This is a genomic window from Enterobacter sp. BNK-34 (assembly GCF_048684445.1).
Lineage (GTDB): Bacteria > Pseudomonadota > Gammaproteobacteria > Enterobacterales > Enterobacteriaceae > Enterobacter > Enterobacter pseudoroggenkampii.
The window spans coordinates 1,593,281-1,650,951 of record NZ_JBLQUA010000001.1; the positions used below are offsets into that span (position 1 = coordinate 1,593,281).

The following is a 57,671-nucleotide window of genomic DNA, read 5'->3' on the forward strand; positions in this document are numbered from 1 at the left end:
CCCTCACCGGGCTCATCCTGATGATATTTACCTCAGTCTTTGGCTTTGCCAACAGCCCGTCGGCGTTCTATCTGATGGGCTACAGCGCGACGCCGTTTTATATCGTTTCTGCTCTGTTCTTCTTTATCCCGTTTGCGCTGATGATGGCGGAGATGGGCTCGGCTTACCGGAAAGAAGAGGGCGGGATCTACTCATGGATGAATAACAGCGTCGGGCCGCGCTATGCGTTTATCGGCACGTTTATGTGGTTTTCATCCTACGTCGTCTGGATGGTGAGTACGGCGGCCAAAGTCTGGGTGCCGTTCTCGACGTTTCTTTTCGGTGCCGATAAAACGCAGGTCTGGTCTTTGGCCGGGCTGAGCTCCACGCAGGTCGTCGGGATTCTGGCGGTATGCTGGATGGTTGTCGTGACGCTGGTGGCGTCTAAAGGTATCAATAAAATTGCCCGGATTACCGCCGTGGGCGGGATCTCGGTGATGGGATTGAACCTGGTGCTACTGCTGGCGAGCATCGCTATCCTGTGCCTGAACGGTGGTCATTTTGCACAGGATGTTAACTTTGCCTCCTCGCCGAATCCGGGCTACCAGTCCGGGCTCGCGATGCTCTCCTTCGTGGTGTTTGCCATCTTCGCTTACGGCGGTATTGAAGCCGTAGGCGGCCTGGTCGATAAGACGGAAAACCCGGAAAAGAACTTTGCGAAAGGCATTATTTTTGCCGCCATCGTGATTTCCATCGGCTATTCGCTGGCGATTTTTCTCTGGGGCGTCAGCACCAACTGGCAGCAGGTGCTGAGCAACAACACCACTAACCTTGGCAACATCACCTATGTGCTGATGAAAAGCCTGGGGATGACGCTGGGGCAGGCGATGAACCTGAGTCCCGAGGCGGCATCGGTAATGGGGGTCTGGTTCGCGCGTATTACCGGCCTGTCGATGTTCCTGGCCTATACCGGCGCATTCTTCACGCTGATCTATTCGCCGCTGAAAGCGATTATTCAGGGTACGCCAAAAGCGCTGTGGCCTGCGAGTATGACCCAGCTGAACACCGCAGGCATGCCTGCCAACGCCATGTGGATGCAGTGTCTGCTGGTGTGCGTGTTCATTCTGCTGGTGTCATTTGGCGGCGATACGGCGTCTGCGTTTTACAACAAGCTGACCCTGATGGCGAACGTGTCGATGACGCTGCCGTACCTGTTCCTGACCCTGGCGTTCCCGTTCTTTAAGGCGAAGCAGGATCTTGAACGTCCGTTTGTGATTTTTAAAAGCCGCGCGGCAACGCTGGTGGCCACCACGGTGGTAGTGCTAGTGGTGGCGTTTGCCAACATCTTCACCATTATCCAGCCGGTAATTGAGGCGAACGACTGGAACAGCGCGCTGTGGATGGTGGGCGGCCCAATCTTCTTCTCGCTGCTGGCGATGGGGATTTATGAGAATTACCGTCGACGCGCGATGGTGTACGTCGCAGAAGTGGCGTAGCGGGAATAGTCCCCTCCCGAAAGGGAGGGGAGATGCGTTATAAACTGCCCGCCGGGCGCGTACGCGCCGCTGACGTCAGCGTTCTTCCTGTTTTACGCCCGTCCAGGCTTTCCAGACGCATCTGGAACGGTGGGAACGGCATATCAATACCGTGCTCGCGGAAGCCCGCCAGAATCAGCTGGTGGATCTCATGGCGCAGCGGCATACGGTGTCCCATTTCGGCGGCGTAGATACGCAGCTCGAAAATCTGGATCCCCTGCTGTAAATCCACAAGGAAGACTTCCGGCGCCGGGTTGTCGATCACCAGTGAGCAGCGCTCAGCGGCGGTGTAGAGGATCTGGGTGACCTCTTCGCTGTTAGCGTCCGACGGTGCCGGTACCGTCAGCACCACACGGGTAACGGAGTCTGACAGCGACCAGTTGATGAACTGCTCGGTGATAAACGCCTTGTTTGGCACGATGATCTCTTTCCGATCCCAGTCGCTGATCGTCGTTGCACGGGTGTTGATCTTCGTGATGCTGCCGGTCAGATCGCGGATCGTGACGGTATCGCCAATACGGATCGGTTTTTCGAACAGAATGATCAGACCGGAGATGAAGTTGGCGAAGATCTCCTGTAAACCAAAACCTAACCCGACGCCTAGCGCTGCCACCAGCCACTGGAGCTTCGACCACTCAATACCGATCATCGAGAAGCCAACCAGCCCGCCAAACAGCATGATCAGATATTTGGTAATGGTCGTGATCGCATAGCCCGTACCCGGCGTTAAATCCAGATGCTGTAGCAGCGCCAGCTCCAGCAGCGCCGGGAAATTGCGCACCAACTGCGTGGTGATGATCAGCACCAGAATGGCAATCAGCACCGCCCCCAGGGTAATCGGCTCCAGGCTTTCAACACCCTGCACCGTGGACGTCACGTCCCAGAGAGAGATGTTCTCCAGGAAGCCAAACGCGGAGTGGATCTCTGACCACAGGAAGATGACCGAGAGGAGGGCAATCAGCATCAGGATGGAGCGAACCAGGCGCAGGGACTGGGTACTGATGGCATCCAGATCCAGCTCGACCTCGTCCGCTTCCGTTGTGCCTTCCGTACTGTTGACGTGGTTTGGTTCTTCCTCACCTCGCGCGCGCTGGGCGAGGATCTCCGCCCGGCGGTGCTTGGCACGGTCAAACGCCAGACGGCGGCGCTGGATCAGCATCCAGCGGCGGATCACGTGGTACACCACCAGAAGCAGGAACCAGATGGCCACCGAGGTTTCCAGCCTCGCCAGCAGCGCCTGCGCGGTTGCCAGATAGCCCACCGCGGCTGCCAGCATTGCAAACAGCGGCGCGCTAAGCAGCAGGTTCCAGAGCAGCCGGTTGAACATGTTGTCGCCGCTGCCGGATTTATCCAGATAGAGCGGAATACCCGCGCGTTTCAGGCTGAGCGTGACGATGGCCAGCGCCCCGCATATCAGCATAAAGCAGAGGCGGCCCAGCGAGCCTGAGAATTCCCGGTCGTTGAGATTATCGAACATGATCAGAGCCATAATCAGCGGCACAATCAGCCCGATGCTCATCAGGTAGTAACGCATGGCGCGCGCTACGCGATTACGCGGCCAGCCAAAGTGGGTGATGAACAGGCCATTGGGGCGCGCGAAGGTGGCGCATATCATCACCACCCACAGCAGCGGCACCGTGGCGGTGACGCCATCACCAATCGCTACCGCGAGCGGATAGGGCCAGGCTTCCCGCAGGCCATACCCCAGCGTCATCCACAACACCGGCAGCGGAGAGGCGACAAGAATCGACCAGAATACGGTGCGCAACGTCAGCCAGAAGTGATCCTGGGTGACTTTCCCGACCCTGGAGCTGGAACGCTCGAGGAAACGGGTGAAATGTCTGCGCGAGTAAATGCTGAAGCCCACCAGAATCAACGCCCCCAGCAGCGGGAAAATGGTCTCTTTGCTGGTGAACATCATCACGCTGGCCTGTCCCAGCTGGCTGAAGGTGTCCAGCGAAATCAGGCGGCGCAGGTCCTGGACAATCTCAATCGGCCACGAGAAGGTCATCGGACGCACGTCGGACGTCCAGAAGAGATAACGGTGCGTCGCCTCGTTCACCTCTTTCAGCGCATCTTCCAGCTGGCTGTTAGAAACCTTCAGCTTGGTCAGCTCCAGAATCAGCGTATCCCCGCCCTGCAGCAGAGAGTTCAGCAGTTCACGCTGGGTACGCAACTGGGCTTCCAGAATACGGTTTTGCTCGCTGGTCAGCGGCTGTCCATCAGCCTGACGGATCTGGCGGATTTGCGGCTGTTTATTGAGAAGATCTTCAAAGTGCAGGCGCTGAACGCGCAGCTGGGCCATCTCGGTATCCAGCTGCTGCGGCTTTGGCATTTCCGGCAGGCGCGCGACCTGGGCGCGCAGCGCTTCGCCCAGCAGGTTTGATGACCCGAGCCACTGGGACTGCTCGCGCAGGGTGTTTAACGCCTGACGAACCTGCAAGGTTTGATTGGTCGCCTGACGCTGCTGCGAGGCAACCAGATCCATACGCTGCGCCTGCTGATTCAGCGCGGCAGAAAGCTCACGGTTGACCTTAAACTGCTGGACGATGCCGGCAGGCAGGTTATCGCTGTTTTCTGCCAGCAGTTCGGTACTTTCCAGCGCGCGCTCCGCTTCACGCTGGCGCTGACTATTGAGCTGATTGCGCAGGGCCTGAAGGTAAGCATCCAGCTGCTCGCTCTGCTTCTGAGCGAGTTCAGAGCGCATTCGCGACAGCTCCTGGCGGTTATTGGCGGAAAGCTGCGCCAGCTCCAGCTCATCGACAAGGGCCTTCAGGCGAGCCGATTCTGCCTGCAGGCCCAGATTTTGGGCCTGCGCCTGTGGCGTGTTGCCGTTTTGCGTACCCACGCGGCGCTCAACTTCATTAAGCTGGCGACGGGCGTCGGTTTGCTGCTGCGGAAGCTGGCTGAGGGAGTCGGCAATTTCACGTGCTCGCTCCTGCTCCTGCTGAGCAAGGCGGCTCTTTTCCAGAAGCTGGCTGCTGACTTGCAGGATCTCCTGGTTCAGCGCGTCGGAGGTCATGCCTGCCGGCACATCGCGCGGTTCGTCACGCAGATTATTGAGCTGCGCGCGCAGCGTCTGGGAGAGTTTGGGGAAGTTGTCGATAACCTGCTGATACTGCTGAGCGCGCTCAAGCGAGCCTTTCCGCTCCTCAAGCGCGTTCAGGGCAGCCTGGAGCGACTCGACGGTCTCTGGCTGAGCGGGTTTGGCCGCTTTTGCCTGCTCCAGTTCCTGGGTTATCTGTTTGGCGTCGGGGGCTGTCGCTGCGTACGCCCCCATGCTTAGGCACCAGGCCATCAGTAGAACGATAATCGGGCGCACGTCAGCGATCCTTCTGTTGTTAGCCTTCGTCTTTTTTGTCGTCAACCAGCGGGCTGGCGTCGTGCTCGGCCTGGATCTCTTCCTGTGACAGCGGAGCAGGTTCTGCCTCTGGCGTCACGAAGGTTTCTGTCGAGACCGCCAGCGGCTGGCCCAGTTTGGTGACCGACAGGCTTTCGAGTTGTTCAGCCAGCTTCACTTTGCCTGGCGCAAACAGGTTGATCACGGTGGAGCCCAGCTTGAAGCGCCCCATCTCCTGACCTTTCAGCAGTGCCACAGAGCCTTCCGCTTCACCGGCAGGCCAGGTCCAGCGTTTGATCACGCCTTCACGCGGTGGAGTGATGGTGCCGGCCCAGACAGTTTCAATGCTGCCTACGATGGTTGCACCCACCAGAATCTGTGCCATAGGGCCAAATTCAGTATCAAACAGACAGATGACGCGCTCGTTACGGGCAAACAGGTTCGGCACGTTCTGCGCGGTCAGGTGGTTCACGGAGAACAGATCGCCCGGGACGTAAATCATCTCGCGCAGGATGCCGTTACACGGCATGTGCACGCGGTGGTAGTCGCGCGGTGACAGATAGGTGGTGGCAAAGGTACCGTTGCGGAACAGATCCGCCATCAGGTAGTTACCCGCCAGCAGCGCTTCCAGGCTGTAATTATGGCCCTTCGCCTGCAGAATTTTGTCGTCTTCGATGTTACCCAACTGGCTAATGACGCCGTCTGCCGGCATCACCAGGACGTTAGGGTCGGTGTTCAGCGGGCGCACGTCGTCACGCAGCGGGCGCACGAAGAATTCGTTGAAGGTGCGGTAGCTGGCGGTGTCCGGCTTCTGCGCCTCTTTCATATCGACCTTGTAATATTTTACGAAAAGGTCGATGACCAGTTTGGTCAGCCAGCCCGCGCGTTTGCTTGCGCCCCAGCCCGCCAGGCGAGTGAGCCACAGTTTTGGCAGAATGTATTGAAGCGAAAGTTTAAATGCGTTTAACAAGGTAGCCTCCAGGCCATTGTTTTGTCGTTCCTGATCCGGCGTTATGCCGCCGGAACCTGAAAAAAGGGGACGATTTTAGCGATGCTTAGCTTAGTTGTCAGTTATCAGAATCAGAAAAGTTTTTACGCGTTTTTACCTGATCCATGCTCTCAAGAATACGGTGGTAATTCTCGAAGCGGGTCTCCGCGATCTCGCCTTTCTCAACCGCTTCACGGATAGCGCAGCCTGGGTCGTTATCGTGTTTACAGTCGCGGTACTTGCAAGCGCCTAAATAATCATGGAATTCGACAAATCCGTTAAAGATTTGTTCCGGCTCAAGGTGCCATAAACCGAACTCTCGCACGCCTGGGGAGTCGATGACATCGCCCCCGTGCGGGAAGTGATACAAGCGTGACGCGGTGGTGGTGTGCTGGCCCAGGCCCGAGACATCAGACACGTCGTTGGTGAGGATCTCCTGCTGGAGGCCAAGCAGGTTGTTCAGCAGGCTCGATTTGCCCACGCCGGACTGACCCGCAAAGATGCTGATGCGATCGGTAAGCGCCTCTTCCAGCGGTTTCAGGCCATCTTTGGTGTAGCTGGAGACCATCAGGACGCGGTAGCCAATTTTGCGATAGATATCCATCTGCTCATTGACGAAGGCCATGCCGTCGTCGTCCAGCAGATCGATTTTGTTCAGCACGATAATCGGTTCAACCTGCAGCGTTTCGCAGGCGACGAGATATCGGTCGATAATATTGAGCGACAGTTCTGGCAAAATCGCCGATACGATAACAATCTGGTTAATGTTGGCGGCAATCGGTTTGACCCCGTCGTAGAAATCGGGACGGGTTAACACGGACGTGCGCTCATGGACCGCTTCAACGATGCCTTTTACCGTCACGCCTTCCGCCGCCTCTTTACCCGACCGCCAGACGACGCGGTCGCCGGTCACCAGAGAACGAATGGTCCGGCGGATGTTGCAGCGGTGAATCGCACCATCGGCGGATTCCACGTCAGCGTGCATACCGAAACGGCTGATGACTACGCCTTCCGTTGGATCGCCAAACAGGTTGTCGTCGTAATCGACCTTCTCCGCAGTGGTTTTAAGACGGCGCTGGTGATTGGCATTCACGCGGCGCTGCTGCCCTTTGGAGAGTTTATTTTTACTCAATCGCACTGGCTCCTGGTCGCCCGTAGGGGGCAAAACCTCTATGATACACTCTAATTAATACTAGTTAACCTGCTACTGCCGGTTATGCGAGAAGGGTGGAAAATAACATGAGCGCGGATGAAAACAACCTGATTTGGATCGATCTCGAAATGACCGGGCTGGATCCCGAGCGCGATCGCATCATTGAAATTGCAACCCTGGTGACGGACGCCAACCTGAATATCCTGGCGGAAGGGCCAACGATAGCGGTGCATCAGTCCGATGACCAGCTGGCGTTGATGGATGAGTGGAACGTGCGTACCCACACCGGCAGTGGTCTGGTGGAGCGCGTGAAGGCGAGCACCATGGGTGACCGAGAGGCGGAGCTGGCGACGCTTGAGTTCCTGAAACAGTGGGTTCCGGCAGGCAAATCGCCAATCTGTGGGAATAGCATCGGCCAGGATCGTCGTTTCCTGTTTAAGTACATGCCGGAGCTGGAGTCTTACTTCCACTACCGCTATCTGGACGTCAGCACGTTGAAAGAGCTGGCGCGTCGCTGGAAGCCTGAAATCCTCGACGGCTTTAAAAAACAGGGCACGCATCAGGCGATGGATGATATCCGAGAGTCTGTGGCGGAGCTTTCCTACTACCGCGAAAACTTTATTAAGCTGTGATTTTTCGATCCGGCGCCTTGCGTGGCCGGGTTTTTGTCGTTAAATTGTTCAGCTTGCCGATTAAATAAGCATTTGAACTTAATTTCGAAAAAATCGCTTTAAGGGGGGTTGCAGCTAAAAGGATTTCTCGTATAATGCGCCTCCCGTAACGACAGAGAATTACACGTTACGACAGCAACAAAAGCAGTGCAGATTTGCGGGAATAGCTCAGTTGGTAGAGCACGACCTTGCCAAGGTCGGGGTCGCGAGTTCGAGTCTCGTTTCCCGCTCCAAAATTTGAAAGTGCTTCCACAGCACAGACTGCCCAAGCGGGAATAGCTCAGTTGGTAGAGCACGACCTTGCCAAGGTCGGGGTCGCGAGTTCGAGTCTCGTTTCCCGCTCCAAAATTTGAAAGTGCTTCCACAGCACGGACCACCCAAGCGGGAATAGCTCAGTTGGTAGAGCACGACCTTGCCAAGGTCGGGGTCGCGAGTTCGAGTCTCGTTTCCCGCTCCAAATTCTTCTTCATCTCTAAAATATCCACAGCGAAAAGCATCGCTGGGGACGTTTTCTGTTGTCTCTGAAATACTCTTGTGAACAGAGTTATCCACAGAAACTGCGCTTAACCGAAACAGGGTTAAAACTTAGCATGGTGAATAATATCTTCGTAACGCACTGTATTTACAGTATAAAATTTGATTTCAAAATGTTATTGAGATCACTTGATCTCTTCTCCAGCCCAGATGGCGCTTGAGTTTGTAATTTTATTCACAGGCTGTGAATAGTTCAGGCATCCCGCGGAAGCCCTTTTTCAATCACCCTCACCAGACGCTGTTTCTTCGGTAGCTGCACCTCGACCACGCAGGCATTACGTTTCTCAATTTGCTGCGCAATCGCCCATTCTATGTGCTCATCAAGAAGTGGGTGCTCACCTCTACGGCTTTCAAGCGCCCGCACGTTCGCTTCATCCCACGGGGCATTACCCAGCGCGACGGCCACATTTCGCAGCCAGCGCAGATGCCCGATACGGCGAATGGCCGAACCTTCCGTCACCTTCAGGAACCAGGCCTCGGTCCAGGCGAACAGCTCGATGAGCGGCGGCGCATGGAGCGCCTTACGCGGGCTGAAATCTTCTTCGTCCGTAAGCTGCGAATAGCGGTTCCACGGGCAGATGAGCTGGCAATCGTCGCAGCCGTAGATGCGGTTGCCGATAAGCGGTCGGAACTCCTCTGGAATGGCCCCTTCCAGTTCGATAGTGAGGTAGGAGATACAGCGACGGGCATCAACGGTGTAAGGCTCAACGATGGCGCCGGTGGGGCAGATGGTCATACAGGCCACGCAGCGGCCACAGTCTTCCTCTACCGGGCCGTCTACCGGCAGCGGTAAATCAATCAGCAGTTCACCCAGAAAGAAGAACGATCCGGCGTCGCGGCTGAGGATTAGTGAGTGCTTACCTGTCCAGCCAAGCCCGGCTTTTTCGGCAATCGGGCGCTCAAGAATAGGCGCAGAATCGACAAAGGGTCTAAAATTCAGCGAAACACAGTGCTGCTGAATAGTTTCCCCGAGTTTTTTTAAACGGTTACGCAAAAGCTTATGGTAATCACGTCCCAGGGCGTACCGGCTGACGTAACCCAAAGAGGGATTTTTTAGCGTGCGCGCAAAGGCCGCGTTGGCGGGCAGATAGTTCATGCGCACGCTGATGACGCGTAATGTCCCCGGCAAAAGCTCGTGTGGACGGGCGCGCATCATGCCATGGCGCGCCATCCACTCCATTTCGCCGTGGTATTGTTTGTCCAGCCAGGCCTGCAGTTTCGGCTCGCTGGCGGAAAGGTCGGTATCGGTAATGCCCACCTTCTGGAAGCCAAGCTCAGCACCCCACTGTTTTATTTTTTGCGCTAATTCATTGAGATCGAGGGGCTGTGACATGACGGACCATACGGTGAAGAAAAACCCCGCAAGTATACCACATTCCATCTGGCATGCGGATGACCTCCGGCGCGCCGAAAAAGAGGCCGCAGACAGCCTCGGGATTACCCTGTATGAACTGATGCTGCGCGCGGGTGAGGCGGCGTTTGACGTTGCCCGCAGCGCGTACCCGCAGACCGCCCACTGGCTGATTCTGTGCGGTCACGGCAAGAACGGCGGCGATGGCTACGTCGTCGCCCGTTTGGCGGTTGCGGCAGGTATCCGCGTGACCTTGCTGGCTCTCGAAAGTGATAAACCGCTGCCGGAAGAGGCCGGCGCGGCCCGGGAGGCGTGGCTTAACGCAGGCGGTGTGATCCATGCGCCTGATATCGTCTGGCCGGAAGAGGTGGATCTGATTGTTGACGGGCTGCTGGGCACCGGGCTACGCAGCGCGCCTCGTGAGAACATTGCCGCACTCATTGAACACACTAACAGACATTCCGCGCCGATAGTCGCCCTGGATATTCCCTCTGGCCTGATTGCACAAACCGGCGCGACGCCGGGGGCGGTGATTCAGGCTGCACATACGGTGACCTTCATCGCCCTCAAGCCGGGGTTACTGACCGGCAAAGCGCGGGATGTCGTCGGCGTGCTGCACCACAGTGCGCTGGGGCTGGAGAGCTGGCTCGACGGGCAGGAAATGCGCATCGCGCGTTTTGATGCATCGCAGCTTGCAGCGTGGCTCCCGCCGCGCCGGCCGACCTCCCATAAGGGCGATCACGGCAGGCTGGTGATTATTGGCGGCGACCATGGTACGGCAGGTGCGATTCGCATGACCGGCGAAGCGGCTCTGCGCAGCGGTGCCGGATTAGTGCGAGTACTCACTCGCATCGAGAATATTGCGCCGATCGTTACAGCCCGACCGGAGCTGATGGTGCACGAGCTTACGCCCCAGTCGCTTGAAGAGAGCCTTGAATGGGCGGATGTGGTGGTGATTGGCCCTGGGCTTGGGCAGCAGGCATGGGGTAAACAGGCCCTGCAAAAGGTCGAGAATTTTCGTAAACCGATGCTGTGGGATGCCGACGCGCTTAACCTTCTGGCAATAAACCCGGATAAGCGTCACAATCGCATTCTGACGCCACACCCCGGCGAAGCCGCGCGCCTGCTTAACTGCAGCGTGGCAGAAATTGAAAGCGATCGCTTACTTTCTGCTCAGCGTCTGGTAAAACGTTACGGAGGTGTTGCTGTTTTGAAAGGGGCAGGAACCGTTGTCGCCAGTGAGGAGACGCAGGGCATTATTGATGCCGGAAATGCGGGCATGGCGAGCGGCGGCATGGGCGATGTGCTTTCCGGCATCATCGGCGCATTGCTTGGACAGAAACTTCCCCTTTATGATGCAGCCTGCGCGGGCTGCGTGGCTCACGGCGTTGCGGCGGATAAACTGGCTGCGCGTTACGGTACACGCGGTATGCTGGCCACCGATCTTTTTTGCACGCTGCGGCGTGTTGTTAACCCGGATGTGATTGACGTAGAAAATGACTAATCGAGCGATTCCTTTACCTGATGAACAAGCCACTTTAGAACTCGGCAAGCGCGTGGCGCAGGCCTGTCAGGGGGCAACCGTCATTTATCTGTATGGTGATTTAGGTGCGGGTAAAACCACCTTTAGCCGGGGTTTTTTGCAGGCGTTAGGGCATAACGGGAATGTCAAAAGCCCAACCTACACGCTGGTCGAACCGTACACCCTTGAAAATCTCATGGTGTACCACTTCGATTTATACCGCCTTGCGGATCCTGAGGAGCTGGAATTTATGGGGATCCGTGATTATTTTGCCAACGACGCCATTTGCCTGGTGGAGTGGCCGCAACAAGGTGCGGGTGTGCTGCCTGACCCGGATGTCGAAATTCACTTAGATTACCAGGCACAAGGGCGTGAGGCACGCATCAGTGCTGTTTCCTCATCAGGCAGTTCCTTACTGGCGCGACTGGCCGGTTAAGCGTAGGGATGACGGGATGATAAATCGCGTTAAAGGTTGGTTGTTGGCTGCCACCGTGCTGCTGTGCGCGCAGGCCGGGGCGGCAAACCTCTCAGATATTCAGGTCTCGAACGGCGAAAGCCAGGCCCGGATCACGTTCAGCTTTATGGGCGATCCTGAATATGCGTTTTCACAGCCAGACAGCCACAGCGTGGCGCTGGATATCAAACAGACAGGCGTTATCCAGGGACTCCCGCTGCAGTTCAGCGGCAACAACCTGGTGAAAAGTATCCGTTCGGGTACGCCGCAGGATAGCCAGTCGTTACGCCTGGTGGTCGATCTGACCGAAAAGGGCAAGACGAAGGCGGTGAAGCAGCAAAACGGCGCGAACTATACGGTGGTCTTTACCATCAATGCTGATGTCCCGCCACCGCCTCCACCGCCGCCGGTCGTTGCGAAACGCGTCGAAGAACCGGTGTATACGCCGCGTCCTGCTGAACCTGCGCGTAATCCGTTTAAATCGCAGAACGATCGCATCACTGCGGCAACCAGCAGCAATACGGTGACGCGTCCGGCTGCCAGCGCGCGACGCGCGACGGCCAGCGGTGACAAAGTGATTATCGCCATTGATGCGGGTCACGGCGGGGAAGATCCGGGGGCGATTGGCCCTGGCGGTACGCGAGAGAAAAACGTGACGATCGCTATCGCGCGTAAACTGCGTTCGCTACTCAATGACGACCCTATGTTTAAAGGCGTGTTGACCCGCGATGGGGATTACTTTATCTCCGTCATGGGACGCTCGGATGTGGCGCGTAAGCAAAACGCGAATTTCCTGGTCTCCATTCATGCGGATGCCGCACCGAATCGTAGCGCGACCGGCGCCTCGGTTTGGGTGCTGTCGAACCGTCGCGCCAACAGCGAAATGGCCAACTGGCTGGAAGAGCATGAGAAGCAGTCTGAACTGTTAGGCGGCGCGGGCGACGTGCTGGCGAACAGCCAGTCCGATCCGTACCTCAGCCAGGCGGTGCTGGATTTACAGTTCGGTCATTCTCAGCGCGTCGGGTATGATGTCGCCACTAACGTATTGAACCAGCTGCAAAGCGTTGGCGTGCTGCATAAGCGTCGTCCGGAACATGCCAGCCTCGGCGTTCTGCGCTCGCCGGATATCCCGTCCATCCTCGTAGAGACGGGCTTTATCAGTAACAACGGTGAAGAGCGTCTGCTGGGAAGCGACAGCTACCAGCAGCAAATTGCCGAAGCGATTTATAACGGTCTGCGTAAATACTTTGATGCCCATCCGCTGCAGTCTGCGCCACAGAGTGGTGCTGGCCAGACGGCCAGCGCAGCGCTGCCGGGTGAGATGACCGCGACCAACTAAGGAGAATTCATGCCGATTCAGGTTCTACCGCCGCAGCTCGCGAACCAAATCGCCGCCGGTGAGGTGGTGGAACGCCCTGCGTCGGTGGTGAAGGAGCTGGTGGAAAACAGCCTCGATGCGGGCGCAACCCGCATCGATATTGATATCGAACGCGGTGGCGCGAAGCTTATTCGCATTCGCGACAACGGCTGTGGCATTAAAAAAGACGAGCTCGCGCTGGCCCTGGCCCGTCACGCCACCAGTAAAATTGCCTCTCTGGATGACCTGGAGGCGATTATTAGCCTCGGTTTTCGCGGTGAAGCGCTGGCCAGTATCAGCTCGGTTTCGCGCTTAACGCTGACCTCCCGTACCGCTGAACAGCAGGAAGCCTGGCAGGCTTACGCCGAAGGGCGCGATATGGATGTCACGGTTAAACCCGCAGCACACCCTGTCGGCACGACGCTTGAAGTATTAGATCTCTTCTACAACACCCCCGCCCGACGCAAGTTTATGCGTACTGAGAAGACCGAGTTCGGCCATATCGACGAGATCATCCGGCGTATCGCACTGGCGCGATTCGATGTCACCATCAACCTCAGCCACAACGGCAAGGTGATGCGCCAGTATCGCGCGGTGGCAGAAGGTGGACAGAAAGAGCGTCGTTTGGGGGCGATCTGCGGTACGCCGTTCCTGGAACAGGCTCTGGCCATTGAGTGGCAGCACGGCGATCTGGCTTTACGAGGCTGGGTTGCCGATCCAAACGCGAGCAGTGCTGCGTTTGCGGAGATCCAGTATTGCTACGTCAACGGCCGCATGATGCGCGACCGTCTCATCAATCACGCGATTCGCCAGGCCTGCGAAGACAAACTGGGTGCCGATCAGCAGCCTGCTTTCGTCCTTTATCTGGACATCGACCCCCATCAGGTGGATGTGAACGTCCATCCCGCCAAGCATGAGGTGCGGTTCCACCAGTCACGTCTGGTTCACGACTTCATTTATCAGGGCGTGGCCACCGTGTTGCAGCAGCAGGCAGAGCCAACGCTGCCGCTGGAGAACGACGCTCCTGCACCGCGTCCGCTGCCCGAAAACCGTGTGGCGGCAGGGCGCAACCATTTTGCGGAGCCTGTCGTCGCGCGTGAACCGGAAGCCCCGCGTTACTCCCCGGCTGGTAGCGCGCCGCGTCCAACGGGCGCGAACTATCCGAATGCCCAGCCTGGCTATCAGAAGCAGCAGGGCGCGTTGTACCGCAAGCTGCTGGAAACGCCAGCCGTGGAGCGTAAAGAGCACATTCCGGCCGCTCAGCCTTCTCTGGACGGCCATAGCCAGAGTTTTGGCCGGGTGTTGACGATTATCGCGCCGGATATGGCACTGCTTGAACGTGATGGCAAATTGATGCTTCTGGCACTGCCGGTCGCCGAACGCTGGCTTAAGCAGGTGCAGCTCACGCCTGGCGAAAATGCCGCCTGCGCGCAGCCGTTGTTAATTCCGGTTCGCCTGAAAATATCCCCTGACGAAACAAGGGTATTGCAGCGCGCCGAGTCGCAGCTGGCGCAGATGGGTATTGAAACTGTGCTTGAACCACAACATGTGACAATTCGTGCAGTGCCTTTACCCTTACGCCAACAAAATTTACAAAACTTGATTCCTGAACTGATAGGCTACCTGGCGCAGCAAACAGCGTTTGATGCCGCCAACACCGCGCAGTGGATCGCCCGCCATCTGGCAAGCGAACACACGCCGTGGAGTATGGCGCAGGCCATTAGCGTGCTGGCGGAGGTGGAACGCCTCTGTCCGCATCTGGTGAAAACGCCGCCGGGTGGGTTATTACAACCTGTTGATTTACAAACGGCGATGAACGCCCTGAAACATGATTGACGCAAGTAAGGCGAGCCTGCCTAAGGCAATTTTTTTAATGGGCCCAACGGCCTCCGGCAAAACGGCGCTCGCCATTGAGTTGCGTAAAGTTTTGCCTGTAGAGTTGATTAGCGTCGACTCCGCCCTCATCTACCGGGGGATGGACATCGGCACGGCGAAGCCTGACGCAGAAGAGCTGCGTGCGGCACCGCACCGTTTGCTGGATATTCTCGACCCGGCTCAGGCGTACTCCGCAGCGGATTTCCGCCGGGATGCCTTAGCCGAGATGGCCGAGATAACGGCGGCGGGACGTATACCGCTGTTGGTTGGCGGAACCATGCTCTATTTCAAGGCGTTGCTGGAGGGGTTGTCACCCCTGCCATCCGCGGACCCGGAAATAAGAGCGAAAATTGAGCAGCAGGCGGCAGAGCAGGGTTGGGACGTTTTGCATCAGCAACTGGCGGAAATTGACCCGGTTGCCGCAGCACGGATCCATCCAAATGATCCGCAAAGGCTTTCCCGGGCACTGGAAGTTTTTTTCATTTCGGGTAAAACTTTAACGGAACTGACGCAAACGTCAGGAGACGCTCTGCCGTATCAGGTGCATCAGTTCGCCATCGCCCCGGCGAGCCGTGAACTGCTCCATCAGCGAATTGAGCAGCGTTTTCATCAGATGTTAGCTTCAGATTTTGAAGCAGAAGTGCGGGCGCTATTTGCCCGTGGAGATTTGCATACGGACATGCCTTCCATTCGTTGTGTGGGATACCGCCAGATGTGGTCGTATCTTGAAGGTGAGATTTCATACGATGAAATGGTTTATAGAGGTGTTTGCGCCACGAGACAGTTAGCGAAGCGCCAGATCACCTGGTTGCGCGGTTGGGACGGCGTTCACTGGTTAGACAGTGAAAAACCGCAACAGGCGTTAAACGAAGTGATTGAGGTTGTTGGTGATATCGCTCACTGAATGTGTACAATTGAGACGTATCGTGCGCAATTTTTCAGAATCGCAAGGTTCTAAGTACAAAACAAGCATATAAGGAAAAGATAGAATGGCTAAGGGGCAATCTTTACAAGATCCGTTCCTGAACGCATTGCGTCGGGAACGTGTTCCAGTTTCTATTTATTTGGTGAATGGTATTAAGCTGCAAGGTCAGATTGAGTCTTTCGATCAGTTTGTGATTCTGTTGAAAAACACGGTCAGTCAGATGGTCTACAAGCACGCTATTTCTACTGTTGTTCCGTCCCGTCCGGTATCTCATCACAGCAATAACGCTGGCGGCGGCACTGGTAGTAACTACCATCATGGCAGCAGCGCGCAGGGCTCTTCAACGCCGGCGCAGGACAGCGACGAAACCGAATAAGGTTTCGCACTGTTATCCACACGGGGAGCCAGGGATCCTGCGTTCCCCGCTGATCTTTTTAGAGAGGTTTACGCTTGTTTGACCGTTATGATGCCGGTGAGCAGGCGGTGCTGGTACACATCTATTTTTCGCAAGACAAAGATATGGAAGACCTCCTGGAGTTTGAATCTCTGGTCTCTTCCGCCGGTGTCGAAGCAATGCAGGTGATTACCGGTAGCCGTAAAGCGCCGCACCCAAAGTATTTTGTTGGTGAAGGTAAAGCAGTCGAAATTGCGGATGCCGTAAAAGCAACCGGCGCGTCAGTCGTGTTGTTTGATCATGCGCTGTCTCCAGCCCAGGAGCGCAACCTGGAAGCCCTTTGCGAATGCCGTGTTATCGATCGCACGGGTTTGATTTTAGATATTTTTGCTCAGCGTGCACGTACCCACGAAGGGAAACTGCAGGTTGAGCTGGCGCAGCTGCGCCATCTGGCAACGCGTCTGGTGCGTGGCTGGACACACCTTGAAAGACAAAAAGGCGGGATTGGTTTGCGCGGCCCGGGTGAAACCCAGCTCGAAACCGACCGTCGTTTGCTGCGTGGCCGAATTACCCAGATCCTCTCACGTCTGGAACGTGTAGAGAAACAGCGTGAACAGGGACGTCGGGCGCGAACGAAAGCCGACATCCCGACGGTGTCGCTGGTGGGCTATACCAACGCCGGTAAATCCACTCTGTTTAACCAGATAACCGAGGCCCAGGTGTATGCCGCAGACCAGCTGTTTGCGACCCTGGACCCTACGCTGCGCCGTATTGACGTTGCAGACGTTGGTGAAACGGTGCTGGCGGATACCGTAGGGTTTATCCGCCACCTGCCGCATGACCTGGTGGCGGCGTTTAAAGCCACCCTGCAGGAGACGCGACAGGCGACTCTGCTGCTGCACGTGATTGATGCGGCAGACGTGCGCGTGCAGGAGAACATCGACGCGGTAAACGTGGTGCTCGAAGAGATCGACGCCCATGAGATCCCAACGCTGTTGGTCATGAATAAGATCGATATGCTGGACGATTTCGAACCGCGTATCGACAGAGATGAAGAGAACAAACCGATTCGGGTCTGGCTTTCTGCCCAGACCGGTATTGGTGTGCCACTGCTTTTCCAGGCTTTGACAGAACGTCTTTCCGGTGAGGTAGCTCAGCACACGCTGCGACTGCCGCCACAGGAAGGCAGGCTGCGCAGCCGGTTTTATCAGCTTCAGGCGATAGAAAAAGAGTGGATGGAGGATGACGGCAGCGTGGGGATGCAGGTGCGTATGCCGATCGTTGACTGGCGTCGCCTCTGTAAACAAGAACCTGCGCTGGTCGACTATATCGTCTGATCAGAAAGGGGATGCCTGAATAATTCGCCCTTGCATAACAAATATGGAGCATATACATGGCGTGGAATCAGCCCGGTAATAACGGACAAGACCGCGACCCGTGGGGAAGCAGCAAACCTGGCGGCAACTCTGAGGGAAATGGCAACAAAGGTGGTCGCGAGCAGGGGCCGCCGGATCTGGATGATATCTTCCGCAAGCTGAGCAAGAAGCTTGGTGGCCTTGGCGGAGGAAAAGGTTCTGGCTCGGGTGGCAATTCCACTCAGAGTTCGCGCCCGCCAATGGGTGGCCGCGTAGTGGGCATCGTGGCCGCTGCGGTGGTCATCATCTGGGCAGCCAGCGGATTCTACACCATTAAAGAAGCAGAGCGCGGCGTGGTCACCCGTTTCGGCAAGTTCAGCCATCTGGTTGAGCCGGGCCTGAACTGGAAACCGACCTTCATTGACGATGTGACTGCGGTCAACGTGGAATCCGTCCGTGAACTGGCCGCCTCTGGCGTGATGCTGACCTCTGACGAAAACGTGGTGCGCGTTGAGATGAACGTGCAGTACCGCGTGACCGATCCTGAGCGTTATCTGTTTAGCGTGACCAGCGCCGATGACAGCCTGCGTCAGGCGACCGACAGCGCCCTGCGCGGTGTGATCGGTAAATACACCATGGACCGTATCCTGACCGAAGGTCGTACCGTTATTCGTAGCGATACCCAGCGCGAGCTGGAAGAGACCATTCGTCCGTACAACATGGGTATCACCCTGCTGGACGTCAACTTCCAGGCTGCGCGTCCGCCGGAAGAGGTGAAAGCCGCATTTGACGATGCGATTGCTGCCCGTGAAAACGAACAGCAGTACATCCGTGAAGCAGAAGCGTACACCAACGAAGTTCAGCCACGCGCTAACGGTCAGGCGCAGCGTATTCTGGAAGAAGCGCGCGCGTATAAGACCCAGACCATCCTGGAAGCTCAGGGTGAAGTGGCTCGCTTTGCGAAGATCCTGCCGGAATATAAAGCGGCACCGGAAATTACCCGTGAGCGTCTCTATATCGAGACCATGGAAAAAGTGCTGAGCCACACCCGCAAAGTGTTGGTTAACGACAATAAAGGCGGAAACCTGATGGTTCTGCCGCTGGATCAGATGCTGAAAGGCAGTTCTGCGCCAGCAGCGAAAGGCGACACCAGCGGCGCGAACAACCTGCTGCGTCTGCCGCCAGCCTCAACAGGCAGCGCCAGCACGAACACAACGCCTTCTTCGAACGATGGTGACATTATGGACCAACGCCGTGCTAACGCGCAGCGTAACGACTACCAGCGTCAGGGGGAATAAGGATGCGTAAGTCAGTTATTGCGATCATCGTCATCGTACTGGTCGTGCTTTATACCTCGATCTTTGTGGTGAAAGAAGGCGAACGTGGGATCAAGTTCCAGTTCAGCAGCGTCGTGCGTGATGGCGACAAACGCCCGGTAATTTACGAGCCGGGCCTGCACTTCAAGGTGCCGTTCATCCAGTCAGTGAAAACGCTTGATGCGCGTATCCAGACCATGGATAACCAGGCTGACCGTTTCGTGACCAAAGAGAAGAAAGACCTGATCGTTGATTCCTATATCAAATGGCGTATCAGCGATTTCAGCCGTTACTTCCTGGCAACGGGCGGTGGTGACGTTTCTCAGGCAGAAGTGCTGCTGAAGCGTAAGTTCTCTGACCGTCTGCGTTCCGAGATTGGTCGTCTGGATGTGAAAGACATCGTGACCGACTCCCGTGGTCGTCTGACCCTGGAAGTTCGCGATGCCCTGAACTCCGGTACCGCGGGCACGGAAGACGAAGTTTCAACCCCGGCAGCAGATGATGCGATTGCCAAAGCGGCTGAACGCGTTCAGGCGGAGACCAACGGTAAAGTGCCGGTGATCAACCCGAACAGTATGGCTGCGCTGGGTATCGAAGTGGTTGACGTGCGTATCAAGCAGATCAACTTGCCAGCAGAAGTGTCTGAGGCGATTTACAACCGTATGCGCGCCGAGCGTGAAGCGGTAGCCCGTCGTCACCGTTCACAGGGCCAGGAAGAGGCTGAGAAGCTGCGTGCAGCAGCGGATTACGAAGTCACCAAGACGCTGGCGGAATCTGAGCGCCAGGGCCGTATCCTGCGCGGTGAAGGTGATGCCGAAGCGGCGAAGCTGTTCGCTGATGCCTTCAGCCAGGATCCTGACTTCTACGCCTTTATCCGTAGCCTGCGTGCTTACGAGAATAGCTTCCAGAGCAACCAGGATGTGATGGTGCTCAGCCCGGACAGCGATTTCTTCCGTTATATGAAGACGCCGACTAACGCAACGCGATAAACTCAGGCTCGTTTGAGTATTCAAACCACCGCTCTTAACGGAGCGGTGGTTTTCTTTTATAAGGAATAAAAATGAATTCAACGATCTGGCTCGCACTGGCTTTGGTCCTGGTGCTGGAAGGCCTTGGACCGATGCTCTATCCACGCGCCTGGCGTCGAATGATCGCCACGATGAGCCAACTGCCGGATAATATTTTGCGTCGTTTTGGCGGTGGTCTTGTGGTTGCGGGCATCGTGATCTACTACATGTTGAGGAAAACGATTGGCTGATCAAAAAGTAGGCGCAATCGGCGTATTTTGAGGTCAAAAAGTGCTGTATATCTGAAAAAGCGATGGTAGAATCCATTTTTAAGCAAACGGTGATTTTGAAAAAAATGGGTAACAACGTCGTCGTACTGGGCACCCAATGGGGTGACGAAGGTAAAGGGAAGATTGTTGATCTTCTGACTGAACGGGCTAAATATGTTGTACGCTACCAGGGCGGTCACAACGCAGGCCATACTCTCGTAATCAACGGTGAAAAAACCGTCCTCCATCTTATTCCATCAGGCATTCTTCGCGAAAACGTCACCAGCATCATCGGTAACGGCGTTGTGCTGTCTCCTGCTGCGCTGATGAAAGAGATGAAAGGTCTGGAAGACCGTGGTATCCCTGTTCGTGAGCGTCTGCTGCTCTCCGAAGCCTGCCCGCTGATCCTGGATTATCACGTGGCGCTGGACGTCGCGCGTGAGAAAGCGCGCGGTGCGAAAGCGATCGGTACCACCGGTCGTGGCATCGGCCCGGCTTACGAAGATAAAGTTGCACGCCGCGGTCTGCGCGTAGGTGACCTCTTCGACAAAGCAACCTTCGCTGAAAAACTGAAAGAAGTGATGGAATATCACAACTTCCAGCTGGTGAACTTCTACAAAGCTGACGCTGTTGACTACCAGAAAGTGCTGGATGACGTCATGGCGATTGCTGACATTCTGACCGGTATGGTTGTTGATGTGTCCGATCTGCTGGACCAGGCGCGCAAGCGTGGCGATTTCGTCATGTTCGAAGGCGCGCAGGGTACGCTGCTGGACATCGACCACGGTACCTATCCGTACGTTACCTCCTCTAACACCACTGCAGGTGGCGTGGCGACCGGCTCTGGCCTGGGTCCACGTTATGTGGATTACGTTCTGGGCATCATCAAAGCGTACTCCACTCGCGTGGGTGCGGGTCCATTCCCGACCGAGCTGTTTGATGAAACCGGCGAGTTCCTGTGCAAGCAGGGTAACGAGTTTGGCGCGACCACCGGTCGTCGTCGTCGTACCGGCTGGCTGGATGCGGTTGCAGTGCGTCGTGCTGTGCAGATCAACTCCCTCTCTGGCTTCTGCCTGACCAAGCTGGACGTACTGGACGGCCTGAAAGAAGTGAAAATCTGCGTAGGCTACCGTATGCCAGACGGCCGCGAAGTGACCACCACTCCGCTGGCAGCTGACGACTGGGAAGGCATTGAGCCAATCTACGAAACCATGCCGGGCTGGTCTGAGACCACTTTCGGTGTGAAAGAGCGTAGCGGCCTGCCGCAGGCGGCGCTGGATTACATCAAGCGTATTGAAGAACTGACCGAAGTGCCGATCGATATTATTTCTACCGGCCCGGATCGTACTGAAACGATGATCCTGCGCGACCCGTTCGACGCATAATCTTCGTGAATGCTGGCCTGCGGGGTGACCCGTAGGCCGGATAAGCGTAGCGCCATCCGGCGAACGCTCCTGGATCTCCGCTTTTTCGCCCCGTCTGTCAAATAAATTAGCCGCTAACTATCTGGCTGGTTTATCATCATTAATGAATATCTCTGCGGTTTGACCGCGTTTTCCCTTTTTTCCTGAGGTTGATGTGCAGTTAACAAGTTTCACCGATTACGGCTTACGTGCGCTGATTTACATGGCGTCGTTACCCGAGGGGAAGATGACCAGTATCTCTGAAGTTACAGAGGTCTACGGCGTATCCCGTAATCATATGGTCAAAATAATCAATCAACTTAGTCGTGCCGGATACGTTGCTGCCGTCCGCGGGAAGAATGGTGGGATCCGTCTCGGTAAACCGGCACAGAGTATTCGTGTGGGCGACGTGGTACGTGAACTGGAGCCGCTGTCTCTGGTGAACTGCAGCAGCGAGTTCTGCCACATCACGCCCGCTTGCCGCCTGAAAAAGGCGCTTTCAAAGGCCGTGCAAAGTTTTCTCATGGAACTGGATAACTACACGCTGGCCGATTTGGTTGAAGAGAATCAACCGCTTTATAAATTATTGCTGGTGGAATGAAGAAAATTTCCACCGGAGCTGACAACGGAGGAACCGACATGTCACATGATCCTTTCCAGGAACGCGAAGCCGAAAAATACGCGAATCCTATTCCCAGCCGCGAGTTCATCATTGAACACTTAACAAAACGCGAAAAACCCGCCAATCGTGAAGAACTTGCCGTTGAACTAAACATTGAAGGTGAAGAGCAAATTGAAGCCCTTCGCCGCCGCCTGCGCGCAATGGAGCGTGACGGGCAGCTGGTCTTTACCCGCCGCCAGTGCTACGCGCTGCCAGAACGCCTCGACCTGCTGAAAGGGACCGTCATTGGTCACCGCGATGGCTTCGGCTTCCTGCGCGTGGAAGGCCGTAAAGACGATCTGTACCTCTCATCTGAACAGATGAAAATGTGCATTCACGGCGACCAGATCCTGGCGCAGCCGCTGGGCGCTGACCGTAAAGGTCGCCGCGAAGCGCGCGTGGTACGCGTTCTGGTGCCAAAAACCAGCCAGATCGTTGGCCGCTACTTTACCGACGCGGGCGTGGGCTTCGTGGTGCCGGACGACAGCCGTCTGAGCTTCGACATTCTGATCCCACCTGAAGAGGTGATGGGTGCCCGCATGGGCTTTGTTGTGGTGGTGGAACTCACCCAGCGCCCAACCCGTCGCACTAAAGCGGTAGGTAAAATCGTCGAAGTGCTTGGCGACAACATGGGCACCACAATGGCCGTTGATATGGCGCTGCGTACCCATGAAATTCCGTACATCTGGCCGAAAGCGGTTGAAGAGCAGATCGAAAGCCTGCGCGAAGAAGTGCCGGAAGAGTCCAAGGTGGGCCGCGTGGATCTGCGCTCGCTGCCGCTGGTCACTATCGACGGTGAAGACGCCCGCGACTTCGATGACGCCGTCTACTGCGAGAAAAAACGCGGCGGCGGCTGGCGTCTGTGGGTCGCTATTGCAGACGTAAGCTACTATGTTCGTCCGCACACTCCGCTGGATAACGAAGCGCGCAGCCGCGGTACCTCGGTCTACTTCCCGTCGCAGGTCGTGCCGATGCTGCCGGAAGTGCTGTCTAACGGCCTGTGCTCCCTGAACCCGCAGGTTGACCGCCTCTGTATGGTTTGCGAGATGACCATCTCCACCAAAGGGCGCTTAACGGGCTACAAATTCTACGAAGCGGTGATGAGCTCGCACGCGCGTCTGACCTATACCAAGGTCTGGCATATGCTGCAGGGCGATCAGGATCTGCGCGAACAGTACGCGCCGCTGGTTAAACACATCGAAGAGCTGCATAACCTTTACAAAACGCTGGATCAGGCGCGCGAAGAGCGCGGCGGGATCTCCTTTGAGAGTGAAGAAGCGAAATTCATTTTCAACGCGGAACGCCGCATTGAGCGTATCGAGCAGACCCAGCGTAACGATGCGCACAAGCTGATCGAAGAGTGTATGATTCTGGCGAACATCTCGGCGGCACGATTCGTCGAGAAAGCCAAAGAGCCTGCGCTGTTCCGTATTCACGATAAACCGTCGACGGAAGCCATCACCGCGTTCCGCTCCGTGCTGGCCGAACTGGGCCTGGAGCTGCCTGGCGGTAACAAGCCAGAGCCGCGCGATTACGCCGAGCTGCTGGAGTCCATTGGCGATCGTCCTGACGCAGAAATGCTGCAGACGATGCTGCTGCGCTCAATGAAGCAGGCGATTTACGATCCGGAAAACCGCGGTCACTTCGGCCTGGCGCTGCAGTCTTACGCCCACTTTACCTCGCCGATCCGTCGCTATCCTGACCTCTCTCTGCACCGTGCGATCAAGTATCTGCTGGCGCAGGAGCAGGGCCATAAAGGGAACACCACCGAAACCGGTGGCTACCACTATTCGATGGAAGAGATGCTGCAGCTGGGTCAGCACTGCTCCATGACCGAACGTCGTGCTGATGAAGCAACACGTGACGTGGCGGACTGGCTGAAGTGTGACTTTATGCTCGATCAGGTGGGTAACGTCTTTAAAGGCGTGATTGCCAGCGTGACCGGCTTTGGTTTCTTCGTTCGTCTGGACGAGCTGTTCATCGACGGTCTGGTGCACGTCTCCAGCCTGGATAACGACTACTACCGCTTCGACCAGGTCGGTCAGCGACTGATTGGCGAATCTGGCGGCCAGACCTATCGTCTGGGCGACCGTGTGGAAGTGAAGGTTGAAGCCGTGAATATGGACGATCGTAAAATCGACTTCAGCCTGATCTCCAGCGAGCGCGCGCCGCGTAACGTCGGGAAAACCGAGCGTGAAAGGGCGAAAAAAACCGGTAACGGTAAACCAGGTGGCGGTAAACGTCGTCAGGCGGGCAAGAAGGTAAACTTCGAGCCGGACAGCGCGTTCCGCGGCGAGAAGAAGCAAAAGCCGAAGGCGGCGAAGAAAGAAGCCCGTTCAGCGAAAAAACCGTCCGCGAAAACGCAGAAAATAGCGGCTGCCACCAAAGCGAAGCGCGCGGCCAAGAAAAAGCAGGCGGAGTAAAGTCTCCCCTCACCCTGACCCTCTCCCCGACGGGGGGAGGGGAAATACTTATTACGAGAACCATCAATGAGTGAAATGATTTACGGCATCCACGCGGTGCAGGCCCTTCTCGAGCGCGCACCGGAGCGTTTTCAGGAAGTGTTTATTCTGAAAGGGCGTGAAGATAAGCGTCTGATGCCGCTGATCCACGCCCTGGAAGCGCAGGGCGTGGTGATCCAACTGGCGAACCGCCAGTTCCTGGATGAGAAAAGTGAAGGTGCGGTTCACCAGGGGATCATTGCCCGCGTGAAGCCGGGCCGCCAGTATCAGGAAAACGATCTGCCGGATCTGATTGCCGAGCTGGATAACCCGTTCTTCCTGATCCTCGATGGCGTTACCGATCCGCACAACCTCGGCGCGTGCCTGCGCAGCGCCGATGCGGCGGGCGTGCACGCGGTGATCGTGCCGAAAGATCGCTCCGCGCAGCTGAACGCGACGGCGAAGAAAGTGGCCTGCGGCGCGGCGGAAAACGTTCCGCTGATCCGCGTGACCAACCTGGCGCGCACCATGCGTCTGCTGCAGGAAGAGAACATCTGGATCGTCGGTACCGCCGGTGAAGCGGATCATACTCTGTACCAGAGCAAAATGACCGGCCGTCTGGCGCTGGTGATGGGGGCAGAAGGCGAAGGCATGCGTCGTCTGACCCGCGAGCACTGTGACGAGCTGATCAGCATCCCAATGGCGGGCAGCGTGTCGTCCCTGAACGTTTCTGTTGCGACGGGTATCTGCCTGTTTGAAGCGGTGCGTCAGCGGGGAGAATAAACAGCAAGGCCGTCCACAGGACGGCCTTTTGTGTTTTCTCCCTCTCCCCGTGGGAGAGGGCCGGGGTGAGGGCACCAGACGGTGACAAACTCACTCCTCTAACGACCGCAAATGGTCATCCTTCCTTAGCGTCATCAGCGCGAAAATACTCACTACCGCCGTCGCCATTACGTAATACGCCGGAATATCCAGGTTGCCCGTCTGCTTAATCAGCCCGGTAATAATCAGCCCTGCGCATCCCGAGAAAATCGCATTCGACAACGAGTAGGCCAGCCCCAGTCCCGTATAGCGCACGCGCGTCGGGAACATCTCAGATAGCATTGCCGGGCCTGGCCCCGCCAGCATGCCCACCAGACCGCCCGCAATCAACACCACAACAGCCTTCACCGCCAGCGTACTCGACTCTGCCTGAAGAATTTTCAGCAGCGGCAGGGCGAGGATCAGCAGCAGCGCGGTGGCGATAATCATCACCGTGCGGCGCCCGATCCGGTCGCTCAGGATCCCCGACGGAATGATGGTGAGTGCAAAACCAATATTCGAAATCACCGCTATAAGCAGCGCCTGGTTAAACCCGGTGTGCAGCGCCGACTGCAGATAGGTCGGCATAATCACCAGGTAAGTGTACCCCGCCGCAGACCAGACCATTACGCGCCCAATCCCCATCGCGATGGCCCGGAGCGTGGCGGCAGTATCTGCCTGAGCGACAACCGGTTTATCCTGCTGCTGCACAAAGCTGGGTGTCTCTTCCATACTGACACGAAGCCACAGCGCAACGACGCCCATGGGCAGCGCCAGGAAGAACGGAATACGCCAGCCCCAGTAGTGCAGGGCTTCCGGCGTGAGGAGGGCAGAGAGCAGCGCCACGATGCCTGCACCCGCTAACAGCCCCAGCGCCACGGTAAAGGACTGCCACGCGCCATAGAGCCCACGCTTGCCGCGCGGGGCAAACTCCGTCATCAGCGAGACCGCACCGCCGTACTCACCCCCCGCGAACAGTCCCTGCAGGATGCGCAGCAGCGTAATAATGAGCGGCGCGGCAATCCCGATGCTGGCATAGACCGGCACAATGCCGATGGCGGCGGTAGCGAGCGTCATCAGCACCAGCACAATAATGAGCGTCGGCTTACGGCCAATCCGGTCGCCGATGCGGCCAAACACCACCGCACCCAGCGGGCGGAAGAAGAAGGCGATGGCAAACGAGGCGTAGGTGAGGATCAGGCTGGTGAGCCCCGCTTCCCCTTCAAGCTGGAAGAAGTTTTTCGCAATGACGGTCGCCAGAAAACCGTAGACCGCAAACTCATACCACTCGATAAAGTTACCAATGGAGCCGGCAATTAATGCTCGCTTGTGCGCATCCGGTTGCATAACGATCCTCACTGAAAAGGGTAAGAATAAATTATTCAACAAAAGCGAAGTCATGAAATAGTTTATTCTTATGTTCTGTGAGCTATTTCACGAATGATATCAGCGGGATCGTGAACGTGTGACTCCCCTCCCATGCAGCGTGTGCGCGGTCTGTCCATACTTATCGTCATTGCCACTGAAGGAGGGAGACAGCATGCACTGGCAGACCCATACCGTTTTCAATCAACCTGCACCGCTTTCCAACAGTAACCTTTTCCTCTCGGACTGCGCCCTGCGCGATGCGGTCGCGCGTGAAGGGGCCGAGTGGGATATCGAACTCCTCGCCAGCATTGGTCAGCAGCTGGGTACGGCGGAATCGCTGGAGCTGGGCAGGCTGGCGAACGTGAATCCGCCGGAGCTACTCCGCTATGACGCCACCGGAGAGCGGCTGGATGACGTCCGCTTTCACCCGGCATGGCACCTGCTGATGCAGGGCCTGTGTGCCAACCGCGTGCATAACCTGGCGTGGGAAGAGGAGGCGCGTAAAGGGGCGTTTGTCGCGCGGGCCGCACGCTTTGTGCTTCATGCTCAGGTGGAGGCGGGCACGCTGTGCCCTGTCACCATGACGTTTGCCGCGACACCGCTCCTGCAGCAGGCGCTCCCCAAACCCTTTCACGACTGGCTGACGCCGCTGCTCAGCGATCGCTACGATCCTCATCTTGCGCCCGGCGCGCAAAAGCGCGGCCTGCTGATCGGTATGGGGATGACGGAAAAGCAGGGCGGCTCTGACGTGCTCAGCAACACCACCAGGGCGGAAAAATGCAGCGACGGCAGTTATAGGCTGGTGGGACATAAATGGTTTTTCTCCGTCCCGCAAAGCGATGCGCATCTCGTGCTGGCGCAGGCGAAGGGCGGACTATCCTGCTTTTTTGTGCCGCGCTTTTTACCTGACGGGCAGCGCAACGCCGTCCGGCTGGAGCGCCTTAAGGACAAGCTCGGGAACCGCTCCAACGCCAGCAGCGAGGTGGAATTCCTTGATGCCTCCGGCTGGCTGCTGGGGGAAGAAGGCGAAGGGGTACGGCAGATCCTCAAAATGGGCGGCCTGACGCGCTTTGACTGCGCGCTGGGCAGCCACGGACTGATGCGTCGGGCGCTGTCGGTGGCGCTGTACCATGCGCATCAGCGCCAGACCTTCGGCAAAAATCTTATCGATCAGCCGCTCATGCGCGAAGTGTTAAGCCGGATGGCGCTGGTGCTGGAGGGACAAACGGCGCTGCTGTTCCGCCTGGCGCGGGCGTGGGATAAACGCGCGGATCCGCAGGAGGCGGCATGGGCACGGCTGTTTACCCCGGCCGCGAAATTTAGCGTGTGCAAAGCGGGCATCCCGTTTGTGGCTGAAGCGATGGAGGTGCTGGGGGGAGTCGGGTACTGCGAGGAGAGCGAACTTCCCCGCCTGTATCGCGAGATGCCGGTGAACAGCATCTGGGAAGGGTCCGGTAACATCATGTGCCTGGACGTGCTGCGCGTGCTGGCGAAGCAGCCGGGTATACACGATCGGCTTGCCGATGAGTTTGCACAGGTCAAAGGGCAGGACAGACACTTCGACCGCAGCTGGCGACAGCTTCAGCAAAAACTGCGTAAACCGCAGGAGGCGCAGGGGCGGGAGATCGCCCAGCAGCTTTTCTTGCTGAGTGCCGGGAGCGAAATGCTGCGGCACGCGTCGCCCCCGGTGGCGCAGGCGTGGTGCCGCATGATGCTGGATACCCGTGGCGGAACGGTGATGAGCGAGCAGGTGCAAAGTGACCTGCTGCTGCGTGCGACGGGCAGAGTCGGCTAGCCTTTTAGCTGGAACAGACTCACCAGTTGAGCCAGGTGTGAACCCTTCTCGCGCAGCGTTTGAGCCGTTTGTTCGCTGCGTGAGATGCGATCGGCATTGATATGCGACGCTTCGCCAATGTGGGTCATGGCGAGGTTCACCTGACCGATCCCGGCGGACTGCTCGCGTGAGGCATGATTAATCTCGGTGACCAGCTGGCTGATGTTATCGATATGAATGATGATGTCATCCATCGCCAGGCGCGTCTGTTCAGACAGCGCATGGCCCTCACTCACTTTTCTGAGCGTATCGCCAATCAGCTGTTCAATCTCCTTCACCGCGTTAGCGCTGCGTCCCGCCAGGGCGCGAACTTCCTGCGCGACGACCGCAAACCCTTTTCCATGCTCGCCCGCGCGGGCCGCTTCCACTGCCGCATTCAGCGCCAGGATATTGGTCTGAAAAGCAATGGACTCGATCACGCGCGTGATGTCTGCGATGCGTTTTGACGCTTCGCGAATGTCGTCCATGGTCGACACCGCGTGGGTGACCGTCTCACCGCCCTGATGAACCGCGAGCGAGGTTTCACCCACCAGCTGCTGCGTTTGCTCCATGTTGGCGGCATTTTGCTGCACGGTGGCGGCCAGCTGCTCCATGCTGGCGGAGGTCTCTTCCACGCTGCTGGCCTGCTTGTTGATCTGCTCTGAAATCTCGCCGGTATCGGCGGCCAGCGCGTTGGTACCTGAATGGATTTCGCCTGCGGCCTCGCGGACCTGCAGGACAATTTTTTGCAGGCCGCCACCGATGCCGTTGATGGCGTCGATCAGCTGGCCGACTTCGTCCTGACGCGTCACGGGCAGGCTGGAACGGAGATCCCCTGCGGCATATTGCCGGGCAAGATGGATCACATTGCGCAGTGGTCGGGTCAGCACCCGGCGAATCAGGACTACAAACAGGCCAGCAAACAGGATGGATAAGGCCGTACCGGCGAGGAGGAAACCGTCGCGCATGGCGGTGACGCTTGAGAGCAGCACCGATTTATCCACTTCACCCACAATAGTCCAGTTCCAGCCTGGCAGCGGGGTATAAGCCATTTTCAGCGTGCGGCCGTCGTCGCTTACGCGCTCCAGCGTGCCGGGTTTATCACTCAGAAGCTGTTGCTGCGTCGTGCCGTCCCACTTCGGCAGTTTTCCCTCTTCGCTGGCGTGGAAAAGGTATTGCCCGCGCGTTTTGCCGTTGCTGCGATCCAGCACGAAGAAGTGACCGCTCTCGCCCAGGCGGCGGTTGAGGATTTTCTCACGCATGACGTTCCAGGAGTGGGTGATGTCCACCCCGACAAAGACGATCGCAATGACCTGTCCTTCGGCGTTTTTAACCGGCTGGTACTGGGTGATGTAGCGTTTGCCAAACAGCAGCGCCAGGCCGCGGTAGACTTCACCTTTGTTGACGGCGGCAAAGGCCGGGCTGGCGTTATCCAGAACGGTACCCATTGCCCGCTCGCCGTTCTCTTTACGCAGGGAAGTGGCTACGCGAACAAAGTCGTTACCGCTGCGTACAAACAGCGTCGAAATGGCTCCCGTGCGGTTCAGGAACGCGTCCGAAAGCGTGTTGTTTTCATGCAGCCCGGTATCTCCGCCTTTCAGAAGCGGAACGCTGAGCCCGTTAATTGTCTGGGTTTGGGAAGCATCAATGTTCAGGGGCTGCGGTAAAAAGGTGGTGAACAGACGGGTATAGCTCTCAACCTCTTCACTCAGGCTGGTGTTAAACATCTGCACCATGTCGACCATGCCGGTGGACTGATTATGCAGATCTTCTACCGCAAGGGCTTCAAGCTGCTGGCTGGCTTTTTGACTGAGCAGAAAAGTGAAAAGCAGAAACAGCGTGGCGACACTGACGCCGGTAAGCAGTGACAGCTTCGCACCCAGGCCTGCGCGGCGAAAAATGTTGATCATAAATTGCTCATCATTGAAAAGGTATGGTTCTTCAACGGCAGAGCGGGGATTACGTTTACTGATTTAATGTAACAAAATGTTATTTTATTGTTCTTGATTTGTTTTTTATAAAATAAAAAATTTGCAAAAACGAAAAGCCACTAAAAATAAGTGGCTTTTATCAGGAGGGAGATTACACGTAGAGAATGGCCTGTACCCGCCAGTGGTCGATATGGTTATCTTCCTGCATCTGGATGATGCGATACCATGAAGCACCCTGCTCATCGGCCTTTAATGCCACGACACGTTCAACGTCTTGCGGGCTCCCCGAGATATTATTCACGGAGATCTGGCCAATTTCATTCAGGCCAGTCACACAATCAGCACTGGCGAATTCTGCTGACTGCGCGGTGGTGCTCAGCAGGCCTGCTGAGAGCAACAGTGAGGTCAAAGCAAGAGTTCGTTTCATCGTCAGCTCCATTTCACATATATCCGGTATCCGCCGGGCAATCCTTCGCAAATAAACTCCCTTCCATTGACGCGGGCATGGAGTTTATTGTGGACAGGAAAATGTCTATGGACGCAAAGCAGTGTAAATCTCGTTCAAAGGTAAACCATTATTTCCGGTACAAAATGGCCTGTGAATACCACTGTCCCGTTATGATGGTTTCGTCGATCATAATGATGACGTAATAATCTGCTTTGGCGGCGACGGCCTGTGCTTTTATTGCCGCTTCTGCGTCATCCGGAGAGCCGCGAACCAGCGCGGAGATGGTGCCCATTCGTTGTAATCCTTCCGTCTGATTACGACGAATCTCCTGTGGATGATCGGCGACCGGTGGAGCGGGTTGCGGCGTTCCCTGCAGCGCGCTACAGCCACTGAGCAGAAACACCAGCAATAAAGCAGCAAACCTGCGCATAACCATATCTCGTTTCCTGATAGCCATAGTGTAGTTGTCTGTGAATTTAGTTTTGGGGGAATGTTCCCGAAGTGTTATCTGGGACGTATATTTCGAATGAAAATGACGTGAAAGCGTAACCCAGTTCTCAACATTATGAATCATACATTCGCACAGGGTCGACAATGATTGAAATTGAAATACGCCACCTCGGCGACCATGAAATTTTACACGCGATGCCAGCGGGTAAACGTGATAAACCGCTGCCTGTTGTGGTTTTTTATCATGGGTTTACCTCATCGAAGATGGTTTACAGTTATTTTGCGGTCGCGCTGGCGCAGGCGGGTTTCCGCGTGGTGATGCCGGATGCACCCGACCACGGCGCACGCTTTTTGGGTAACGAACAGGCGCGTCTTGGGCAGTTCTGGCACATTCTGCACGGGAGTCTGACCGAGTTTGCCGGGCTGCGCGATGCGCTGTATGAGGCAGGGCTGGTGGCCGACAATCGTCTGGCCGTGGCTGGAGCGTCGATGGGCGGTATGACGGCGCTGGGGATTATGACGCATCATCCTGAAGTGAAGTCTGTCGCCTGCCTGATGGGCTCGGGCTATTTTACGTCGCTGGCGAAGACGCTCTTTCCCCCTCAGGATTTAGCGGAAATCACCGCGACGCTCGAAGAGTGGGAAGTGACCCGGGCATTGCCGCGCCTGGCCGATCGCCCGCTGCTGCTGTGGCACGGTGACGCGGATGATGTGGTCCCGCCCGAGGGAACCTTCCGCCTGCAGCAGGCGTTAATGAATGCAGGACTGGACGGTAATCTGACCTGTCTGTGGGAACCGGGCGTCCGCCACCGCATCACGCCAACGGCGCTGGATGCCACGGTAGCGTTTTTCCGCCAGCACCTTTAAACGCGCAGCACTTTTACGCCCTGATCTTCCAGCCTCTGGAGGATCTCAGGGTTGGCGCCTTTGCCGGTGATCACCATGTCGATCTGTTCGGCACGGCTGAATAACATCCCTGCGCGCTCGCCCACTTTGCTGCTGTCGACCAGCACAACGAGCTTGCCCACAACGTTAAGCATGTTTTGCTCCGCCATCGCGGTCAGCATATCGGTTTTATACAGGCCATCTGCCGTCAGGCCTTTGCCGCTGGTAAACATCCAGTGCCCGGCATAGAGACTGTTTTCGCTGTCCTGAGGGCTAAGGGTGATGGACTGGCTTTTGTTGTACTGCCCGCCCATGATCACCACGCTCTCATGCTCCTGGTCGATGAGATAGTTGGCGAGCGGTAAGTAGTTGGTGATGATTTGCACCGGCTTGCCGCACATTTCACGGCCCAGCAGAAACGCCGTGGAGCCGCAGTTGATGACCACGCTCTCGCCGGGATTCACCAGCTGCGATGCGGCTCTGGCAATCCGCACTTTTTCATCATGATTCTGCGCCTGATGAATATTCATCGGAGACCAGCGAGGGCGCTGCTGGCTGATCGCTTCCGCGCCGTTGCGGACCTTTTTCAGCTTGCCGCTTTCATCCAGCTTGTTGATATCCCGCCGCGCCGTTGCCGGGGAGATGCCTAAACGTTCGATCACTTTCTCGACGGTGATAAACCCGGTTTGCGCCAGGAGTTCCAGGAGAATTTGATGCCGTTGCGCTTCCGTCATGAGCTATTCCGATAAGAATTGATTTGAAAAGATGATATTTGAAATAGCGTGAAATTACTAAAAGAAATATGACATCGCCAGACATCATGTCTGGCGATGCGGCTGCACAATCAGAGGAAGGACTTGAACGGCAGGTCTGGCTCAATGGTGAAGCAATCATCGAAACCACGTGGGTAGTGATATTCGAAATTATCTTTGTCCAGTGGCCAGGTGAACTTGCCGCCGACCTGCCAGATGAACGGCTTGAAGCCATACTTCAGGCGGTCTTTTTTCATTTCCCACAGCACGCGGATCTCCTGCGGATCGGCCTGGAAGTTTGACCAGATATCGTGGTGGAACGGAATCACCACTTTGGTATTCAGCGCTTCCGCCATGCGCAGCATGTCGGCGCTGGTCATTTTGTCGGTAATACCGCGCGGGTTCTCGCCGTAGGAGCCCAGCGCCACGTCAATCTGGTGCTCGTTACCGTGCTTCGCGTAGTAGTTGGAGTAGTGAGAGTCGCCGCTGTGGTACAGGGAGCCGCCAGGGGTTTTAAACAGATAGTTAACCGCGCGCTCATCCATACCGTCCGGCAGTACACCCGCGGCTTTCTGATCGGCAGGCAGGGTGATCAGTGCTGTACGGTCAAAGGCGTCCAGCGCGTGAATTTCAATATCTTTAATTTTCACCAAGTCCCCAGGCTTCATCACGATGCAGCGCTCTTTCGGCACGCCCCAGCCGATCCACAGATCCACGCAGGTCTGTGGCCCGATAAACGGCACATCGTCAGCACAGTTTTGCATCACCGCAGCCGCCACGTTCACGTCGATATGATCGTTGTGATCGTGAGTAGAAAGGACGGCGTCGATCTGGCGAATGGCAAACGGATCGAGCACAAACGGTGTGGTACGCAGGTTCGGCTGCAGTTTTTCTACGCCCGCCATGCGCTGCATCTGATGGCCTTTTTTCATCAGCGGGTTGCCGTGGCTCTGCTTGCCGGTGCCGCACCAGAAATCGACGCAGATGTTGGCACCACCTTCTGATTTCAGCCAGATACCGGTACAGCCCAGCCACCACATTGCAAACGTGCCAGGAGCAACCTGTTCCTGCTCGATCTCTTCATTCAGCCAGCTGCCCCACTCCGGGAAGGTGCTCATAATCCATGACTCACGGGTGATGGTGTTCACTTTACTCATCGTTTTGACTCCTGGTTTAATCAAAAGTAATCACATGGTGATTTGTTGTGATTAATGCTGGCACCATTTGATGCGCTTTGCAATGGCAAAAATGCGGAATTTTATCTGCGCAACTTCACGTACTCTGCACTTATTCCTTGTTAGACTATCCAGTATCAATCATTAATTGCATGAATTATAAAGGTTAATTTATTTTTCATGTACGGTAGTGAAAATCATTACTAACACCATGGAAATAAATTGCGTGATACGTCACAAATAATCAAATGCAATCTTGTGGTGATTATTTGTGATTAATAGAGTGATGGCACCAACCACACAGGGATTGCCCCTCGTGTTCTCATTTCTGGAGAGAGTTATGGAGATCCTCTACAACGTCTTTACCGTGTTCTTTAATCAGGTAATGACCAACGCCCCGCTGCTGCTGGGTATCGTGACGTGTCTGGGTTATATCCTGCTGCGCAAAAGCGTCAGCGTGATTATTAAAGGCACCATCAAAACCATTATCGGTTTCATGCTGTTGCAGGCGGGGTCTGGCATTCTGACCAGCACCTTTAAGCCGGTCGTCGCCAAAATGTCGGAAGTGTATGGCATCAACGGTGCCATCTCTGACACATACGCCTCAATGATGGCGACCATTGAACGCATGGGTGATGCCTATAGCTGGGTGGGGTATGCGGTACTGCTCGCCCTGGCGCTGAACATCATCTACGTTCTGCTACGCCGTATTACCGGCATTCGCACCATCATGCTCACCGGCCACATCATGTTCCAGCAGGCGGGGCTGATCGCGGTTTCTCTCTATATCTTCGGCTACCCAATGTGGACCACGATTATCTGCACCGCGGTGCTGGTCTCGCTCTACTGGGGTATCACCTCCAACATGATGTACAAGCCAACCCAGGAAGTGACTGACGGCTGCGGTTTCTCCATCGGCCATCAGCAGCAGTTTGCCTCCTGGATTGCCTATAAAGTTGCGCCGTACCTGGGTAAAAAAGAAGAGAGCGTTGAAGACCTCAAGCTGCCGGGCTGGCTGAATATTTTCCACGACAACATCGTTTCAACCGCGATTGTGATGACCATCTTCTTCGGCGCCATTCTGCTCTCCTTCGGTATTGACGTTGTTCAGGCGATGGCGGGTAAAACGCACTGGACGGTTTATATCCTGCAGACCGGTTTCTCTTTCGCAGTGGCCATTTTCATCATCACTCAGGGCGTGCGTATGTTCGTCGCCGAACTGTCGGAAGCCTTCAACGGTATTTCCCAGCGCCTGATCCCAGGCGCGGTGCTGGCGATTGACTGTGCCGCTATCTACAGCTTCGCGCCAAACGCGGTGGTCTGGGGCTTTATGTGGGGCACCATCGGCCAGCTGATTGCGGTGGGCATCCTGGTCGGCTGCGGCTCCTCAATCCTGATTATTCCTGGCTTTATCCCGATGTTCTTCTCCAACGCCACCATCGGCGTCTTCGCTAACCACTTCGGCGGCTGGCGCGCGGCGCTCAAGATCTGCCTGGTCATGGGCATGGTGGAAATCTTTGGTTGCGTGTGGGCGGTGAAGCTCACCGGTATGAGTGCCTGGATGGGCATGGCGGACTGGTCAATTCTGGCACCGCCGATGATGCAGGGCTTTGCCTCCGTCGGGGTGGTCTTTATGGCCGTCATCATCCTGATTGCTCTGGCTTATATGTTCTTCGCTGGCCGTTCGCTGCGAGCTGAAGAAGATGCGGAAAAACAAACAGCAGAAGTCTCTGCTCATTAAGGAGTTTCAATTATGACCGTACGTATCCTGGCTGTGTGTGGCAATGGGCAAGGCAGCTCCATGATCATGAAGATGAAAGTGGACCAGTTTTTAACCCAGTCCAACATCGACCACACGGTGAACAGCTGCGCGGTGGGTGAATACAAAAGTGAACTCAACGGCGCGGACATCATCATCGCCTCTACCCATATCGCCGGCGAAATTAGCGTGTCGGGCAATAAATATGTGGTAGGCGTGCGCAACATGCTTTCGCCTGCGGATTTCGGACCAAAACTGCTGGAAGTGATTAAAGAGCACTTCCCACAAGACGTGAAGTAAGGACGCCACATGAAACTACGTGATTCGCTGGCAGAGAATAACTCCATCCTTTTACAGGCTGAGGCCAGCACCTGGCAGGAAGCGGTGAAGCTGAGCGTGGATCTGCTGGTTAAGGCTGACGTTGTCGAGCCGCGTTACTACCAGGCCATTCTTGATGGCGTCGCGCAGCACGGCCCTTACTTTGTGATAGCGCCAGGGCTGGCAATGCCGCATGGGCGTCCTGAAGAGGGCGTGAAGAAAACCGGCTTCGCGCTGGTGACGCTGAAAACGCCGCTGGTGTTCAACCACGAAGATAACGACCCGGTCGACATCCTGATCACCATGGCCGCGGTCGATGCTAACACCCACCAGGAGGTGGGCATCATGCAGATCGTCAATCTGTTTGATGACGAAGCTAATTTCGACCGTTTACGCGCCTGCCGTACCGAGCAGGACGTGCTGGATTTAATTGATAACGCCACTGCGGCGGCAGTCTAAGAGGAATTGAACATGTCATTACCCATGTTGCAGGTTGCGCTGGATAACCAAACTCTGTCCCACGCTTACGAAACCACCCGCCTGATCGCGGAAGAAGTGGATATCATCGAAGTCGGCACCATTCTCTGCGTAGGCGAGGGCGTGCGCGCCGTTCGCGATCTGAAGGCGCTCTATCCGCATAAAATCGTGCTGGCAGATGCCAAAATTGCCGACGCAGGCAAAATCCTCTCCCGCATGTGCTTTGAAGCGAATGCTGACTGGGTCACCGTGATCTGCTGTGCGGATATCAACACCGCCAAAGGCGCGCTGGACGTGGCAAAAGAGTTTAACGGCGACGTGCAGATTGAGTTGACCGGTTTCTGGACCTGGGAGCAGGCGCAGGAGTGGCGCGATGCGGGCATTCAGCAGGTGGTGTACCACCGTAGCCGCGACGCGCAGGCCGCAGGGGTGGCGTGGGGCGAAGCGGATATCAGCGCGATCAAACGTCTGGCCGATATGGGCTTTAAAGTCACCGTCACCGGCGGTCTGGCGCTGGAAGATCTGCCGCTGTTCCAGGGCATTCCGATTCACGTCTTTATTGCCGGTCGCAGCATTCGTGATGCGGCGTCTCCGGTGGAAGCGGCGCGTCAGTTCAAACGCTCAATCGCTCAGCTTTGGGGCTAAGGAGCGGGTATGTTGTCAAAACAGGTTCCGCTTGGCATCTATGAAAAGGCACTCCCTGTGGGGGAGTGCTGGCTGGAGCGGTTACAGCTGGCAAAACAGCTGGGCTTCGATTTTGTCGAAATGTCCGTGGATGAGACGGACGAGCGTCTCTCTCGCCTCGACTGGAGCCGCGAACAGCGCCTGGCGCTGGTGAGCGCCGTTGCTGAAACGGGCGTGCGCGTGCCGTCCATGTGCCTGAGCGCCCACCGTCGTTTTCCGCTCGGCAGCGAAGACGATGCCGTACGCGCGCAGGGGCTGGAGATCATGCGTAAAGCCATTCGCTTTGCGCAGGATGTCGGTATCCGCGTGATCCAGCTGGCGGGTTATGACGTTTACTATCAGGAAGCCAACGATGAAACGCGCCGTCGTTTCCGTGACGGCCTGAAAGAGAGCGTTGAGATGGCAAGCCGTGCACAGGTCACGCTGGCGATGGAGATCATGGACTACCCCCTGATGAACTCCATCAGCAAGGCGCTGGGCTACGCGCATTATCTGAATAACCCGTGGTTCCAGCTTTATCCCGATATCGGCAACCTGTCAGCATGGGATAACGACGTGCAGATGGAGCTGCAGGCGGGCATGGGGCATATCGTGGCGGTGCACGTCAAAGATACCCGTCCTGGCGTGTTTAAAAACGTACCGTTCGGCACCGGGGTGGTGGATTTTGAACGGTGCTTCGAAACGCTCAAAGAGACAGGCTATTGCGGGCCTTACCTGATTGAGATGTGGAGTGAGACGTCGGACAACCCGGCAGCGGAAGTGGCGAAGGCGCGGGACTGGGTGCGCGAACGTATGGCGCGGGCAGGGTTGCTGGAGGCTGAACATGCTTAAGCTTAAACAGCAGGTCTTTGAAGCCAATATGGATCTGCCGCGCTATGGCCTGGTCACCTTCACCTGGGGGAACGTCAGCGCTATCGACCGCGAGCAGGGACTGATCGTGATTAAGCCGAGCGGTGTGGCGTACGACACCATGAAAGCAGACGATATGGTGGTGGTGGATCTCGACGGAAACGTCGTGGAGGGAAAATGGCGTCCCTCTTCAGATACCGCAACCCATCTGGCGCTGTACCAGCGCTATCCGTCCCTTGGCGGCGTGGTGCATACCCACTCCACGCACGCGACGGCCTGGGCCCAGGCCGGGCTGCCCATCCCGGCGCTGGGCACGACCCACGCGGACTACTTCTTTGGCGACATCCCCTGCACGCGGGCATTAACGCAGGATGAAGTGGAAGGTGAATACGAGCTCAACACCGGAAAGGTGATTATCGATACGCTGGGAGAATGTGAGCCGCTGCATACGCCGGGTATTGTGGTCTATCAGCACGGCCCGTTCGCCTGGGGAAAAGATGCCCACGACGCCGTCCATAATGCGGTCGTCATGGAGGAGGTGGCACGCATGGCGTGGATTGCCCGTGGCATCAACCCACAGCTTCAGGGCATTGATGATTACCTGATGAACAAGCATTTCATGCGCAAGCACGGCCCGAATGCCTACTACGGGCAGAAGTGAATAAGCGCTCTGGAATACCTAAAAACAGTTGTAACCGGTGGTATTCCGGAGCCATTCACAAAAAAAAGCCCCCGGGCAGGGGGCAACGTCAACTATGGCTATGTTCTCGTTGTTGGCTTTCCTGGTGCTAGCGTTAATGCGTTATCGGTAAATATCTGCACTGGCGTGCATGTTGCCGTTGCTGCCGGGCTCACGGGTTAACATCACGTGGTAATAGGTTGCGCCCTGCGCATCGGTTTCTTCATTAAGGGCCTGATCTGCTTCACTTTCCGTGGCGAAATTATGATTGATGTAAATGACGCCCAAGCTTTGCACATCATCCATGTTTCTGGCCTGTCGGCTGTCTATCTTGATGGCTGCCATCGCGTTTGCACTGAGCAAAAGCGCCGCCACTATGGCTAATGCGATTTTTTTCATGATATGCGCTCCACGACTGCGTGCTGCGAGAGGGGGGATGCTCCTTCTTTAATTCAGGTGATCTCTGATTAAAGTGTAATCACTCATCCGGCGGGGATGCGTGACCATTTCTGATGCAGTTGTTCAAAAAAACAACGCTTCCGGGTGTGACCAATTTTAAATCACCCACTTAGACCCGCTTCGCGCTTTGTGCGAATTATTTGTGCAATCAGCTTGAGTTTCCAGGGGCGCGCAAGTATTATGACGCGTCAATTTTTCAGCCGACCTTTAACACGTTCCTTGCCTCCCCGGGCCTCGGCTGACCCAGACAGGAGGCTGAATAATCCGTAAGGAGCAATTCGATGCGTCATTACGAAATCGTTTTTATGGTCCATCCTGACCAGAGCGAACAGGTTCCGGGTATGATCGAGCGTTACTCTGCTGCCATCACTGGTGCAGAAGGTACGATCCACCGTCTGGAAGACTGGGGCCGCCGTCAGCTGGCTTACCCGATCAACAAACTGCACAAAGCACACTACGTTCTGATGAACGTTGAAGCGCCGCAGGAAGTGATCGATGAGCTGGAAACCACCTTCCGCTTCAACGATGCCGTTATCCGCAGCATGGTTATGCGTACCAAAAACGCAGTTACCGAAGCATCTCCGATGGTTAAAGCGAAAGACGAGCGCCGTGAGCGTCGCGATGATTTCGCAAACGAAACCGCAGATGATTCTGATGCTGGGGATTCTGAAGAGTAATTTCTGATGACCAACCGTCTGGCGTTGTCCGGCATCGTATGCAGGGCTCCCCTTCGAAAGGTCAGTCCATCAGGAATTCCGCATTGCCAGTTCGTGCTTGAGCATCGTTCTGTGCAAGAGGAAGCCGGGTTTCACCGGCAGGCGTGGTGCCAAATGCCCGTTATTATTAGCGGACACGAAAACCAGGCCATTACTCACAGTTTAACGGTCGGTAGCGCAGTAATCGTTCAGGGGTTCATCTCTTGCCACAAGGCAAAGAACGGCCTGAGCAAAATGGTTCTGCATGCCGAGCAGATTGATTTGATAGATTCTGGAGACTAGCCATATGGCACGTTATTTCCGTCGTCGCAAGTTCTGCCGTTTCACCGCGGAAGGCGTTCAAGAGATCGACTATAAAGATATCGCAACGCTGAAAAACTACATCACCGAAAGCGGTAAGATTGTCCCAAGCCGTATCACCGGTACTCGTGCAAAATACCAGCGTCAGCTGGCTCGCGCTATCAAACGCGCTCGCTACCTGTCCCTGCTGCCGTACACTGATCGTCATCAGTAATCGGGCACGGTCCATTAATACGACTTTAAGAGGATAAGGTAATGCAAGTTATTCTGCTTGATAAAGTAGCAAACCTGGGCAGCCTGGGTGATCAGGTTAACGTTAAAGCGGGTTACGCACGTAACTTCCTGGTTCCACAGGGTAAAGCTGTTCCAGCTACCAAGAAAAACGTAGAGTTTTTCGAAGCACGTCGCGCTGAACTGGAAGCCAAACTGGCTGACGTTCTGGCGGCTGCTAACGCTCGCGCTGAAGCAATCAACGCACTGGGCACCGTTACCATCGCGTCTAAATCTGGCGACGAAGGTAAACTGTTCGGTTCCATCGGTACCCGCGATATCGCTGATGCAGTATCTGCTGCAGGCGTTAAAGTGGCTAAGAGTGAAGTTCGTCTGCCGAACGGCGTTCTGCGTACCACTGGTGAGCACGAAGTTGACTTCCAGGTTCACAGCGAAGTGTTCGCTAAACTGGTTGTTAACGTTGTAGCTGAGTAATTTTTTACTCTGCTCACGTTGAAATGCCGGCCTTGTGCCGGCGTTTTGCGTTTTAGAGATCCGGGCTCTTAACGCGCCCTGATAAAACTGCCGTCTGGCTGGCGGGTAAACAGTACCTGTTGTCCACTTCCCGTATCAATCGTTAACCCTGTCACCACCCCGCTGGCATTCTGGCGAATCTGTACCATCTGACCATTCTGCAGGTTACTGAGCGGTTTACCCGCACCTTCCACCTTCGCCATGGCATACACGTCGGTTGGCGGCAGGTTGTGGTCGCGGAACAGCTGTGCCAGGGTTTTGCCCGGCTCTACGCGATAGGAGCGCCACTGTTGCTCAATGCCGGTGGGCTGCTGCGTCTGAGGCTGAGACGGGGCGGCGGCTTGATCCTGCGGCTGTTCATCCTGAATGGGTTCTGGCTCAACCGGCGCAACCTGACCCGGATCGTTAGACGGGGAGACGAGCTGCGTCTGCATCGGCTGTGCGTCAGGCTGCGGCCGCGTCTGCGACTGAATGTCCAGTTGGGCATTGCGGGTGACGGGGGCGGTATCGACATCATCGCCCCCGGAAGGAAGCAGGAAGCCCACAATCACCATCAGCGCACCAATGATGATCCCTCTGCGATGCAGAGGAGGCAGCGGGTCCATGATGCGAAAATTGTCCGGCGCCTGCCAGATTTTCGCCAGGGTAGGTTTCAGTTCAAATCGCCCGGGCATGGCACTCCTCCTGCTCCGCGTATTTTTTATCCTGTGCCCCGAAGTATAGTTTGCTAACTGCCTGAACGGCGTAGTAAACCCGACATCCGTGACATCAGTTCGGGATTAATCCTGGTTATCTCTATTGTTTCTGTTTCGTCGCGGTTTGTCACCTTAACTTCAGACAAAGTTTTACCCATAAGGGCATGGCTGATATGCTGCCCGCTACTTTAAATGTGATGGAAGGAAAACCCATGACCACCCCGACTTTTGACACTATCGAAGCGCAGGCAAGTTACGGTATCGGCTTGCAGGTAGGACAGCAGCTGAGCGAATCCGGCCTGGAAGGTCTGTTACCAGAAGCGCTGGTGGCGGGTATCGCTGACGCGCTGGAAGGCAAACAGCCTGCCGTTCCGGTTGACGTCGTGCACCGTGCGCTGCGTGAAATCCACGAACGTGCTGACGCCGTGCGTCGTGCGCGCTTTGAAGAGATGGCCGCCGAAGGTGTGAAATATCTGGAAGAGAACCGCGAGCGTGAAGGCGTGAACAGCACCGAGTCTGGTCTGCAGTTCCGCGTGATCAATCAGGGCGACGGCGCAATCCCGGCGCGTACCGACCACGTTCGCGTGCACTACACCGGTAAGCTGATCGACGGTACCGTCTTCGACAGCTCCGTGGCGCGCGGCGAACCGGCTGAGTTCCCGGTAAATGGCGTTATCGCAGGCTGGATCGAAGCCCTGACCCTGATGCCAGTGGGTTCCAAATGGGAACTGACTATCCCGCATAACCTGGCCTACGGCGAGCGCGGCGCTGGCGCGTCCATCCCGCCATTCAGCACCCTGGTCTTTGAAGTCGAGCTGCTGGAAATTCTGTAATCGACTTTTCTTATTTCCTCTCCCCGGTTGGGGAGAGGAAAATAGTGTAAAAACCTATAGTTACGGTGCTATCAACATTTTATCTTGCAAACGAAACTGTTGCGTGTATTTTTGTGAGCTGTTTCGCGCTGTATGAGTGATATGACACTCACTTTCAACATATTATTAACATAATATCTAAATCATAGTATTCATCCCGCCGATTCTTACCTAATATCGATTAGCCCTTACAAGGGAACGTCATCTTTTGACGTATTTAAAGGCCAGAAGAGCCTTAACAACACAGACAGGCATAAACAGGAAAATATCACATGGTAGATCAGGTCAAAGTCGTCGCCGACGAAGAGGCGTCGTCCGAACAGTCGCTACGGCGCAATCTCACAAACCGTCATATTCAGCTCATTGCGATTGGGGGTGCCATCGGTACCGGGCTGTTTATGGGGTCAGGCAAAACCATCAGTCTCGCCGGACCGTCAATCATATTCGTTTATATGATTATCGGTTTTATGCTGTTCTTCGTGATGCGTGCAATGGGTGAACTGCTGCTCTCGAACCTTGAATACAAATCCTTCAGCGACTTCGCTTCAGACCTGCTCGGTCCATGGGCGGGCTATTTTACCGGCTGGACCTACTGGTTCTGCTGGGTCGTCACCGGTATGGCGGACGTCGTGGCGATTACCGCCTATGCGCAGTTCTGGTTCCCGGGGCTGTCGGACTGGGTGGCCTCGCTGGCGGTTATTGTGCTGCTGCTGAGCCTGAACCTCGCCACCGTCAAAATGTTCGGTGAGATGGAGTTCTGGTTTGCGATGATCAAAATCGTGGCCATTGTTGGGCTCATCGTGGTGGGCCTGGTAATGGTGCTTACCCACTTCCAGTCACCAACCGGCGTTCAGGCGTCGTTTACCCATCTGTGGAATGACGGCGGCTGGTTCCCGAAAGGCATCAGCGGCTTCTTTGCTGGTTTCCAGATTGCGGTGTTCGCGTTTGTGGGGATTGAGCTTGTCGGAACGACCGCTGCGGAAACCAAAGATCCGGAGAAGTCCCTGCCGCGCGCCATCAACTCCATTCCGGTGCGTATCATCATGTTCTACGTCTTCGCGCTGGTCATCATTATGTCCGTGACGCCGTGGAGCTCCGTGGTACCTACCAAGAGCCCGTTCGTCGAGCTGTTCGTGCTGGTAGGCCTGCCTGCTGCCGCGAGCCTGATTAACTTCGTGGTGCTGACCTCTGCTGCCTCGTCTGCCAACAGCGGCGTATTCTCCACCAGCCGTATGCTGTTTGGTCTGGCGCAGGAAGGCGTGGCGCCGAGCGCGTTCGCCAAGCTCTCTAAGCGTGCGGTACCGGCAAAAGGGTTGACCTTCTCCTGCATGTGTCTGCTGGGCGGTGTGGTGATGCTCTACGTGAACCCAAGCGTGATTGGCGCGTTCACCATGATCACCACGGTCTCTGCGATCCTGTTTATGTTCGTCTGGACCATCATCCTCTGTTCATACCTGGTGTACCGCAAGCAGCGTCCACACCTGCATGAAAAATCGATCTACAAGATGCCGCTGGGCAAGCTGATGTGCTGGGTGTGCATGGCGTTCTTCGTCTTCGTGCTGGTTCTGCTGACGCTGGAAGATGATACCCGTCAGGCACTCATCGTCACGCCGCTGTGGTTTATCGCGCTGGGGCTGGGCTGGGTGTTTATCGGTAAGAAACGGATGGCAGGCGTAAGGTAAAAGCAAAACGGCAACGTCAGTTGCCGTTTTTAGTTTTTGCACCCTCTCCCTGTGGGAGAGGGTCGGGGTGAGGGCATCAGGCCGCAGCGGCCTTTTTTATTCCCCCGCTAAAGCCCGCGGGAACAAAACGTTGTTCTCAAGACTGATGTGTTCCATCAGGTCGTCGATCGTTTCGTTAATGCCGTTGTACATCGCTTTCCACGTTGTGCACGCTTCTGGCGGCGGCGTGACGTTGTGGGTGGTGTGTTTGATCACTTCCAGCAGTTCACCCGCGTCATCGTGCTCGCTTTCCATCACGCTGATGGGTCCCATCGCCTGGCTTCCCATTCCCTGTTTAATCATCGGGAAGAGGATCTGCTCTTCTTTCATCATGTGGCTGGAAAGCTCTTCGTGCAGCAGGGTCAGGTACTTTGCCAGACCGCGCGGTACCGAAGGTTTGTCGGCATGGACGCGCTCGACTTTGGTCGCCTGCAGGATCAGCTCCGGCAGCTGTTCACGGTGACGGTCATGGTATCGCACGAGGATATGGTCGATGATTTCCGCGAGCGGAGCGGTTCGCCAGTCTTTGTCGACGGGCTGCTCGGCCAGCTGCGCCAGCTCGGCTTCAATCACCTCAACGTCCAGCTCTTTGCGTGAAGCCGCACGCGCCAGGGTTTGCTTACCGCCGCAGCAGTAATCCATATCGTATTTACGGAACAGCGCAGAAGCGCGAGGAATGGAGAGCGCCAGCTCGCCAAGGGGTTGGTCGCGAAAGGCCATAGCAGTTACCTCGTCATCAATAATATAAGATGCATATTAAATGCATCTTTAAGCCGGCGCTATAACCCTTTAGAGGGACGGGAAAAAGTGAGATGCAGATCACAAAAAATATCCGATTTAACTCTCTGAATGGGCTCAGGAAAGTGGTTTCGAAACTTTTTAAAGGTGGAGAAACAGTAAACAACCCGCTGCGCCTGCCGATATATCCACGTCAGACAAACCTGCATATAACAAAGGCAACGCATGTTTAAACGTATAAAAGTCATTACCCTTTTGATTTCGGTGCTGCTCGTGCTCGGCATCATGCAAGTGATTTCCGCCGGTATCTTTATCAACGCCCTGAACAACGATAAAGACAACTTCACCGTGGCGCAGCTCTCCAGCAAGAACGTGGCGGAGTTTACCGATGCGTGGATCAGTCTGAACCAGGCGCGCGTCACCCTGAACCGCGGGATGCTGCGCCTGCAAAGCAGCATGGCCTCGCAAATTAACGGCGGTCAGCTGAATGAGCTGGTGACGACGGCGAAAAATCTGCTGACTGAAGCGCAGGTTCATTACGATAAATACTATGCCTTGCCGAATACGCCAGGCCTGGATGAGAACCTGACGAATCGCCTTGAGGAGCAGTACCGTAATTACTCTACAACGCTGACCCAAATGAACGTTCTGCTGAGCCAGGGCAATCTGGAAGATATGTTCAAGCAGAATGCCGAACAAAAACAAAACGCGATGCAGGCGGTTTATCGTGAATGGCGTGAAGCGCAGGCCGCGCTCACCGATAAAGGCATTCAGGATAACGAAAGTGATTACAAGCGCATCCTGTGGATCCTCTCTGCGGTCATGCTGCTGGTGATTGTGGTGATTATCTCCAGCTGGATTGCTATGCGTCGCGTGCTGCTGCTGCCGCTGGAAGAGGTGATTAACCATATTCGCGCCATTGCGGCAGGGGATTTAACCCAGCCGATTCAGGCTGACGGTAAAAATGAGATGGCCATCCTGGCGCGCAACGTTCAGGAGATGCAAACCTCGCTGGCGAACACGGTGGGCGTGGTGCGTGAAGGCGCAGATACGATTTACACCGGTGCAGGCGAAATCTCTGCGGGCAGTAACGATCTCTCTTCCCGTACCGAGCAGCAGGCCGCTTCTCTTGAAGAAACGGCAGCCAGCATGGAACAGCTGACAGCAACCGTGAAGCAGAACGCCGATAACGCGCGTCAGGCGTCCCGTCTGGCGCTGGACGCCTCCTCAACGGCGAAGAAGGGCGGTAACGTGGTTGAAGGCGTCGTACGTACGATGGATGAGATCGCCACCAGTTCCAGCAAAATCGCGCAAATTACTAACGTGATCGACGGTATTGCCTTCCAGACGAACATTCTGGCGCTGAACGCGGCGGTAGAAGCGGCGCGCGCGGGCGAGCAGGGCCGCGGTTTTGCGGTGGTGGCCGGGGAAGTGCGTACCCTCGCGCAGCGCAGCGCTCAGGCGGCGAAAGAGATCAAAGCGCTTATTGATGATTCCGGTGAGCGCGTGAACGCGGGCTCGCAGCTGGTTAACGAAGCCGGCGCCACGATGGCCGAGATCGTCAATGCGGTTACCCGCGTCACCGACATCATGGGCGAAATTGCCTCGGCCTCTGACGAGCAGAGCCGCGGTATCGACCAGGTGGGCCAGGCGGTAGCCGAGATGGACCGCGTGACCCAGCAGAACGCCTCGCTGGTGGAGGAGTCTGCGGCCGCGGCGGCGGCGCTGGAAGATCAGGCTGCACGCCTGAACGAAGCGGTCGCGGTGTTCAAAATCACCCGCAATCAGGCGGTTAAAGCGGCACCAGTGAAAACCTATGTGCCAAAATCGCAGCCTGTAGCCGCGGCGTCAGAAGGGAACTGGGAAACGTTTTAAGGGCTTGCCGGGGGGCGGCTACGCCACCCGGCAAAAATTACATCTCCGAAGCCGGAATAACCCGTGGTTTTTCCGGCTTCGCTCTTACCGCCATCACCACCCCTATGACCAACAGCGCGATCCCGCAGGCCGTGAATAACGGCGGTACGCTCTGGCGCATCAGGAAGGTATAAAGCAGTCCGGCCAGGGTTTCGAAGACAATCAGCGGCCCTAAGATCACCGTCGGCAGCTTCTGGCTGGCAATGTTCCAGCACAGCGCGCCCACCCATGAACACAGCACCGCAATCGCCACCATCAGGCCGATAAACACCCACGGTCTTGGCCCGAAGGGCTGGGTGAAGTTCGGCTGCTGATGGCCCAGCCAGAGGCATGCGCCGAGATACCCCACGACGGATACGGGCAGCGTGACCAGCGCCTGCGCCGTTGCCCACATCATCGGATGCTTGTCCGGGTTCTCCCGCAGCCAGCGCGCATTGCGCAGGGCATACCATGCCCAGCACGCCACGGAAATGAACGCCAGCAGAATGCCAGAACCGTAACGCCACAGGTCAACATCCGCCTGCCCATGACGCAGCTCGGCAATATTGACGCATATCAGCCCCAGGGCGGTGCAGATCAGCGCCGGTGCCATTTTTGACCACGCCAGTTTGCCATCGCGGTGGCTGTAGAGCAGGTTAGCAAAGACGGGGATGACGACCGGCAGCGTGCCGATAATCATGGTCGATACTGGCGCACCGGTACGCTGAATGGCACTCGCGAGGCAAACGTAATAGATGAGATTGCCCATCATGGTCAGCGCCAGCGCGGTCCCCCAGTCCTGACGGCTGAGCTGACGCAAGCGCGCCCGTCCCAGCCACGCCAGGGGCAGGGCAATCAGCCCCAGCGCCAGATAACGGCCGGTCGACTGCAGTATTGCCGGATACTCGGGTACGATCAGCGGGCCGACAAAAATCAGCCCCCACATCATCCCGGCCAGCAGGGCATACAACACTCCACTAATCATTTTTCCATCCACAGGTATTTACGCTGTTCTCAGTGTAGGAGGGGCAAATGCGCGCGTATTGTATGAGGTTGCGCATTAGCGCCGGGTGACCTGCTTCTGGTAGCGCACGGGGGTAATGCCGTAGCGGTGGGTAAACGCGCGGGTCAGATGCGACTGATCGGTCAGCCCGGTTGCGGCGGCGACCTCTGCCGCGGGCATGCCGTGCGTGAGGAACGCTTTGGCGCGCCAGAGGCGAATGGCCATCAGCATCTGATGTGGCGTCACGTGAAAATGGGCTTTGAACTGGCGCTGGAAATGATACGGGCTGAGTGAAACGACGCTGGCCAGCTCGTCCAGCGTCAGAGCGCGCATATAGTTGTCGTGCAGATACTCGCGTACCCGTTCAAAGCGGTGCGCGCCTTCCTGAACCCGCGGCGCGTGATGGGCAAACGGCTGGAAGGTCTCAATCAGATCCAGCAGTAATCCTTTTTGCGCAAGCGGATCGTCCGTGTGCCACAGGCCGTAAATGAGCCTGCCGATTTGCTGCGAGCGCAGCGGGTCATGACGCGTTACGTCGCTAAACCACCAGTGCCGGAGGCCGGTCACCTCTTCCAGCAGGTCGGGTTCGATATAGACCATCCGGTAGCGCCAGCCGCCCTCGGTGGCGGATTCACCGGTATGGATCTCGTCCGGGTTCATGGTAACGACGGACTTTTCCGCCGCGAGATGCTGTGTCCCGCGATAGCGAAAGCGCTCGGCACCGGTTTCAATCGTGCCGATCCCGAAGGCTTCATGGGTGTGAGGCTCAAAGGCGTAGTCAGAAATATGGGCATGATAAAGCTCCAGGCCCGGCAGCTGCGCCAGATGGCGAAAGCGCGCGCTGTCTCTTTCATCATTAAACTGTTCCGGTACGCCTTGCACGGTGAGCCTCCTCGCGGTCATCTATTTTATTATCAGAGATGACCGGAGTTTATGCACTAAACATCTTTGCCCGGACCGTCTTACGATAATCCCCCGGTGACACCGTGGTTTTATGCTTAAACTGGCGGTTAAAGTGCGCAATATCCTGATATCCAACCGCATTGGCGATCTCCTGAATGCTCAGATTGGTGGATTGCAGCATCGTCATGGCGGATTCAATTCTGGCGGTTAATAAATACTGCAGGGGGGACATGTCGGTGGCATTTTTAAAGCGACGGTTGAAGTTGCGCAAACTCATGCCAGCCATATCGGCAAGATTTTGCATAGATATATCCGAGGCGCAGTTTGCTTTTATCCAGATTTGAATTTGAACAATATCTTCATCCGGATGCGGTTTGTTTTCTTCACTGTAACACTGGCGATCGAACTGACTTCGAATTTCATGGAAAAAGGTCCGCTGGGTATGTGTGGCTACGCGTTTCCCGTATATCGTTTCGATGAAATGGATGGTCAGATCTGAGAGGGCTTTGACGCTGGCGGCACAGTAAATATTATCGGCCTGCGTGAGAAAATGTTTGGTTTGTAATTTTACGTTGGGGTAGTCGCGCGAGAACTGTTTGAAGTAGTGCCAGTGGGTGGTGGCGGGTTTCCCGTTGAGCAATCCCGACTCCGCCAGGAAACAGCAGCCCGTTCCGACGGCCGCGATGCGGGTCCCTCGCGCCGCCTGTTCGCTAAGCCATGCCAGGAGTTCAGGCTGTTGTCTGACCACCGCGCGAGGATTGCGCCACAGGGCGGGAAGATAGATAACGTCATAGTGCCTGTCTGCGGCAAGGGTAGTATCGGCGGTAATGCTGAAGCCACTGTGCGTCAGGATGGGCTCGTTATTTATGCCAATAGTATGAACTTTCAGTATATTCTCCGGACGACAGAGCCTGAATGAAGACGTCTCCGGTTTGTGCGTGTCTGCGTGGGATGTTGTTTTTTGCTCGGCTAAATAGCTACTGGCTGCGGCTTTCCACATTTCAATCGGAAGACTGAGACCGGAACTTAGCATGCGTTCACATAACACAAATCCTATTTGTGTATTTGTCATTTTTGATTAATACCTGTTTTGACTATTATTTTTGGTAGCTCATCGTTGTCCTGGCCAAAAAAGTCAGCATTTTGGCTGGATTTTCATATTAGCTTTTGTTGGTAATTTGTAAACTAATATCTGAAATTATCGCACTTACTTAACAAAATAAATCCACGACCACTACAGGATGAATTATGGCGAAATTACCCGTAATAACGGCTTTTGGCGGCTATGGTCCAGCTGGTCGTAGTTCTTCACATCATGCATTTCGTCGAATGATTATTGAGTCATTATCGGAAGAGGAAAGGCAAGCGACGTTATTATCGTTAGCCATTCTGATGGGCGTGCTTAAATATGATGAGGGCGGATATTGCGACATTTCCGGTAAAAGATTTACACCTGCTCAGGCTGCCGCGAAGATAAAAGACGAGGCGCTTGAGGGAACCCTTATCCGAAAAATTACGCGCGACTATTTTGATGTCGATGCTATCGTCAGCCATGCAAAATTGAATATGGTTTCAGGCGAAGAAGGATTCAGTTTTAATATATCTTCCAGACAATTACCTCAACCCTTACCGGCGGGATGGCACGTTGAAGAATTAGCGGATCAGCGTGTGCGTATTACCGTTAAGGGAGAGATGGACTGTAAAATTGAGGCATTGTTGCGCACGGAGGTTCAGGCTGCGGGTTTACTGCCGCAGGGATTCCGCCCGGGTGACCATTACAATTCGCAGTTCCATCCGCGGGCGCTACAAATGGCGATTGTCGGAGCGTCAGACGCCATCAACGCCCTGGGGATCCCGTGGCGAGAGATACAGGCCAACATCACGCCGGATCAGCTCGGGGTCTATTCGGGCAATATCATGGGACAGCTCGACGATTATGGCTTTGGCGGTATGCTCCAGTCGCGCCTGAAAGGTCATCGCGTCAGCGCCAAACAGTGTCCGCTGGGCCTGAACAGCATGTGCGCCGATTTCCTCAATGCGTATGTGCTGGGTAGCGTCGGTCATACCAGCGCCATGCTGGGGGCATGCGCCACGTTTCTGTATAACCTGAATGCGGCAGTTGAAGATATTAAAGCGGGGCGCATTCGCGTTGCCGTTGTGGGCAGCGCCGAAGCGCCGGTCACCTCAGAGGTGATTGAAGGATTCGATGCCATGGGCGCCCTGGCAACGGAGAGCAAGCTTAAGCATATTGATGAAACGGATACGGCCGACTGGCGCAACAGCAGCCGCCCGTTTGGCAACAGCTGCGGTTTTGTGATCGCAGAATCCAGCCAGTACGTCGTGTTAATGGACGACGAGCTGGCGCTGCAGCTTGGGGCAGAGATCCACGGTTCGGTGGGGAATGTCTTCATCAACGCTGACGGCTTTAAGCGTTCTATCGCGTCACCGGGGCCGGGGAACTACATCACCATGGCGAAAGCGGTAGCCTCAGCGGTATCGATGGCGGGGATAGAGACGGTGCAGAAGGGATCGTTTATTCAGGCGCACGGTTCAAGCACGCCTAAGAATTGCGTCTCCGAGGCGGATATTTTTGACCGCGTTGCGCAAGCCTTTTCGATTCGCGACTGGCCGGTGACGGCGGTGAAATCGTATCTTGGTCACTCCCTGGGGCCCGCCAGCGGCGACCAGCTCATCAGCTGCCTCGGCGTCTTCCGCTATGGTATTTTGCCGGGAATTAAAAGCGTGTCGCACATTGCGCCACAGGTGAACAACGCACGCTTAACCATACCTGTTCAGGACTGCAAATTAGAGGAAGGCCAGGGGCAGATTGCCTTTATAAATTCAAAAGGCTTTGGCGGTAATAATGCCACGGGGGTGGTTTACTCGCCAAAGCTTACCCATCAATGGTTGCGCAAACGCTATGGGGACGCGGTGTTTGCGGAGTATCAGCAGCGTAACCGCCAGGTGCGACGTCAGGCTAACGCGTACGATGAGGCGGCTTCGCAGGGTGAACTCAATGTCATTTATCTGTTTGGCCAGCAGGGGATAAATGAGGAAGATATTAAGATTGATATGAATGGCATCACCATTCCTGGATTTGAAAAACCGATTACATACGCGACGGATAAAGAATACCCGGATTTTTAATCGTTATATTTGATTTTATTTTTAATAAATAAAGGTGCTTGTATTTTCTCAGGCGCCTTACCTTTGTGCACCACTAAACAGGAGAAAGAAAGTGGCTAATCTCAGTGCAATACTGATTGCCTTTGGCTGGAGCGGTATTGTCGTCGGCATAATGATGGGTGGGTTAATGGGGATGTACGCTTTTAAGGGACCGTTTCGCGCACCCAAAGGACATGAAAACTATACCGATTTAAATCGCAGAATGTTAAGGCTGGCACATATTGCCTTTATTATGCTGCCGTTAATATCCATGCTTTATGGCATGTGTATTGATGACCTCGCCGTGTCTTATACCTATAAATATTATGCCGTTATTTGCATGATGATACTTTCGGTGGGTATTCCGGTTCTGCTGATTGCATCGTGTTTTTATCTGCCATTTAAATATGTGCAGGTTATACCGTTTAGCTGTGGAATGTATGCGTTAGTTGTAATGGCAATTGGCAGGGTTTCCGCCCTGTAAACTATCACCTACCTGAGAAATAAAAATGAAAACGTTACTGAATACCCGCCAGCTGGGTCGGGACGCTATTGTCGCGACCGTAGATAAGCACGTTTATACCGAAAACCGCGCCTTTGCCAACAGGCTTATTGACCGGATTGAATCCCATCCGCTGATGCGCAGCCCTATTTTGGCAAAAATGAACAGCGGCGAAGTTGATATTCAACAGATGCGCGTATTCCATCTGGAATTTTATCACGCGTTTGCGCAAGTCTTTACCGATGCCGTTATTGAAGCGTTAAGCGCGGCGAAACAGCTGGAAGCGCCGCTGGGCGCGCAGGCGAAAATGGCGGCCCGTTTTCTGCTGCAAATCAACCTGCTGGATGAGCTGGGCTTCCACCCTGGCGAAGACGCCGAGGGCAATTACAACGGCCAGCCCGCGCTGGCGCACTACGTGCAATTCTTTACGACCATCCAGCAGCTGGGGATGACGGAGCACGAGGTGAAATCCTGGCTGCCGATGTCCAGCTCTCTGGCCTGCCGCGCAACCTTCGAGAATGCCTATGGCGACTATACCCAGCTGGTGGGTTTGCTGGCCGTGGCCGAGACCGTCTTCCATGACTTCGCCACGCCGTGGGCAAAAGGTGTTGATAAAGCAACGGATATTGACGTCACGAAGGGCTATCACAGCATCCATGTAGAAAGCGAAACGGGAGAGTCCATTGAAGATGGTCACTCCGAAGATGCATGGATCCTGTTCTGCCAGGCGCTGACGGAAGACCGCTACGCCGAGATGGAACAGCGCGTCGAGCTGTGGCTGAAGGTCTGGAACGACTTCTGTAACGATCTGCTGGCTGGCCGCGCCGGAAAATAATCTTTTCACCCTCATTACATTTGAAAATATAGAGCGAATTATGATGCCGTCTCATCAGTTGTTTAACAGGGGATATCATTCCTTCAACCAGCTTTTGCCCGAACTTGCTGTTCAACAGACTACTCAGACGGCATTTGAATTCGTCCGCAGCGCCAGTGAAATTCACAGCCAAAGCTATGACCAGCTACACCAGCGCGCCGCGTCGCTTGCAGAGGCTTTAATGCAGTACGGGCAGCGGGGCGACAGGGTCATATTGCTTTATCCGGATGGTGAAGATTTTATTGGCGCTTTTTTTGGCTGTCTTTACGCCGGCAGGGTGGCGGTTCCCGTCCCGATGCCCGCAAAATCGTCAGGAAGCGCGTGGGAGCGTTTTGCCGGCGTATTACGTAATGCGCAAACGGACTGTATTGTTACGACAGCCAGGGGGGCAGAAACGCTAGGCCAGCTATCACTTCCATTATCCCCGCTTATTTTTACCTTCGACAAACCAGACACAGCTGCGCTACCTGCGGGTTATCGTCTGCATCATCTTGAACGCACCTTCTCCGGGGCATTTCACCCCGTTCCGGTAGCAGACAACGATCTGGCTTTTTTACAGTACACCTCGGGTTCGACGGGCTCCCCGAAAGGCGTGATGGTGACCCATGGCAACCTGTGGGCTAACTCACATGCCATTCACCGCTTTTTCGGCCACCACAGCGAAAGCCGGGGCATGATCTGGCTGCCGCATTTTCATGATATGGGGCTTATTGGCGGGCTACTGCAGCCCGTGTTTGGCGCCTTCCCCTGTCGGGTGATGTCGCCCATGATGTTAATGAAAAACCCCCTCAACTGGCTCAAACAGATTTCCGACTATCAGGCGACGACCTCCGGCGGCCCTAATTTCGCCTACGAGCTGTGCGTGCGTAAGATTGGCCGAGAGCAGGCTGAGGCACTGGATCTTTCGCGCTGGGATGTGGCCTTTTGCGGCGCAGAGCCGATTCGGCCCGCCACGCTAGCGCAGTTTAGCGAACACTTTGCGCCTGCAGGGTTCCGGTCCGGCGCGTTCCTGCCCTGCTACGGCATGGCGGAAACCACGCTCATCGTCACCGGAATGGACAAAGGGCAGGGGCTCCGCGTGTCGGACGAGGCCGGTGCGGTGAGCTGCGGGCAGGCTCTGACTGATACCGAGGTGCGTATTGTCGATCCTGACCACCATCAGCCGCTTGCTGACGGTGAGAGCGGAGAAATATGGCTGCGTGGTCCGAGCGTTGCCGCCGGATACTGGGCCAATGATGCCGCCACGCGCGAAACCTTCCGGGCGTCTCTGGCAGGCGATCCGCCCCCGTGGCTGCGCAGCGGCGATATGGGTTTTCTCCAGTCCGGCCATTTGTACGTCACCGGACGGCTCAAAGAGCTGCTGATTATCAACGGCCAGAACCACTACCCGACGGATATTGAAGAGACGATCCGCCAGTCCGCTCCCGCGCTGGCGGAAGCGACGGTCTGCGTGTTTGCCAGTGAAGACGAGCGCCCGGTAGCGCTGCTTGAGCTGATGACGCGCCATAAAAATGATCTCGATATGGCGACGCTGGCGCCGTCCGTGACCGCGGCGGTGGCGGAGCGCCACGGCATTACGTTGGATGAACTGCTCCTTGTCGAACGAAGGGCAATCCCCCGCACCACCAGCGGGAAAATACAGCGCACCCGCGCGAAGATGATGTATCAGCAGGGGACCCTGGACGTGGCCTGGCGTAGCCGCCAGGACGCGTCAAAACCGCTTGAACACGCGGGGGAAACCCCTCCCGCGCTGGCGGCGCTGATTGCCGGGATAATCGGCAACACGCTGAACACGACGATCGGCGAATCCCGGTGGGATGACGCGTTTACCGGCTTTGGCTTGAGCTCTTTGCAGGCGGTGGGCGTCATTGGCGAGCTTGAACAGCGGCTGGGCCGCGAGCTCTCTCCCGCGCTGATTTACGACTATCCCACCATCAATCAGCTGGCGGTCGCGCTGGGAGAACCGGCTGCGGTCCGGCCGGTCAGCGCCGCCGTCGCGGAAAGCGCCATTGCGGTGATTGGTATCGGCGTGGAGCTGCCGGGGCATAGCGGCGTGGAGGCGCTGTGGTCGCTGCTGCAGCAGGGCCACAGCACGACCGGCGAGATCCCGGCGCAGCGCTGGCGTACCTCGTCCCTTGACGGCTTTAACCGTAAAGGCAGTTTCTTTGACGAGGTCGACGCCTTCGACGCAGGCTACTTCGGCATCTCTCCCCGCGAAGCCGTCTATATCGATCCGCAGCATCGTCTGCTGTTAGAAACCGTTCAACAGGCGCTCACCGATGCCGGCCTTAAGGCATCCTCCCTGCGCGGGAGCGATACGGCGGTTTATGTCGGGATCAGCGCCAGCGACTATGCCCTGGCCTGCGGCGATAACGTCTCGGCATACAGCGGCTTAGGCAACGCGCACAGCATCGCGGCCAACCGAATTTCTTATCTTTATGATTTAAAAGGGCCAAGCGTCGCTGTCGACACGGCATGCTCTTCCTCGCTGGTGGCGATAGAGGGGGCAATGCAAAGCCTGCGGGCCGGACGGAGTTCTCTGGCCATTGCCGGAGGCGTTAATCTGGCGCTGACGCCGCATTTGCAAAAAGTCTTCACCGATGCCCAGATGCTGGCCCCCGACGGCCGGTGTAAAACCTTTGACGCCCGCGCCGATGGCTACGTTCGTGGCGAAGGGTGTGGCGTCGTGGTGCTCAAGCCGCTTTCGCAGGCGCTGGCGGATGGCGATCGGGTCTATGCCACGCTGGTGGCGAGCGCCGTGAACCAGGACGGCCGCAGCAACGGCATTACCGCGCCAAATGGCCCATCGCAGCAGGCGGTCATCCGGCAGGCAATGGCGGATGCCGGAGTGGACAGCGACAGCATTGACTATATCGAAGCGCACGGGACGGGAACGGCGCTGGGCGATCTGATTGAATATCAGGCGCTGGAAGCGGTATTTGCGGACCGGAAAAAAAACGCACCTGTCCAGGTGGGGTCGATTAAAACCAACATTGGCCACCTGGAGGCGGCGGCGGGCGTGCTGGGCGTGGTGAAAACGTCTCTGATGTTGCACTACCGACAATACGTGCCGCACCTCAACTTCCAGCATAAAAACCCGCATATTGCGGCGATTAGCCGTCATGTTGAAGTAAGCGGTGCACAGCCTGCCTCATGGCATGCCGATGGTGACGCACGCTACGCGGGCGTAAGCAGCTTTGGCTTCGGCGGCACCAACGGTCACGTGATTTTGCGCAGCGCGCCAGCGGTGGAAAAACGCCAGGAGCCCGCTGCGCCCCACGGCCTGCTTCTGATCGGTTCACATGATGAAGGAGCGTTTCCCCTTCAGCGGGAGGCGGTCAAAAAAGGGTTATCGACATGTCAGGAGAGCGATATCGCCACCTGGTGTCGGCTGGTGAACACCCGCTACGACGCGGCCCGCTATCGCGGCGTGGCGTATGGCGCGGACCGCGCCCAGCTGGCGGACAGCCTTGCGCAGCTCACGGCCTGCAAAGCAGGTAAAGCCCAGCCTCAGGTCTGGCTCTTCCCGGGGCAGGGCACCCAGCAAATCGGCATGGGGGCCGAGCTGTATCACCATCTGCCGCACTATCGCGCCCAGTTTGACGCGCTGGCGACGACCATCCGGCAGCGTTATCAGATTGATATCACACAGACGCTGTTTGCCCGTGATGATAGCTGGCAGCGCTGCGCCAGAACCTGCCAGCTCTCCTTATTTGCCTGTAGCTACGCGCTTGCTCAGAGCGTGATGCAGTTTGGACCTCGTCCGGCAGCCGTGATGGGGCACAGCCTGGGAGAGTACTGCGCGGCGGTCATCGCAGGCTATCTCTCGCTCGACGACGGGCTGGCTATGGTTCATCAGCGCGCGCTGTTGATGTCAGCCCTGACGCAGGCAGGGGCGATGGCGGTTGTCTTCAGCGGTGAAGCCGAGGTGCGCCAGCTGATTTCACCCTGGGCGGGTGACATTGATATTGCCGCATTCAACACCCCGACGCTGACCACCATCGCAGGCAGCCAGACGGCGATTGACGCCTGTCTCCAGGCCATTTCTGCTCAGGGAGGCCACGCCAGAAAAATTAAAACCGCCAGCGCATTTCACTCCTCGATGATGGATCCGATCCTCGGTGCCTGGCGCGAGTGGCTGGTCAACAACGTCACCTTCACCCGCGG

The 57,671-nt window shown here is 56.2% G+C and carries 51 protein-coding genes and 3 tRNA genes (2 of these 54 running past the window's edge); 38 read left to right on the forward strand and 16 right to left on the reverse strand.

Annotated elements, in window-relative coordinates:
- Positions 1–1,475, forward strand: the 3' portion of a protein-coding gene (gene yjeM, locus ACMGG5_RS07825; RefSeq protein WP_420277682.1) for a glutamate/gamma-aminobutyrate family transporter YjeM. It extends 25 nt beyond the left edge of the window; 1,475 of the gene's 1,500 nt are visible here — the last part of the coding sequence; its start codon lies beyond the left edge, outside the window; it ends in the stop codon at positions 1,473–1,475.
- Between the two features lie 37 nt (positions 1,476–1,512).
- On the opposite strand, the gene mscM is transcribed toward yjeM, so the two are convergent.
- From mscM to rsgA, 3 genes are all read right to left on the reverse strand, one after another.
- Complete coding sequence (mscM, locus tag ACMGG5_RS07830; RefSeq protein ID WP_032651334.1) at positions 1,513–4,836, reverse strand: miniconductance mechanosensitive channel MscM; 3,324 nt, start codon at positions 4,834–4,836, stop codon at positions 1,513–1,515.
- 19 nt (positions 4,837–4,855) lie between these two features.
- Entirely contained in the window at positions 4,856–5,824 is a 969-nt protein-coding gene (gene asd / locus ACMGG5_RS07835; protein ID WP_024907342.1) for an archaetidylserine decarboxylase, read from the reverse strand.
- A 97-nt stretch (positions 5,825–5,921) separates the two neighbouring features.
- Positions 5,922–6,974 carry a small ribosomal subunit biogenesis GTPase RsgA gene (rsgA, locus tag ACMGG5_RS07840; RefSeq protein WP_420277683.1) on the reverse strand — a complete coding sequence of 351 codons (1,053 nt, stop codon included), beginning with the start codon at positions 6,972–6,974 and terminating at the stop codon, positions 5,922–5,924.
- 107 nt (positions 6,975–7,081) lie between these two features.
- On the opposite strand from rsgA, the gene orn reads away from it, so the two are divergent.
- From orn to ACMGG5_RS07860, 4 genes are all read left to right on the forward strand, one after another.
- On the forward strand, positions 7,082–7,627 hold the full coding sequence (gene orn / locus ACMGG5_RS07845) for an oligoribonuclease (RefSeq protein WP_008502926.1): 546 nt from the start codon (positions 7,082–7,084) through the stop codon (positions 7,625–7,627).
- A gap of 196 nt (positions 7,628–7,823) precedes the next feature.
- A tRNA-Gly gene (locus tag ACMGG5_RS07850) sits at positions 7,824–7,899 on the forward strand.
- 36 nt (positions 7,900–7,935) lie between these two features.
- Positions 7,936–8,011, forward strand: a tRNA-Gly gene (locus tag ACMGG5_RS07855).
- 36 nt (positions 8,012–8,047) lie between these two features.
- Positions 8,048–8,123, forward strand: a tRNA-Gly gene (locus ACMGG5_RS07860).
- A gap of 270 nt (positions 8,124–8,393) precedes the next feature.
- Here ACMGG5_RS07860 and queG read toward each other — a convergent pair.
- Positions 8,394–9,533, reverse strand: a complete 1,140-nt coding sequence (gene queG / locus ACMGG5_RS07865; RefSeq protein ID WP_090419399.1) for a tRNA epoxyqueuosine(34) reductase QueG — start codon at positions 9,531–9,533, stop codon at positions 8,394–8,396.
- On the opposite strand from queG, the gene nnr reads away from it, so the two are divergent.
- The 14 genes from nnr to rlmB all read left to right on the forward strand — a co-directional run bounded on the left by nnr (position 9,532) and on the right by rlmB (position 25,313).
- Entirely contained in the window at positions 9,532–11,055 is a 1,524-nt protein-coding gene (gene nnr, locus ACMGG5_RS07870) for a bifunctional ADP-dependent NAD(P)H-hydrate dehydratase/NAD(P)H-hydrate epimerase (RefSeq protein WP_420277684.1), read from the forward strand. The two genes, queG and nnr, sit on opposite strands and share 2 nt — an antisense overlap.
- The gene (gene tsaE / locus ACMGG5_RS07875; protein ID WP_013095283.1) at positions 11,048–11,509 is read left to right on the forward strand and encodes a tRNA (adenosine(37)-N6)-threonylcarbamoyltransferase complex ATPase subunit type 1 TsaE; all 462 of its coding nucleotides are present in this window, start codon (positions 11,048–11,050) and stop codon (positions 11,507–11,509) included. The genes nnr and tsaE overlap by 8 nt, the downstream gene beginning before the upstream one ends.
- A 16-nt stretch (positions 11,510–11,525) precedes the next feature.
- Entirely contained in the window at positions 11,526–12,866 is a 1,341-nt protein-coding gene (gene amiB, locus ACMGG5_RS07880) for an N-acetylmuramoyl-L-alanine amidase AmiB (protein WP_420277685.1), read from the forward strand.
- 9 nt (positions 12,867–12,875) lie between these two features.
- Positions 12,876–14,720 carry a DNA mismatch repair endonuclease MutL gene (gene mutL, locus ACMGG5_RS07885; protein WP_032651344.1) on the forward strand — a complete coding sequence of 615 codons (1,845 nt, stop codon included), beginning with the start codon at positions 12,876–12,878 and terminating at the stop codon, positions 14,718–14,720.
- The gene (gene miaA, locus ACMGG5_RS07890) at positions 14,713–15,663 is read left to right on the forward strand and encodes a tRNA (adenosine(37)-N6)-dimethylallyltransferase MiaA (RefSeq protein WP_032651346.1); all 951 of its coding nucleotides are present in this window, start codon (positions 14,713–14,715) and stop codon (positions 15,661–15,663) included. The genes mutL and miaA overlap by 8 nt, the downstream gene beginning before the upstream one ends.
- Before the next feature lie 85 nt (positions 15,664–15,748).
- Positions 15,749–16,060: an RNA chaperone Hfq gene (hfq, locus tag ACMGG5_RS07895; RefSeq protein WP_023334248.1), complete on the forward strand. Its 312-nt coding sequence runs from the start codon at positions 15,749–15,751 to the stop codon at positions 16,058–16,060.
- Positions 16,061–16,134: 74 nt separating this feature from the next.
- Entirely contained in the window at positions 16,135–17,415 is a 1,281-nt protein-coding gene (gene hflX, locus ACMGG5_RS07900; RefSeq protein WP_420277686.1) for a ribosome rescue GTPase HflX, read from the forward strand.
- Between the two features lie 56 nt (positions 17,416–17,471).
- Positions 17,472–18,731, forward strand: coding sequence for an FtsH protease activity modulator HflK (gene hflK, locus ACMGG5_RS07905; RefSeq protein WP_024907334.1), 1,260 nt, complete (start codon positions 17,472–17,474; stop codon positions 18,729–18,731).
- A 2-nt stretch (positions 18,732–18,733) separates the two neighbouring features.
- On the forward strand, positions 18,734–19,738 hold the full coding sequence (hflC, locus tag ACMGG5_RS07910) for a protease modulator HflC (RefSeq protein WP_024907333.1): 1,005 nt from the start codon (positions 18,734–18,736) through the stop codon (positions 19,736–19,738).
- A gap of 71 nt (positions 19,739–19,809) precedes the next feature.
- Positions 19,810–20,007, forward strand: coding sequence for a DUF2065 domain-containing protein (locus ACMGG5_RS07915; RefSeq protein WP_003855996.1), 198 nt, complete (start codon positions 19,810–19,812; stop codon positions 20,005–20,007).
- 104 nt (positions 20,008–20,111) lie between these two features.
- On the forward strand, positions 20,112–21,410 hold the full coding sequence (locus tag ACMGG5_RS07920; RefSeq protein WP_006178975.1) for an adenylosuccinate synthase: 1,299 nt from the start codon (positions 20,112–20,114) through the stop codon (positions 21,408–21,410).
- Between the two features lie 193 nt (positions 21,411–21,603).
- Positions 21,604–22,029, forward strand: coding sequence for a nitric oxide-sensing transcriptional repressor NsrR (gene nsrR, locus ACMGG5_RS07925; RefSeq protein WP_023334253.1), 426 nt, complete (start codon positions 21,604–21,606; stop codon positions 22,027–22,029).
- A 38-nt stretch (positions 22,030–22,067) separates the two neighbouring features.
- A complete protein-coding gene (gene rnr, locus ACMGG5_RS07930; protein ID WP_420277687.1) occupies positions 22,068–24,512 on the forward strand; it encodes a ribonuclease R in 2,445 nt (814 codons plus the stop codon).
- 66 nt (positions 24,513–24,578) lie between these two features.
- The gene (gene rlmB / locus ACMGG5_RS07935) at positions 24,579–25,313 is read left to right on the forward strand and encodes a 23S rRNA (guanosine(2251)-2'-O)-methyltransferase RlmB (protein ID WP_010427468.1); all 735 of its coding nucleotides are present in this window, start codon (positions 24,579–24,581) and stop codon (positions 25,311–25,313) included.
- Between the two features lie 90 nt (positions 25,314–25,403).
- Here rlmB and ACMGG5_RS07940 read toward each other — a convergent pair whose 3' ends face one another.
- A complete protein-coding gene (locus tag ACMGG5_RS07940) occupies positions 25,404–26,678 on the reverse strand; it encodes an MFS transporter (protein ID WP_420277688.1) in 1,275 nt (424 codons plus the stop codon).
- A gap of 193 nt (positions 26,679–26,871) precedes the next feature.
- Here ACMGG5_RS07940 and ACMGG5_RS07945 point away from each other — a divergent pair, with 193 nt between their 5' ends.
- Positions 26,872–28,494: an isovaleryl-CoA dehydrogenase gene (locus ACMGG5_RS07945; RefSeq protein WP_290094338.1), complete on the forward strand. Its 1,623-nt coding sequence runs from the start codon at positions 26,872–26,874 to the stop codon at positions 28,492–28,494.
- Here the strand turns inward: ACMGG5_RS07945 and ACMGG5_RS07950 are convergent.
- The 3 genes from ACMGG5_RS07950 to bsmA all read right to left on the reverse strand — a co-directional run bounded on the left by ACMGG5_RS07950 (position 28,491) and on the right by bsmA (position 31,348).
- On the reverse strand, positions 28,491–30,422 hold the full coding sequence (locus ACMGG5_RS07950) for a methyl-accepting chemotaxis protein (RefSeq protein ID WP_370884145.1): 1,932 nt from the start codon (positions 30,420–30,422) through the stop codon (positions 28,491–28,493). The two genes, ACMGG5_RS07945 and ACMGG5_RS07950, sit on opposite strands and share 4 nt — an antisense overlap.
- Before the next feature lie 172 nt (positions 30,423–30,594).
- Positions 30,595–30,882, reverse strand: a complete 288-nt coding sequence (yjfN, locus tag ACMGG5_RS07955) for a DUF1471 family protease activator YjfN (RefSeq protein ID WP_032645202.1) — start codon at positions 30,880–30,882, stop codon at positions 30,595–30,597.
- 136 nt (positions 30,883–31,018) lie between these two features.
- On the reverse strand, positions 31,019–31,348 hold the full coding sequence (gene bsmA / locus ACMGG5_RS07960; protein WP_024907326.1) for a biofilm peroxide resistance protein BsmA: 330 nt from the start codon (positions 31,346–31,348) through the stop codon (positions 31,019–31,021).
- Positions 31,349–31,485: 137 nt separating this feature from the next.
- Between bsmA and yjfP the strand changes: the two genes are divergently transcribed.
- Positions 31,486–32,208, forward strand: coding sequence for an esterase (gene yjfP, locus ACMGG5_RS07965; RefSeq protein ID WP_420277689.1), 723 nt, complete (start codon positions 31,486–31,488; stop codon positions 32,206–32,208).
- On the opposite strand, the gene ulaR is transcribed toward yjfP, so the two are convergent.
- Positions 32,205–32,960 (reverse strand): HTH-type transcriptional regulator UlaR, encoded by a 756-nt coding sequence (gene ulaR / locus ACMGG5_RS07970; RefSeq protein ID WP_061716091.1) that lies wholly within the window; start codon positions 32,958–32,960, stop codon positions 32,205–32,207. The genes yjfP and ulaR overlap by 4 nt on opposite strands.
- 110 nt (positions 32,961–33,070) lie before the next feature.
- Complete coding sequence (gene ulaG / locus ACMGG5_RS07975; protein WP_420277690.1) at positions 33,071–34,135, reverse strand: L-ascorbate 6-phosphate lactonase; 1,065 nt, start codon at positions 34,133–34,135, stop codon at positions 33,071–33,073.
- 358 nt (positions 34,136–34,493) lie between these two features.
- Between ulaG and ulaA the strand changes: the two genes are divergently transcribed.
- The 6 genes from ulaA to ACMGG5_RS08005 are packed head-to-tail and all read left to right on the forward strand — an operon-like array spanning position 34,494 to position 38,901.
- Positions 34,494–35,894, forward strand: a complete 1,401-nt coding sequence (gene ulaA / locus ACMGG5_RS07980; protein ID WP_024907322.1) for a PTS ascorbate transporter subunit IIC — start codon at positions 34,494–34,496, stop codon at positions 35,892–35,894.
- Between the two features lie 12 nt (positions 35,895–35,906).
- The gene (gene ulaB, locus ACMGG5_RS07985) at positions 35,907–36,212 is read left to right on the forward strand and encodes a PTS ascorbate transporter subunit IIB (RefSeq protein ID WP_003856022.1); all 306 of its coding nucleotides are present in this window, start codon (positions 35,907–35,909) and stop codon (positions 36,210–36,212) included.
- A gap of 9 nt (positions 36,213–36,221) precedes the next feature.
- Positions 36,222–36,689 carry a PTS ascorbate transporter subunit IIA gene (ulaC, locus tag ACMGG5_RS07990; RefSeq protein ID WP_024907321.1) on the forward strand — a complete coding sequence of 156 codons (468 nt, stop codon included), beginning with the start codon at positions 36,222–36,224 and terminating at the stop codon, positions 36,687–36,689.
- A 12-nt stretch (positions 36,690–36,701) separates the two neighbouring features.
- Positions 36,702–37,352 carry a 3-keto-L-gulonate-6-phosphate decarboxylase UlaD gene (gene ulaD / locus ACMGG5_RS07995; RefSeq protein WP_023334265.1) on the forward strand — a complete coding sequence of 217 codons (651 nt, stop codon included), beginning with the start codon at positions 36,702–36,704 and terminating at the stop codon, positions 37,350–37,352.
- A gap of 9 nt (positions 37,353–37,361) precedes the next feature.
- Entirely contained in the window at positions 37,362–38,222 is an 861-nt protein-coding gene (locus ACMGG5_RS08000; RefSeq protein WP_157188508.1) for an L-ribulose-5-phosphate 3-epimerase, read from the forward strand.
- Positions 38,215–38,901: an L-ribulose-5-phosphate 4-epimerase gene (locus ACMGG5_RS08005; protein ID WP_061716089.1), complete on the forward strand. Its 687-nt coding sequence runs from the start codon at positions 38,215–38,217 to the stop codon at positions 38,899–38,901. The genes ACMGG5_RS08000 and ACMGG5_RS08005 overlap by 8 nt, the downstream gene beginning before the upstream one ends.
- Positions 38,902–39,042: 141 nt before the next feature.
- Here the strand turns inward: ACMGG5_RS08005 and yjfY are convergent, their stop codons facing one another.
- Positions 39,043–39,318: a DUF1471 family protein YjfY gene (gene yjfY / locus ACMGG5_RS08010; RefSeq protein ID WP_048989487.1), complete on the reverse strand. Its 276-nt coding sequence runs from the start codon at positions 39,316–39,318 to the stop codon at positions 39,043–39,045.
- 341 nt (positions 39,319–39,659) lie between these two features.
- Here yjfY and rpsF point away from each other — a divergent pair, with 341 nt between their 5' ends.
- The 4 genes from rpsF to rplI are packed head-to-tail and all read left to right on the forward strand — an operon-like array spanning position 39,660 to position 41,099.
- Entirely contained in the window at positions 39,660–40,055 is a 396-nt protein-coding gene (gene rpsF, locus ACMGG5_RS08015) for a 30S ribosomal protein S6 (protein ID WP_014068637.1), read from the forward strand.
- A 6-nt stretch (positions 40,056–40,061) separates the two neighbouring features.
- Positions 40,062–40,376, forward strand: a complete 315-nt coding sequence (gene priB, locus ACMGG5_RS08020; RefSeq protein WP_008502895.1) for a primosomal replication protein N — start codon at positions 40,062–40,064, stop codon at positions 40,374–40,376.
- A 4-nt stretch (positions 40,377–40,380) separates the two neighbouring features.
- Positions 40,381–40,608, forward strand: coding sequence for a 30S ribosomal protein S18 (rpsR, locus tag ACMGG5_RS08025; RefSeq protein WP_000135199.1), 228 nt, complete (start codon positions 40,381–40,383; stop codon positions 40,606–40,608).
- A 41-nt stretch (positions 40,609–40,649) separates the two neighbouring features.
- A complete protein-coding gene (gene rplI / locus ACMGG5_RS08030) occupies positions 40,650–41,099 on the forward strand; it encodes a 50S ribosomal protein L9 (protein WP_023310148.1) in 450 nt (149 codons plus the stop codon).
- Positions 41,100–41,167: 68 nt separating this feature from the next.
- On the opposite strand, the gene ACMGG5_RS08035 is transcribed toward rplI, so the two are convergent.
- The gene (locus ACMGG5_RS08035) at positions 41,168–41,812 is read right to left on the reverse strand and encodes an OapA family protein (RefSeq protein ID WP_048989485.1); all 645 of its coding nucleotides are present in this window, start codon (positions 41,810–41,812) and stop codon (positions 41,168–41,170) included.
- A 233-nt stretch (positions 41,813–42,045) separates the two neighbouring features.
- Here ACMGG5_RS08035 and fklB point away from each other — a divergent pair, with 233 nt between their 5' ends.
- Both fklB and cycA read left to right on the forward strand, forming a co-directional pair.
- Positions 42,046–42,666, forward strand: coding sequence for an FKBP-type peptidyl-prolyl cis-trans isomerase (gene fklB / locus ACMGG5_RS08040; RefSeq protein ID WP_008502892.1), 621 nt, complete (start codon positions 42,046–42,048; stop codon positions 42,664–42,666).
- 311 nt (positions 42,667–42,977) lie between these two features.
- The gene (gene cycA, locus ACMGG5_RS08045; protein WP_024907315.1) at positions 42,978–44,387 is read left to right on the forward strand and encodes a D-serine/D-alanine/glycine transporter; all 1,410 of its coding nucleotides are present in this window, start codon (positions 42,978–42,980) and stop codon (positions 44,385–44,387) included.
- A gap of 96 nt (positions 44,388–44,483) precedes the next feature.
- Here cycA and ytfE read toward each other — a convergent pair whose 3' ends face one another.
- Positions 44,484–45,146, reverse strand: coding sequence for an iron-sulfur cluster repair protein YtfE (gene ytfE / locus ACMGG5_RS08050; protein WP_024907314.1), 663 nt, complete (start codon positions 45,144–45,146; stop codon positions 44,484–44,486).
- Positions 45,147–45,389: 243 nt separating this feature from the next.
- Between ytfE and ACMGG5_RS08055 the strand changes: the two genes are divergently transcribed.
- A complete protein-coding gene (locus ACMGG5_RS08055) occupies positions 45,390–47,039 on the forward strand; it encodes a methyl-accepting chemotaxis protein (RefSeq protein WP_061716087.1) in 1,650 nt (549 codons plus the stop codon).
- 37 nt (positions 47,040–47,076) lie between these two features.
- Here the strand turns inward: ACMGG5_RS08055 and ACMGG5_RS08060 are convergent, their stop codons facing one another.
- From ACMGG5_RS08060 to ACMGG5_RS08070, 3 genes are all read right to left on the reverse strand, one after another.
- Positions 47,077–48,042, reverse strand: a complete 966-nt coding sequence (locus ACMGG5_RS08060; protein WP_048989480.1) for a DMT family transporter — start codon at positions 48,040–48,042, stop codon at positions 47,077–47,079.
- 75 nt (positions 48,043–48,117) lie between these two features.
- Positions 48,118–48,942, reverse strand: a complete 825-nt coding sequence (locus ACMGG5_RS08065; protein ID WP_024907311.1) for an AraC family transcriptional regulator — start codon at positions 48,940–48,942, stop codon at positions 48,118–48,120.
- Positions 48,943–48,991: 49 nt separating this feature from the next.
- Entirely contained in the window at positions 48,992–50,035 is a 1,044-nt protein-coding gene (locus ACMGG5_RS08070; protein ID WP_228117543.1) for a GlxA family transcriptional regulator, read from the reverse strand.
- A gap of 596 nt (positions 50,036–50,631) precedes the next feature.
- Here ACMGG5_RS08070 and ACMGG5_RS08075 point away from each other — a divergent pair.
- The 4 genes from ACMGG5_RS08075 to ACMGG5_RS08090 form a co-directional block, all read left to right on the forward strand.
- Positions 50,632–52,110 carry a beta-ketoacyl synthase gene (locus tag ACMGG5_RS08075; protein WP_420277691.1) on the forward strand — a complete coding sequence of 493 codons (1,479 nt, stop codon included), beginning with the start codon at positions 50,632–50,634 and terminating at the stop codon, positions 52,108–52,110.
- A gap of 91 nt (positions 52,111–52,201) precedes the next feature.
- On the forward strand, positions 52,202–52,612 hold the full coding sequence (locus ACMGG5_RS08080; protein ID WP_024907308.1) for a membrane protein: 411 nt from the start codon (positions 52,202–52,204) through the stop codon (positions 52,610–52,612).
- A 25-nt stretch (positions 52,613–52,637) separates the two neighbouring features.
- Positions 52,638–53,465, forward strand: a complete 828-nt coding sequence (locus ACMGG5_RS08085) for a hypothetical protein (RefSeq protein ID WP_048989475.1) — start codon at positions 52,638–52,640, stop codon at positions 53,463–53,465.
- Positions 53,466–53,508: 43 nt separating this feature from the next.
- Positions 53,509–57,671: the 5' portion of an aminotransferase class III-fold pyridoxal phosphate-dependent enzyme gene (locus tag ACMGG5_RS08090; RefSeq protein ID WP_420278611.1), read on the forward strand. The gene runs 3,574 nt beyond the window's last position; 4,163 of the gene's 7,737 nt are visible here — the first part of the coding sequence; it begins with the start codon at positions 53,509–53,511; its stop codon lies off the right edge, out of view.

Excerpts from the sequence above, each read along its gene's own strand:
- orn (WP_008502926.1), top strand. The coding sequence starts at position 7,082 with ATGAGCGCGGATGAAAACAACCTGATTTGGATCGATCTCGAAATGACC.
- nnr (WP_420277684.1), top strand. The coding sequence starts at position 9,532 with ATGACGGACCATACGGTGAAGAAAAACCCCGCAAGTATACCACATTCC.
- queG (WP_090419399.1), bottom strand. The coding sequence starts at position 9,533 with ATGTCACAGCCCCTCGATCTCAATGAATTAGCGCAAAAAATAAAACAG.
- tsaE (WP_013095283.1), top strand. The coding sequence starts at position 11,048 with ATGACTAATCGAGCGATTCCTTTACCTGATGAACAAGCCACTTTAGAA.
- amiB (WP_420277685.1), top strand. The coding sequence starts at position 11,526 with ATGATAAATCGCGTTAAAGGTTGGTTGTTGGCTGCCACCGTGCTGCTG.
- mutL (WP_032651344.1), top strand. The coding sequence starts at position 12,876 with ATGCCGATTCAGGTTCTACCGCCGCAGCTCGCGAACCAAATCGCCGCC.
- miaA (WP_032651346.1), top strand. The coding sequence starts at position 14,713 with ATGATTGACGCAAGTAAGGCGAGCCTGCCTAAGGCAATTTTTTTAATG.
- hfq (WP_023334248.1), top strand. The coding sequence starts at position 15,749 with ATGGCTAAGGGGCAATCTTTACAAGATCCGTTCCTGAACGCATTGCGT.
- hflK (WP_024907334.1), top strand. The coding sequence starts at position 17,472 with ATGGCGTGGAATCAGCCCGGTAATAACGGACAAGACCGCGACCCGTGG.
- hflC (WP_024907333.1), top strand. The coding sequence starts at position 18,734 with ATGCGTAAGTCAGTTATTGCGATCATCGTCATCGTACTGGTCGTGCTT.
- ACMGG5_RS07915 (WP_003855996.1), top strand. The coding sequence starts at position 19,810 with ATGAATTCAACGATCTGGCTCGCACTGGCTTTGGTCCTGGTGCTGGAA.
- ACMGG5_RS07920 (WP_006178975.1), top strand. The coding sequence starts at position 20,112 with ATGGGTAACAACGTCGTCGTACTGGGCACCCAATGGGGTGACGAAGGT.
- rnr (WP_420277687.1), top strand. The coding sequence starts at position 22,068 with ATGTCACATGATCCTTTCCAGGAACGCGAAGCCGAAAAATACGCGAAT.
- rlmB (WP_010427468.1), top strand. The coding sequence starts at position 24,579 with ATGAGTGAAATGATTTACGGCATCCACGCGGTGCAGGCCCTTCTCGAG.
- ACMGG5_RS07940 (WP_420277688.1), bottom strand. The coding sequence starts at position 26,678 with ATGCAACCGGATGCGCACAAGCGAGCATTAATTGCCGGCTCCATTGGT.
- ACMGG5_RS07945 (WP_290094338.1), top strand. The coding sequence starts at position 26,872 with ATGCACTGGCAGACCCATACCGTTTTCAATCAACCTGCACCGCTTTCC.
- ACMGG5_RS07950 (WP_370884145.1), bottom strand. The coding sequence starts at position 30,422 with ATGATCAACATTTTTCGCCGCGCAGGCCTGGGTGCGAAGCTGTCACTG.
- yjfN (WP_032645202.1), bottom strand. The coding sequence starts at position 30,882 with ATGGAGCTGACGATGAAACGAACTCTTGCTTTGACCTCACTGTTGCTC.
- bsmA (WP_024907326.1), bottom strand. The coding sequence starts at position 31,348 with ATGGCTATCAGGAAACGAGATATGGTTATGCGCAGGTTTGCTGCTTTA.
- yjfP (WP_420277689.1), top strand. The coding sequence starts at position 31,486 with ATGATTGAAATTGAAATACGCCACCTCGGCGACCATGAAATTTTACAC.
- ulaR (WP_061716091.1), bottom strand. The coding sequence starts at position 32,960 with ATGACGGAAGCGCAACGGCATCAAATTCTCCTGGAACTCCTGGCGCAA.
- ulaG (WP_420277690.1), bottom strand. The coding sequence starts at position 34,135 with ATGAGTAAAGTGAACACCATCACCCGTGAGTCATGGATTATGAGCACC.
- ulaA (WP_024907322.1), top strand. The coding sequence starts at position 34,494 with ATGGAGATCCTCTACAACGTCTTTACCGTGTTCTTTAATCAGGTAATG.
- ulaB (WP_003856022.1), top strand. The coding sequence starts at position 35,907 with ATGACCGTACGTATCCTGGCTGTGTGTGGCAATGGGCAAGGCAGCTCC.
- ulaC (WP_024907321.1), top strand. The coding sequence starts at position 36,222 with ATGAAACTACGTGATTCGCTGGCAGAGAATAACTCCATCCTTTTACAG.
- ulaD (WP_023334265.1), top strand. The coding sequence starts at position 36,702 with ATGTCATTACCCATGTTGCAGGTTGCGCTGGATAACCAAACTCTGTCC.
- ACMGG5_RS08000 (WP_157188508.1), top strand. The coding sequence starts at position 37,362 with ATGTTGTCAAAACAGGTTCCGCTTGGCATCTATGAAAAGGCACTCCCT.
- ACMGG5_RS08005 (WP_061716089.1), top strand. The coding sequence starts at position 38,215 with ATGCTTAAGCTTAAACAGCAGGTCTTTGAAGCCAATATGGATCTGCCG.
- yjfY (WP_048989487.1), bottom strand. The coding sequence starts at position 39,318 with ATGAAAAAAATCGCATTAGCCATAGTGGCGGCGCTTTTGCTCAGTGCA.
- rpsF (WP_014068637.1), top strand. The coding sequence starts at position 39,660 with ATGCGTCATTACGAAATCGTTTTTATGGTCCATCCTGACCAGAGCGAA.
- priB (WP_008502895.1), top strand. The coding sequence starts at position 40,062 with ATGACCAACCGTCTGGCGTTGTCCGGCATCGTATGCAGGGCTCCCCTT.
- rpsR (WP_000135199.1), top strand. The coding sequence starts at position 40,381 with ATGGCACGTTATTTCCGTCGTCGCAAGTTCTGCCGTTTCACCGCGGAA.
- rplI (WP_023310148.1), top strand. The coding sequence starts at position 40,650 with ATGCAAGTTATTCTGCTTGATAAAGTAGCAAACCTGGGCAGCCTGGGT.
- ACMGG5_RS08035 (WP_048989485.1), bottom strand. The coding sequence starts at position 41,812 with ATGCCCGGGCGATTTGAACTGAAACCTACCCTGGCGAAAATCTGGCAG.
- fklB (WP_008502892.1), top strand. The coding sequence starts at position 42,046 with ATGACCACCCCGACTTTTGACACTATCGAAGCGCAGGCAAGTTACGGT.
- cycA (WP_024907315.1), top strand. The coding sequence starts at position 42,978 with ATGGTAGATCAGGTCAAAGTCGTCGCCGACGAAGAGGCGTCGTCCGAA.
- ytfE (WP_024907314.1), bottom strand. The coding sequence starts at position 45,146 with ATGGCCTTTCGCGACCAACCCCTTGGCGAGCTGGCGCTCTCCATTCCT.
- ACMGG5_RS08055 (WP_061716087.1), top strand. The coding sequence starts at position 45,390 with ATGTTTAAACGTATAAAAGTCATTACCCTTTTGATTTCGGTGCTGCTC.
- ACMGG5_RS08060 (WP_048989480.1), bottom strand. The coding sequence starts at position 48,042 with ATGATTAGTGGAGTGTTGTATGCCCTGCTGGCCGGGATGATGTGGGGG.
- ACMGG5_RS08070 (WP_228117543.1), bottom strand. The coding sequence starts at position 50,035 with ATGACAAATACACAAATAGGATTTGTGTTATGTGAACGCATGCTAAGT.
- ACMGG5_RS08085 (WP_048989475.1), top strand. The coding sequence starts at position 52,638 with ATGAAAACGTTACTGAATACCCGCCAGCTGGGTCGGGACGCTATTGTC.